At 45.7% G+C, this 57,671-nt stretch carries 36 protein-coding genes and 2 pseudogenes (1 of these 38 running past the window's edge); 27 read left to right on the top strand and 11 right to left on the bottom strand.

The window, feature by feature from the left end; genetic code table 11:
* The 3 genes in view from KY305_RS17190 to KY305_RS17180 are tightly spaced (at most 13 nt apart) and all read left to right on the top strand, a layout consistent with a single transcriptional unit that may run on beyond the window.
* Positions 1 to 5,700: the 3' portion of an SDR family NAD(P)-dependent oxidoreductase gene (locus KY305_RS17190; RefSeq protein WP_223063576.1), read on the top strand. It extends 4,827 nt beyond the left edge of the window; only the last 5,700 of its 10,527 coding nucleotides appear in the window; the start codon falls outside the window, past its left edge; its stop codon occupies positions 5,698 to 5,700.
* Positions 5,690 to 22,000, top strand: a complete 16,311-nt coding sequence (locus KY305_RS17185; RefSeq protein WP_223063575.1) for a non-ribosomal peptide synthetase — start codon at positions 5,690 to 5,692, stop codon at positions 21,998 to 22,000. Before KY305_RS17190 ends, KY305_RS17185 begins: the two co-directional genes overlap by 11 nt.
* A 13-nt stretch (positions 22,001 to 22,013) precedes the next feature.
* Entirely contained in the window at positions 22,014 to 29,492 is a 7,479-nt protein-coding gene (locus KY305_RS17180) for a beta-ketoacyl synthase N-terminal-like domain-containing protein (protein WP_223063574.1), read from the top strand.
* A 125-nt stretch (positions 29,493 to 29,617) separates the two neighbouring features.
* Here KY305_RS17180 and KY305_RS17175 read toward each other — a convergent pair whose 3' ends face one another.
* Positions 29,618 to 30,829, bottom strand: a complete 1,212-nt coding sequence (locus tag KY305_RS17175; RefSeq protein ID WP_223063573.1) for a cytochrome P450 family protein — start codon at positions 30,827 to 30,829, stop codon at positions 29,618 to 29,620.
* A 391-nt stretch (positions 30,830 to 31,220) separates the two neighbouring features.
* On the opposite strand from KY305_RS17175, the gene KY305_RS17170 reads away from it, so the two are divergent.
* The gene (locus KY305_RS17170) at positions 31,221 to 31,913 is read left to right on the top strand and encodes a YoaK family protein (RefSeq protein ID WP_223063572.1); all 693 of its coding nucleotides are present in this window, start codon (positions 31,221 to 31,223) and stop codon (positions 31,911 to 31,913) included.
* A gap of 39 nt (positions 31,914 to 31,952) precedes the next feature.
* Here the strand turns inward: KY305_RS17170 and ymzB are convergent, their stop codons facing one another.
* Both ymzB and aprX read right to left on the bottom strand, forming a co-directional pair.
* On the bottom strand, positions 31,953 to 32,315 hold the full coding sequence (ymzB, locus tag KY305_RS17165; protein ID WP_223063571.1) for a protein YmzB: 363 nt from the start codon (positions 32,313 to 32,315) through the stop codon (positions 31,953 to 31,955).
* Between the two features lie 198 nt (positions 32,316 to 32,513).
* Positions 32,514 to 33,842: a serine protease AprX gene (gene aprX / locus KY305_RS17160; RefSeq protein WP_223063570.1), complete on the bottom strand. Its 1,329-nt coding sequence runs from the start codon at positions 33,840 to 33,842 to the stop codon at positions 32,514 to 32,516.
* A 544-nt stretch (positions 33,843 to 34,386) separates the two neighbouring features.
* Here aprX and KY305_RS17155 point away from each other — a divergent pair.
* Together KY305_RS17155 and KY305_RS17150 are read left to right on the top strand one after the other, a co-directional pair.
* Positions 34,387 to 35,091, top strand: a complete 705-nt coding sequence (locus tag KY305_RS17155; protein WP_223063569.1) for a poly-gamma-glutamate hydrolase family protein — start codon at positions 34,387 to 34,389, stop codon at positions 35,089 to 35,091.
* A 69-nt stretch (positions 35,092 to 35,160) separates the two neighbouring features.
* On the top strand, positions 35,161 to 35,613 hold the full coding sequence (locus KY305_RS17150) for an OsmC family protein (protein ID WP_214799131.1): 453 nt from the start codon (positions 35,161 to 35,163) through the stop codon (positions 35,611 to 35,613).
* A gap of 13 nt (positions 35,614 to 35,626) precedes the next feature.
* On the opposite strand, the gene erbB is transcribed toward KY305_RS17150, so the two are convergent.
* From erbB to KY305_RS17135, 3 genes are all read right to left on the bottom strand, one after another.
* Positions 35,627 to 35,980, bottom strand: coding sequence for an SMR family multidrug efflux transporter EbrB (gene erbB, locus KY305_RS17145; RefSeq protein ID WP_214799129.1), 354 nt, complete (start codon positions 35,978 to 35,980; stop codon positions 35,627 to 35,629).
* Between the two features lie 15 nt (positions 35,981 to 35,995).
* Positions 35,996 to 36,310: an SMR family multidrug efflux transporter EbrA gene (erbA, locus tag KY305_RS17140; protein ID WP_223063568.1), complete on the bottom strand. Its 315-nt coding sequence runs from the start codon at positions 36,308 to 36,310 to the stop codon at positions 35,996 to 35,998.
* Positions 36,311 to 36,439: 129 nt separating this feature from the next.
* Entirely contained in the window at positions 36,440 to 36,745 is a 306-nt protein-coding gene (locus KY305_RS17135) for a hypothetical protein (protein WP_223063567.1), read from the bottom strand.
* A gap of 90 nt (positions 36,746 to 36,835) precedes the next feature.
* Here KY305_RS17135 and KY305_RS17130 point away from each other — a divergent pair, with 90 nt between their 5' ends.
* From KY305_RS17130 to KY305_RS17090, 9 genes are all read left to right on the top strand, one after another.
* The gene (locus tag KY305_RS17130; RefSeq protein WP_223063566.1) at positions 36,836 to 37,249 is read left to right on the top strand and encodes a YmaF family protein; all 414 of its coding nucleotides are present in this window, start codon (positions 36,836 to 36,838) and stop codon (positions 37,247 to 37,249) included.
* A 98-nt stretch (positions 37,250 to 37,347) separates the two neighbouring features.
* The gene (miaA, locus tag KY305_RS17125; RefSeq protein WP_223063565.1) at positions 37,348 to 38,292 is read left to right on the top strand and encodes a tRNA (adenosine(37)-N6)-dimethylallyltransferase MiaA; all 945 of its coding nucleotides are present in this window, start codon (positions 37,348 to 37,350) and stop codon (positions 38,290 to 38,292) included.
* Positions 38,293 to 38,331: 39 nt separating this feature from the next.
* The gene (gene hfq, locus KY305_RS17120; RefSeq protein WP_003154064.1) at positions 38,332 to 38,553 is read left to right on the top strand and encodes an RNA chaperone Hfq; all 222 of its coding nucleotides are present in this window, start codon (positions 38,332 to 38,334) and stop codon (positions 38,551 to 38,553) included.
* A 94-nt stretch (positions 38,554 to 38,647) separates the two neighbouring features.
* Positions 38,648 to 38,923: a YmzC family protein gene (locus tag KY305_RS17115; RefSeq protein WP_223063564.1), complete on the top strand. Its 276-nt coding sequence runs from the start codon at positions 38,648 to 38,650 to the stop codon at positions 38,921 to 38,923.
* 82 nt (positions 38,924 to 39,005) lie between these two features.
* Complete coding sequence (locus KY305_RS17110) at positions 39,006 to 39,218, top strand: hypothetical protein (protein ID WP_061520624.1); 213 nt, start codon at positions 39,006 to 39,008, stop codon at positions 39,216 to 39,218.
* 260 nt (positions 39,219 to 39,478) lie between these two features.
* Positions 39,479 to 39,871 carry a class Ib ribonucleoside-diphosphate reductase assembly flavoprotein NrdI gene (nrdI, locus tag KY305_RS17105; protein WP_223063563.1) on the top strand — a complete coding sequence of 131 codons (393 nt, stop codon included), beginning with the start codon at positions 39,479 to 39,481 and terminating at the stop codon, positions 39,869 to 39,871.
* Positions 39,831 to 41,933: a class 1b ribonucleoside-diphosphate reductase subunit alpha gene (gene nrdE, locus KY305_RS17100; RefSeq protein WP_223063562.1), complete on the top strand. Its 2,103-nt coding sequence runs from the start codon at positions 39,831 to 39,833 to the stop codon at positions 41,931 to 41,933. Before nrdI ends, nrdE begins: the two co-directional genes overlap by 41 nt.
* 17 nt (positions 41,934 to 41,950) lie before the next feature.
* Positions 41,951 to 42,940, top strand: a complete 990-nt coding sequence (gene nrdF, locus KY305_RS17095) for a class 1b ribonucleoside-diphosphate reductase subunit beta (RefSeq protein WP_223063561.1) — start codon at positions 41,951 to 41,953, stop codon at positions 42,938 to 42,940.
* Positions 42,941 to 42,987: 47 nt separating this feature from the next.
* On the top strand, positions 42,988 to 43,608 hold the full coding sequence (locus KY305_RS17090; protein WP_223063560.1) for a hypothetical protein: 621 nt from the start codon (positions 42,988 to 42,990) through the stop codon (positions 43,606 to 43,608).
* A gap of 44 nt (positions 43,609 to 43,652) precedes the next feature.
* Here KY305_RS17090 and KY305_RS17080 read toward each other — a convergent pair.
* A pseudogene (locus tag KY305_RS17080) lies at positions 43,653 to 44,406 on the bottom strand (N-acetylmuramoyl-L-alanine amidase).
* Between the two features lie 304 nt (positions 44,407 to 44,710).
* Between KY305_RS17080 and spoVK the strand changes: the two are divergent.
* The 5 genes from spoVK (at position 44,711) to glnA (ending at position 50,258) form a co-directional block, all read left to right on the top strand.
* Positions 44,711 to 45,679 (top strand): stage V sporulation protein K, encoded by a 969-nt coding sequence (spoVK, locus tag KY305_RS17075; protein ID WP_223063558.1) that lies wholly within the window; start codon positions 44,711 to 44,713, stop codon positions 45,677 to 45,679.
* 128 nt (positions 45,680 to 45,807) lie between these two features.
* Entirely contained in the window at positions 45,808 to 47,070 is a 1,263-nt protein-coding gene (gene hflX / locus KY305_RS17070; RefSeq protein ID WP_223063557.1) for a GTPase HflX, read from the top strand.
* 15 nt (positions 47,071 to 47,085) lie between these two features.
* Complete coding sequence (locus tag KY305_RS17065) at positions 47,086 to 48,351, top strand: methionine gamma-lyase family protein (RefSeq protein ID WP_223063556.1); 1,266 nt, start codon at positions 47,086 to 47,088, stop codon at positions 48,349 to 48,351.
* Between the two features lie 109 nt (positions 48,352 to 48,460).
* Positions 48,461 to 48,865 (top strand): MerR family transcriptional regulator, encoded by a 405-nt coding sequence (locus KY305_RS17060; protein ID WP_214799099.1) that lies wholly within the window; start codon positions 48,461 to 48,463, stop codon positions 48,863 to 48,865.
* Between the two features lie 58 nt (positions 48,866 to 48,923).
* Positions 48,924 to 50,258: a type I glutamate--ammonia ligase gene (gene glnA, locus KY305_RS17055; RefSeq protein ID WP_214799097.1), complete on the top strand. Its 1,335-nt coding sequence runs from the start codon at positions 48,924 to 48,926 to the stop codon at positions 50,256 to 50,258.
* Positions 50,259 to 50,399: 141 nt separating this feature from the next.
* On the opposite strand, the gene KY305_RS20410 is transcribed toward glnA, so the two are convergent.
* On the bottom strand, positions 50,400 to 50,609 hold the full coding sequence (locus KY305_RS20410; RefSeq protein WP_396021543.1) for a site-specific integrase: 210 nt from the start codon (positions 50,607 to 50,609) through the stop codon (positions 50,400 to 50,402).
* 287 nt (positions 50,610 to 50,896) lie between these two features.
* Here KY305_RS20410 and KY305_RS17050 point away from each other — a divergent pair.
* Positions 50,897 to 51,243 (top strand): annotated as a pseudogene (locus KY305_RS17050) (peptidoglycan recognition protein family protein); the annotation flags it as partial.
* A 450-nt stretch (positions 51,244 to 51,693) separates the two neighbouring features.
* On the opposite strand, the gene KY305_RS17045 reads toward KY305_RS17050, so the two are convergent.
* Complete coding sequence (locus KY305_RS17045; protein ID WP_223063555.1) at positions 51,694 to 52,209, bottom strand: GNAT family N-acetyltransferase; 516 nt, start codon at positions 52,207 to 52,209, stop codon at positions 51,694 to 51,696.
* Between the two features lie 352 nt (positions 52,210 to 52,561).
* Here KY305_RS17045 and KY305_RS17040 point away from each other — a divergent pair, with 352 nt between their 5' ends.
* The 4 genes from KY305_RS17040 (at position 52,562) to KY305_RS17025 (ending at position 54,732) form a co-directional block, all read left to right on the top strand.
* Entirely contained in the window at positions 52,562 to 52,753 is a 192-nt protein-coding gene (locus KY305_RS17040) for a hypothetical protein (protein ID WP_223063554.1), read from the top strand.
* A 66-nt stretch (positions 52,754 to 52,819) separates the two neighbouring features.
* Positions 52,820 to 53,521, top strand: coding sequence for a hypothetical protein (locus tag KY305_RS17035; RefSeq protein WP_223063553.1), 702 nt, complete (start codon positions 52,820 to 52,822; stop codon positions 53,519 to 53,521).
* The gene (locus KY305_RS17030) at positions 53,491 to 53,847 is read left to right on the top strand and encodes a hypothetical protein (RefSeq protein WP_223063552.1); all 357 of its coding nucleotides are present in this window, start codon (positions 53,491 to 53,493) and stop codon (positions 53,845 to 53,847) included. Before KY305_RS17035 ends, KY305_RS17030 begins: the two co-directional genes overlap by 31 nt.
* Positions 53,848 to 53,880: 33 nt before the next feature.
* Entirely contained in the window at positions 53,881 to 54,732 is an 852-nt protein-coding gene (locus KY305_RS17025) for a LysR family transcriptional regulator (protein ID WP_223063551.1), read from the top strand.
* Between the two features lie 34 nt (positions 54,733 to 54,766).
* On the opposite strand, the gene KY305_RS17020 is transcribed toward KY305_RS17025, so the two are convergent.
* Positions 54,767 to 55,522 carry a class I SAM-dependent methyltransferase gene (locus KY305_RS17020; RefSeq protein WP_262417845.1) on the bottom strand — a complete coding sequence of 252 codons (756 nt, stop codon included), beginning with the start codon at positions 55,520 to 55,522 and terminating at the stop codon, positions 54,767 to 54,769.
* 243 nt (positions 55,523 to 55,765) lie between these two features.
* On the opposite strand from KY305_RS17020, the gene KY305_RS17015 reads away from it, so the two are divergent.
* Both KY305_RS17015 and KY305_RS17010 read left to right on the top strand, forming a co-directional pair.
* The gene (locus KY305_RS17015; protein ID WP_223063550.1) at positions 55,766 to 56,140 is read left to right on the top strand and encodes a UPF0715 family protein; all 375 of its coding nucleotides are present in this window, start codon (positions 55,766 to 55,768) and stop codon (positions 56,138 to 56,140) included.
* Positions 56,141 to 56,269: 129 nt separating this feature from the next.
* Positions 56,270 to 56,662: a UPF0715 family protein gene (locus KY305_RS17010; protein WP_223063549.1), complete on the top strand. Its 393-nt coding sequence runs from the start codon at positions 56,270 to 56,272 to the stop codon at positions 56,660 to 56,662.
* Positions 56,663 to 56,707: 45 nt separating this feature from the next.
* Here KY305_RS17010 and KY305_RS20140 read toward each other — a convergent pair whose 3' ends face one another.
* Positions 56,708 to 56,965 (bottom strand): HNH endonuclease, encoded by a 258-nt coding sequence (locus tag KY305_RS20140; RefSeq protein WP_262417844.1) that lies wholly within the window; start codon positions 56,963 to 56,965, stop codon positions 56,708 to 56,710.
* Positions 56,966 to 57,671: the final 706 nt, after the last annotated feature.

The raw sequence follows: 57,671 nt of genomic DNA, 5'->3' as shown, positions 1-57,671 counted from the left end.
GTGTCTATGGCAAAAGTGTTTGAGCGGGAGCCGCTTGACTTTGCGCTCTTTTTCTCCTCACTTGTGGCATTTATCCATAATGTGAAACAAAGCCACTATGCTTCAGGCTGCGTCTTTAGTGATGCATTCGCGAAAGAGCTTGAATTGAACTGGAACTGCCCGGTGAAAGTGATGAATTGGGGATATTGGGGGAACAGCGAAGCCGCTGAAGACGGCAATTTTGTTCAGCTCATGGATCAAATCGGACTTGGATTGATTGAACCGGATGCCGCGATGGAGGCGTTAGAAGCGCTCTTGACCATGCCTCTGCATCAAGCGGCTTTCATTCATACGACAAAACCAATTGCTGTAGAAGGCATGAATGAACAAGAACAGATGTCCGTTTATCTGCCGCAGCCTCTCACCGCTGCAGCACAGCTGGATGTGCGCCCGCCCGAAGCGGAAACGTTAAGAGGCGCTGAACACGGGGAGCTGGATGATTTTCTTTATCAGCTGCTGATCGCCCAGCTTAAGGAAGCAGGCTTGTTAACACCGGAGAGCATGAAAGCGTATGAGCCTGAGCATGCTTATTTTAAAAAATGGCTCGAACAAAGTGTGGCTTTCCTGCTGGAGCATCGTTATCTTGATGGAGATACGGATTCATTTACCCTTTCTGCCCGGGCAAAAAGGGCAAGCGGCTCGATATGGCAGGAATGGGAGCGGAGAAAAGGAGAGTGGCTGAATAACGCCAATACGAAAGCGATGTCCGTTTTAGCTGAAACGATGCTCAAAGCACTGCCGGACATCTTACGGGAAAACGTGCCGGCGACGGATATCATGTTCCCTCACTCTTCCATGGAACTTGTTGAAGGGATATATAAGCATAATCAAGTCGCTGATTACTTTAACAGCGTGCTTTCCGACACATTAACAGCCTATGTGAAAGAACGGATCAGCCAAGATACTGAAGCCTCTATCCGCATATTGGAAATCGGGGCTGGTACCGGCGGAACAAGCGCGGGAATCTTTGAAAAGCTGAAGCCGTATCAGAACAATATAAAAGAATACTGCTATACCGATTTATCAAAAGCCTTTCTCGTGCATGCTGAAACCGAATATGGCGAAAAGAACCCTTATCTGACTTATAAAATCTTTAATGCAGAAGCGCCGCTTTCTCATCAGGACATAGATCCCGGCGCATACGACATTGTCGTTGCCGCAAATGTGCTTCATGCGACGAAAGACATCCGCCAAACGCTGAGAAACGCAAAAGCGGTTCTGAAGCATAACGGTTTGCTGCTTTTAAACGAAATGGCGGGAAACAGCCTGTTTCCGCATATTACCTTCGGACTGCTTGAAGGCTGGTGGCTTCATGAAGATACAAAGCTGCGCATTCCGGGGTGCCCGGGCCTGTATCCTGAAAGCTGGAAGCAAGTGTTAGAAAGCGAAGGCTACCATTCGGTCTTTTTCCCTGCTGAAGCGGCACACGATTTGAGTCATCAGATCATCGCGGCTAACAGCAACGGCATCGTCCGTCAGACTTTGCAGACTGTATCCGGGAATCGGGATGCAGCGCCGCAAGCCCAGCCGGCTCCGCCTGCTGATCAGCAGGCGGCCGTGCAAAAAAGTGACGTCTCCTTAAAGGAAAAAAGCACGGAGTATATGAAAACATTAATAGGAGAAACGTTAAAAATTCCGCCAAGCCATATCGATTCGAAAGCGCCGCTTGAGAAATACGGAATCGATTCCATCGTCGTCGTACAGCTGACAAATACGTTGCGAAATGTCTTAGACCAAGTCAGCAGCACCTTATTTTTTGAATATCAGACGATCGATGCTCTTGTCGAACACTTAATCAAAACAAAAAGAGACGCGATGATTAAATTGACCGGAGCTGTGCCTGTTCAAGCAGAACCGGAGACAGCTTCAAAACCGCAGGAGGCAAAACCTGTGACGCCTCTTCAGACATCCCGCCGTTACCGAAGGGAAAAACTGATCACGGCAGAGACAGCGCCGCAGAATACAGTACGTGACGTTGCCATCATCGGCGTTTCAGGCAGATATCCGCAAGCAAAAACGGCCGCCGCTCTTTGGGACAATATTAAAAAGGGAAAAAACTGCATTGAAGAAATTCCGGAAGACCGTTGGAACTGGCAGGATTATTACGATGAAGAAAAAGGAAAAGAAGGCTCTATTTATACGAAATGGGGCGGCTTTATAGAGGATATGGACAAATTTGATCCGCTCTTCTTTCAGATTTCTCCTTTAGAAGCAGAGCGGATGGACCCGCAAGAGCGTCTGTTTTTAGAGACGGCTTACGCCAGTATCGAAGACGCGGGCTACACGCCTGATAACCTGTGTCAAAGCAGAAAAATCGGCGTGTTTGCCGGAGCGATGAACAAAAACTATCCGACCGGCTACGGCTATTGGTCCATCGCCAACAGAATATCATATCTTTTTGACTTCCAAGGGCCGAGCATTGCAGTGGACACAGCCTGCTCTTCTTCCCTGACGGCGATTCACCTGGCGCTTGAAAGCATATACAGCGGGTCAAGCGAGTGTGCCATTGCAGGAGGCGTAAATATTGTCACAGATCCGATTCATTATATGAATCTATCGGTCATGAACATGCTGTCTGCAAGCGATACATGCAAATCATTCGGAGACCGCGCGGACGGGTTTACAGACGGAGAGGGTGTAGGCGCTGTCGTTTTAAAACCATTAGACAAAGCGATTGCCGACAACGACCATATTTACGGCGTTATTAAAGGCAGCACGCTCAACAGCGGCGGCAAAACGAACGGCTACACAGTTCCGAATCCGAATGCACAAGCCGCACTAATCAAAGAAGCTCTTCAAAGGGCGAATGTCCCGGCGCGGACCGTCAGCTATATTGAAGCCCACGGCACGGGAACGGCATTAGGCGATCCGATTGAAATTGCCGGATTAACAAAAGCATTTGAAGAGGAAACAACGGACAGACAATTTTGCGCCATCGGCTCCGCCAAATCAAATATCGGCCATTGCGAAAGCGCGGCCGGGATTGCCGGACTGACCAAAATATTATTCCAGCTGAAAGACCGCAAGATTGCTCCGTCACTGCACGCGAAACAGCTGAACCCTAATATTGATTTCGCATATACGCCGTTTATCGTTCAGCAGGAGCTCGGTGAGTGGAAACGCCCTGTCATCGACGGCAAAGAATGTCCGAGACGGGCGGGATTAAGCAGCTTCGGCGCGGGGGGAGCGAATGCCCACCTGGTCATAGAAGAATATATTGCTGACAAAGAGCCCGTTCAACCGGCTTATCCGCCCGCAATAATCGTGCTGTCTGCGAAAAACAGCGAACGGCTCAATGAGAAAGCAAAACAGCTCACAGCCGCCATCCGTGACAACAGGTACGACGACTCAGATCTTATCAATATGGCCTACACTCTTCAAACGGGCCGTGTACCGATGGAGGAGCGTCTCGGCGTTATCGTTCATTCGCTTAAAGAACTTGAGGAAAAACTGAATGCGTTTATCACTGGGGAAGAGACCGCCGGGGTGTACCGAGACGGAACGGAAGAAAACAAACGGATGCTCAGCGTATTTGCGGCGGATGAGGATATGGGAGCCATCATTGATGCTTGGATAAGCAAAGGCAAATTTTCAAAACTGCTTGAGCTTTGGGTAAAAGGGGTGGATGTGAACTGGGCGAAACTGTACGGCGACATTCCGCCGGCACGCATCAGTCTTCCTGCTTATCCGTTTGCAAAAGAACGCTTTTGGCACCAGCAGCCCGCAGAACGAAAAGCTGCTCCTGTGAGCAAACGATCTGCTGAAAAAGACACAGTGGAGCGCTTTGAGGTGATGGCTTTCCGGGAAGTGCTGAAAGAACAGGCCGTGCCGCAAGCAGGAGAAAAGAAAATCAAAACGCTGATTTCTTTCCTTTCTGACCCAGTGAAGCAGCAGGCGGCCGTCTCGGCAGTCCGGTCATTTGACAGTGAAGCAAAAGTCATTTTTATAGCACAGGGGGACCGGTACGAAGCTTTTCCTTCCGGCAGCTATCAAGTGGCGCGGAAAGATCCGCATTCCTATGAAAAAGCCTTTACGCATATTCAAAAAGAACATGGCGAAGCCTCTGCTGTTTTATATTTATGGACGCTGGAAGACAAAAGCTGTATAGAAGATTATTCATGTATCGTCTATCTATTGCAGGCAATGGCTGCAGCCAAGCTCCAGCCTGAACGGGTATTACTGGCGGGAGCATTTGAAACGGGTCTTGAAAGATGCTATCTGGAGTCGTGGATCGGCTTTGAACGGTCGCTCGGCATCGTCCTTCCGAAAACAAACATCACCGGCCTTTTCCAAAAAGCAGGCGGAACGATGACTGACTGGATGGAGAAAATATGGGCAGAGCTGAAGGGCGAAACAGAACATACCGCTTTCTATGAAAAGGGAACACGCTTTGTGTATCATATGGATCGGGCTCAATTAACGCGGGGGAACAACAGACTCAGAACCGGCGGAACATATCTCATTACAGGCGGATTAGGAGGCCTTGGTTACTTATTTGCCCGTCATCTGGCCCGGAATTATCAGGCCAATGTCGTTCTCACGGGCCGATCGCCAATCGATGAGAAAAAGAAAGAAAAAATGAAAGAACTCATGGAGCTGGGAGCGGGCGTCATTTATGCTGAAGCCGATGTCTGCGATCCGATCGGCATGGGTGACTGCATAAAGCGCGCCAAAGAACGGTTTGGGGCAATTCACGGCGTCATTCATGCGGCCGGTATCGAAAGCAAAACGTCTATTTTTGAGAAAGAAATCGAGAATTTCCAACAGACGATTGAGCCGAAAGTGAGAGGAAGCCTGCTTCTTGACGAGTGGCTGAAAGAAGAAACGCCAGATTTCATCTGCTACTTCTCTTCCACCTCGGCTGTTTTGGGAGACTTTGGATGCTGTGATTATGCGGCGGCGAACAGGTTCCAAATGGCGTACGCACAATATAAAAACGAACGTGCAGCGCATGGGAAAGCCTTTGTGATCAACTGGCCGGTATGGAAAAACGGCGGAATGGGAGTCGGCGGTGAAGAGACGACGGGAATGTACTTGAAATCAAGCGGCCAGCGCCTGTTAGAAACAGAAGAAGGCATTGACTTATTCGAGCGTATTATATCCCAAGAAGACTCGCAGTATCTGGTCATTGCCGGAAAAAGAAGCCGAGCTGAGCGCTTTTTAGGAATCCGTCAGCAAGCCTCGGCAGAACTGCCAGCTCCATCTGAAATAATAGCGCCGCTCCAGGCTGAAAGCGTGGAGGAACGCCTTGAGTCGGATATGAAAGAGCTGATTCACAGCCTGATTAAAATATCCAAGGACAAGCTCGTCCTGCATAAAAATTGGGCGGAATTCGGATTTGATTCTATCTATTTAGCAAAATTCGCCGCTCTCTTATCGAAACATTACGGCATTGAAGTGACACCGGCGTTATTTTACAGCTATGCAACGCTCGGGGATCTCATGAAATACTATCTGACAGAACATGAAGAGGCGATCGAGAGGTTTTACCGGACAGAAGAGACGCCGGTTCAGACCGATTCAGAAACCGCTGAGCCTGAAAACAAGGAGCCGTACACGGATCAGGAGATCATCGCCATGATGAAACAAGTCTCAGAAGGAACATTAGATTTTGAAAGAGTGCAAGACATCATAGAAGGGAGTAAAACGTATGAATCATAAAGAACTTCTCGATGCCTACAGATCAGGAATTCTCTCCATCGCCGAGGTCGAACGGCAGCTTCATGCCTTGAAGCGGACATCTGCAAAACGTCCGCTTTCAGAAGGCCAAAAAGGTTTGTGGATGCTTCAAAAGATGTTTCCCGAGATGAGCGCTTATAACATCCCGTTATGCTTTCGTTTTCAAAAGCTGGATATAGAGACATTTAAAAATGCCCTTTTGTTTGTGCAGCGTCAGCATCCCATTTTAACTAGTCTTATAAAAGAGGAGAACGGCCTTCCTTATCAGACTGAGGAGCCCGGCGCACTCTTGACGGCTGAGGAAATGGATATTTCAGATCTCAGCGAACGTGATATCGTGCCGTTTATAAAGGAAAAAGCAAAAGAACCTTTTGCGCTTGAAACCGGGCCGTTAATGCGCGTTCATGTGTTCCGGCAGGCGAAGCAGAAATCGATTGTTTTGATTACCATACACCATATTATTTTTGACGGCGTGTCACTTATGACGTTTATGACGGCATTATTAGACGCGTATACGAAATTGAGCGAAGGCAAAGAGCCGAACGTTGTGCTGGCAGAGGCAGATTACCATGATTTTGTTTTATGGGAGCAAGAGCTGTTAAAGAGTGACACAGGGAAGGCGTATCTCTCTTATTGGAAACAGCAGCTTAACGGACCGCTGCCGGTTCTTGAGCTTCCGGCCGATTATCCGAGATCCTCGGTTCAAACTTGCAGGGGGCAGGCGTATCAGCGCTTGCTTCCTGATGAACTGAACCAGCAAATAAAAGCTGCCGCCCGCACTCATAATGTAAATGAATCCGTTGTGTTTCTCGCTATTTTCAAAGGTTTGCTCTATCAATATACGAATCAGAATGATGTGATCGTCGGTATGCCGACAATGGGGCGGTCTGAGGCTCAATTTGAGTCTGTGATCGGATACTTCATTAACATGATCGCGGTCAGAAGCAGGGAAACAGGCAGTAAATCGTTTACGGCGTTTATGAAGGAACTGCAGCTGACGCTTGCAGAAGGCTTAGACCATGCTGCCTACCCGTTTCCGGCGCTTGTTAAAGAACTGAAGGCTGATCGCTCACCGGCAGTATCGCCTGTTTTTCAAACCGCCTTTTTCTATCAAAATTTCTTCCAGACAGAAGGCGCCGAAAAGCTGAGCGAACAATATGAATCACTCGGCATTGAAATGATAGAGGAGATTCATCAAGAAGGGGAATTCGAGCTCGCGCTTGAAGTCTATAAAAAAGAAAATGAAACCGTCCTGCAATTTCTGTACAACCCGGATATATACAGCGCTTCTTCTATCGAACGGATGGCTGAGCATTACGTAAAGCTGGCAGAAAAAGTCCTTTCTGATCCGGCTGTCACGTTTGAAGGATGCTCTGGCCTGCTTCATAAAGAACAAGGCGTGCAACAGAAATATAATACGTCAAACGAGCGCTGCATTCATGATGTGTTTACAGAAAAAGCGGAGCGTTATCCTGATAAAAAAGCTGTGATCTTCGGTGAACAAAGTCTTACATACCGCGAATTAGATGAACGCAGCACAGCGCTTGCCGCGTATCTCCAGGAAAAGGGCGTCAGTCCGGAATGCCCGGTCGGCATTTGTACGGAGCGTTCATTTGAGATGGTCATCGGGATACTCGGTATTTTAAAAGCAGGCGGAGCATATGTGCCGCTGGACCCTGCGTTTCCGAATGAGCGATTAGCGCACGTATTGGCCGACAGCGGTGTCTCAATCGTATTAACGCAAGCAAAAACACGGGGCAGGATCGATCAATTAAATGCCGGCGTCAGCACCGTGCAGATTGAAGACAGCCGCCGCTCTCTCGCAGGGAAGAAACTGGAGCGCCTTACAGAACCGCATCACCTTGCGTATATCCTTTACACGTCCGGCAGTACGGGGAAACCGAAAGGCGTCATGGTTGAGCACCGGGCCATCATGAATACACTGCAATTTCTGGAAGCCGAGTACCCGGTCGGACAAGAGGACGCGTATTTGTTAAAAACGAATTATGTATTTGACGTATCAATATCAGAATTATTCGGCTGGTTTATCGGAAACGGCCGTCTGGTCATTTTGCCGCCGGACGGAGAAAAAAATCCGCAGCTTTGCATGGATTATATTCAGACTCATCAGGTGACGCATTTGAATTTCGCCCCTGCCGTATTTAATGTGTTTCTGGAAACGGTAAAACGGTATACGTCATTTACAGAGCACGGTCCTGTTAAATATGTGATGGTCGCGGGTGAGGCTTTTCCGAAAGAACTTGTCAAAAAAGCCGTCTCAATTTTTAAAAATACCAGAATCGAAAACATATACGGCCCGACGGAAACGTCCATATATGCCGCTTACTACAGCTGCAATCATGAGGAGATCACGAGCCGGAATACGCCGATCGGCAAACCGATTGACAATACACGGGCTTATATCGTCGACGAAAAGCTTACCCCCGTTCCCGACGGTGTTGCCGGCGAGCTTTGCGTTGCGGGAGCCGGTTTGGCAAGAGGGTATTATAAACAGCCCGAGCTGACGGCGAAATCGTTTATTGATAACCCGTTTCAGGAAGGGGAAAAACTTTATAAAACAGGCGATTTAGCCAGATGGCTGCCGGACGGAAATATTGAATATGCCGGCCGTATTGACAGCCAAGTGAAAATCCGCGGATTCCGCATTGAACTGGGCGCGATTGAAACAAAGCTCAGTGAACACCCGGACATTCTTGATCAGGCGGTTGTTGTCCAGCAGCAAAACGGCCATAAAAAACTCACAGCGTATTATACAGCGCGAACCGATCATGCAGCAGATGCAAAAGCGCTGCGTCAGCATCTCTTATCGAGTCTGCCGGATTATATGGTCCCTGCGCATTTTATCCGCTTGGACGCAATGCCATTATCGCCGAGCGGAAAAGTGAACCGGAAAGACCTTGAGCAGCGTCAAGCGATTGTCCATCAACAAGAAATCGTGAGCAAGATGCCGTTATCAGAAGCGGAAGCCAAGGTCACCCGCATATGGGAAGAGCTGCTGAATACGACAGGCATCCGAACGGAAGACGGATTTTTCGATGTGGGAGGCGACTCACTTCTTGCTGTGGCGGCGGCTGAACGAATCAAACAGGAGCTTGAATGCGGATTTACCGTCACAGATTTGTTTGAACACTCTACAATTCAGGCAATCAGCCAATTTATCGTCGAAACGAAACAGGCGGATGAAACGTATTTGCCTGATGAATATGAAAGAGAAAGAGCACAAGAGACATATGATGCGATGCCGCCTTATTTTGAAGACAGCGTAGCGATTGTAGGCATGTCCTGTCAATTCCCGGGTGCGAAAAATCATCGTGAGTTTTGGAAGCAGTTAAAAGAAGGCAAAGAAAGCGTCCGATTCTTCTCGGCTGAAGAGCTTCGCGAAGCCGGTGTTCCGGAAGATCTGATCGGAAACCCGGATTATGTTCCGGCGTTATCAACAATAGAAGGAAAAGATTTGTTTGATCCTGGTTTCTTTCACATTTCTCCTAAAGATGCTGAATTTATGGACCCTCAGCTCCGGCTTTTGCTGCTTCATTCTTGGAAAGCGGTCGAGGACGCGGGATATGTGGCAAAAGACATTCCGAATACAAGCGTTTATATGTCTGCGAGCAATAACTCATACAGGTCGCTTTTACCGGAGAAAACGACAGAAGGCCATGACTCTCCTGACGGCTATGTTTCATGGGTGTTGGCTCAGAGCGGTACAATTCCGACGATGGTTTCCCATAAGCTCGGATTAAAGGGGCCAAGCTATTTCGTCCATTCAAATTGCTCGTCGTCACTGGTCGGTCTTTATTCAGCGTATAAAAGCATAACGGGCGGAGAATCAGAATATGCGCTCGTCGGCGGCGCGACTCTGCATGCAAGCACAAGCATCGGCTATGTGCATCAGACCGGTTTGAATTTTTCAAGCGACGGGCATGTCAAAGCGTTTGACGCCTCAGCCGACGGTATGGCCGGCGGAGAGGGGGCTGCCGTTATTCTGCTGAAAAAAGCGTCACAAGCCGTAAAAGACGGAGACCATATTTACGCGATGCTTCGGGGCATCGGGCTCAACAATGACGGGGCGGATAAAGTCGGTTTTTACGCACCGAGTGTAAAAGGCCAAACAGAGGTAATCCAAAATGTTTTAGACAGCACAAACATTCATCCGGAGACCGTTTCCTATATAGAAGCACACGGCACAGGCACGACATTAGGCGATCCGATTGAAATGTCCGCCTTACAGCAAGTATATAAAAAATATACGGATCAAGAGCAATATTGCGGCATCGGTTCTGTAAAAACGAATATCGGACATTTGGATACAGCGGCCGGCTTGGCCGGATGCATTAAAGTCGCTATGAGTTTATACCATCAGGAGCTTGCGCCAACCATTAACTACACGAAACCGAATCCGAATATCAAATTCGACGGCTCGCCGTTTTATGTGGTGAATGAAAGAAAGCCGCTGCCGGAGAAAGAGACGCCGCATCGCGCCGCGTTAAGTTCGTTTGGGCTCGGAGGAACAAACGCACACGCGATTTTTGAACAATACCGGCAAGAAACGACCGGTGAATCAACCCATGATCAGCCGCCTTATCTCATTCCGTTATCGGCAAAAAACAAGCCGCGCCTTACAGCATACGCGGCTGCTTTATTAGACTTCCTGCATGAAGGCGAAACTGATGTGTCCTTGCGGGACTTAGCGTATACGTATCAGACTGGACGTGAGGCAATGGAAAGCAGAGCTGCCTTTATCACAAACGATATCCATGATTTAAAACACCAGCTGCAGGAATTTATCAATGGCAGTGACAAGAACATTTTACAAGGCGAAAAAGTGAGAAACAAAGAGGCGTCACCTCAGCAGATGGAAGAAGCAGCGGCATCAGAAACAGCGGAAGAAAAGCTGAGCGCATTGGCCGCATTATGGATTGAGGGCGTGCGTGTGGATTGGCGCATGCTGTATAACAAATCAATGCCGCAAAGAATCAGCGCGCCTACCTATCCGTTTGCGGAGGAACGATACTGGCCGGAAGAAAACGCAAAACAAGCTGAAACAAAGCTTTTGCATCCATTGGTTCATCAAAATACATCCATTTTGCAGGAGCAGCGGTTCAGCTCAGTGTTCACGGGAAAAGAGTATTTTATCGCTGAGCATATCATCAAAGGAATGGCGATCGTACCGGCTGCCGTAACGCTGGAGATGGCAAGAGCCGCAGCGGAACAGGGCATCGGCGGTGTAACAGAAGAATCTTTATCCATGCGCTTAAAGCATATCGTGTGGGTTCGTCCGGTAATAGTCGATCAGCAATCGGTTGATGTCCATATCGGACTTTATGAAGAAGAGGACGGGCAGATTCATTACCGAATGTATGGAAAGCCGGAAGCATCCGGTGAAGAGCCTCCTCTTTATAATCAAGGCATCGCGGAAATCATACAAAAAGGCCGCGCGGAAAGATTGGATCTTGATCAGCTGCAGCGTCAATGCACCGAGGGAACAATGGAATCTGAAGCATTTTACAGAGGGATGATCGGAGCTGATTACGGCCCGGGGTACAAGGGTGTACAGCTCGTATACCGAGGGGACGGGCGCTTGCTTGCCAAATTGAAGCTCCCTGAATCCGTGTCACATACAAAAGACGATTATGTCCTTCACCCGAGTATGATGGACGGAGCCTTGCAAGCCGCCGAATATTTGCAGAATGTGACGAGAGCACAGCTGGCAGAAAACGGCGAACCGTTCAAAGCCGCGTTGCCGTTCGCTTTAGAGGAGCTTGAAGTGCTGAAATCATGCGTTACTGATATGTGGGTTCACGTCACATTCAGTGCGAATAATAAAGCCGGCGACCTTATTCAAAAAGCGGATATTGATTTATGTGACAGTGACGGAGAGGTATGTATCCGCATGAGAGGATTTTCCACGCGGATCATGGAAGAAGAGACGAATTCAAGCCTTTCTGCCGGCCGTACTGCGACATTGTTAGCCGAACCGGTCTGGACTGAACAAACTGCCGCAAAGTCTGGCGAAGCATCTCCGTATGATCAGCATATCGTATTTCTTTGTGAATACGATGAAGCTGTCAAAAAAGCAATAGAAGGGAAGCTTGAACACGCAAGCGTCTTTACCTTGGATGCGCGTCCGGGCTCTGCTGAAGCGCGTTTCCAATCGTATGCGGGGCAGCTGTTCGGACACATCAAAACCGTTCTCAAAAGCAAGCCGCAGGGGCGTATTCTCCTTCAGGCTGTCACGCGGTCAACAGGGCTGCAGCAGCTGTTCACAGGGATAACAGGTCTGTTCAAAACAGCAAGCCTGGAGCATTCCAAACTGACCTGCCAAATGATAGAAGCAGAAGACAAAGAAAGCGCCGAAGGCATTGCAGAAAAAATAGCAGAAAATCAAATGCACCCGGAAAATGCACATGTGAAATATGAAAACGGCAAGCGTTATATTGCTGATTGGAGAGAAATGGACGTACCTCAAGAAGAGCCGGACATTCCGTGGAAAGACAGAGGGGTTTATCTCATTACGGGCGGCGCCGGAGGTTTAGGCCTGATTTTTGCAAAAGAGATAGCGAAACGTACGGAAGAGTCTGTCATCATTTTAACCGGGCGCTCCGCTCTTGGAGAAAAGCAGGAAAACACGCTTGAAAGCTTGCGCAGCACGGGCGCTTCTGTATGCTACGAGCAAACGGATATCACAGAAGAAGCCGAGGTATACCAATTAATCCGCGGCATCCGACAAAAGTACGGAAAGCTTGACGGCATCCTTCACAGCGCCGGAATCATTAAGGATAACTACATGGTGAAAAAGCCGGCCGAAGAATTCCAAGAAGTACTGGCTCCTAAAGTGAAAGGCCTTGTATACCTTGATGAAGCCTCCAAAAATGAGACATTAGATTTCTTTATTGTTTTTTCGTCTTTATCAGGAGTGCTGGGAAGTATCGGCCAAGCCGACTATGCGTCGGCAAATGTCTTTATGGATGTGTATGCTGAGTACCGGCAATCTCTTACACAGTCAGGAGAAAGATACGGGAAGACGCTTTCTGTCAGCTGGCCTTTATGGAAAGAGGGCGGAATGCGTGCGGATCAGCACACAAAAGACATGCTGATGCAGCAAGCGGGCGTTGCGCCGCTGAGCACACAAGCAGGCATCAACGCTTTATATCAAGGCTTGATGAGCGGTGCAGCCCGGATGACGGTATTTGAAGGAGATGTGAATAACATTAAAGCGAAGCTGCTTCACCAACAGGACGATAAGCCGAAAGCTGAGACTGAAAAGCGGCATGACATTGACGCTGACAGCCTGCTTGAAAAAGTGAAACATCTGTTAAAACAGCAGGCATCCGCTTTGTTAAAAGTAAAGGTTGACAGTATTGACCATCATGAAGAAATGACAAAATACGGGCTTGATTCCATTTCGATGACGGAATTTACAAACCAACTAAACCGAACGTACCAGCTTAAGCTGACACCGACGATTTTCTTTGATCATCCGACGATACATGAATTTGCCGTCCATTTAACCGAAGAATACGAAGCTGAATTCGCTAAACGGTTTACGGTAAGCACGAAAACAAATCAAGCCGCCGAGCCGGCGAGAAAGACTCAAAACATGCATTCAGCTGTAAAGCGGCGCCGGACTCAGCCTGCTGCCAAACCAGAGACAAAACGCCATGATACGCAGCGTGAGCCGATTGCCATCGTTGGAATCAGCGGAATTTTCCCGATGGCCGAAGACATTGACGCCTACTGGCAAAACCTTAAAGAGGGCAAAGACTGCATGACAGAAATTCCGAAAGACCGCTGGGATTGGCGGGACTATTATGGCGATCCTGCAAAAGAAGCCAATAAAACCAACGTCAAGCGGGGCGGGTTTATTGACGGAATTGCTGAATTTGATCCGCTGTTTTTCGGCATCTCTCCTCGTGAAGCGGAACAAATGGACCCTCAGCAGCGCCTTTTGTTAACGTACGCGTGGAAGGCGATAGAGGATGCGGGGTATGCAGCAAAGAGTCTGTCAGGCACAAAAACAGGTGTGTTTATCGGTACGGGAAATACAGGATACGGCTCACTGCTGGCCAATGCGAATTCGGCGATTGAGGGTTCATCAGCGGCGAATACAAGTCCGTCAGTCGGACCGAACCGCGTCAGCTACACGCTCAATCTGCACGGCCCGAGCGAACCGATTGATACGGCTTGCTCAAGCTCGCTCGTCGCCATCCATCACGCCATCTCTTCCATTGAAGAAGGGACGTGCGACATGGCTTTGGCAGGGGGAATCAATACGATTATTCTGCCGGACGTATACATCAGCTTTGATAAAGCCGGCGCGCTGAGCAAAGAAGGGCGATGCAAAACGTTCTCAGATCAAGCCGACGGTTTTGCGCATGGCGAAGGAGCCGGTCTCTTTTTCTTGAAAAGGTTAACAGCGGCTGAAGAAGCTGGAGACCATATTTACGGTGTGATCAAAGGAAGCGCCGTGAATCACGGCGGCCGGGCGGCTTCTTTAACAACGCCCAACCCGAAACAGCAGGCGGAAGTTATAAAAGCCGCATACCAAAAAGCGGGCATCGATCCGAAAACAGTCACGTATATCGAGGCCCACGGCACCGGGACAGAGCTTGGAGATCCCGTTGAAATTAACGGTCTGAAAGCAGCTTTCAGCTCATTCGCTGACGAGAAAGACAAAACGACGGGATATTGCGGCTTAGGATCGGTAAAAACGAATATCGGTCATTTATCTCTCGCAGCCGGAGCGGCGGGCATCATTAAAATTTTGATGCAGATGAAGCATAAAACTTTGGTAAAAAGCCTTCATTGCGAGACGGTGAATCCGTACATTAAGCTCGAGGACAGCCCGTTTTATCTCGTGCGGGAAACGATGGATTGGCAAGCGCAAAAAGATGAACGAGGCCAAGAACAGCCGCGCCGCGCGGGCATCAGCTCATTCGGAATCGGCGGCGTCAACGCCCACATCATCATAGAAGAATACATTCCGACCGATCGAGAGGAAACAGATCAGTCTCACCAGCATCCGGGCCTTTTCGTCCTGTCGGCCAAGAATGAAAAACGCTTGAAAGAACAAGCTGAGCAGCTGAAACATGCAATTCAGCAAAAGCGGTACGATCAATTGAGCTTGGTTTCTATGGCTTATACCCTCCAAACGGGAAGGGACGCCATGGAAGAGCGTCTGGCGATCATTGCGGGCACCGCTGAAGAACTGCAAGAAAAACTGTCTCAATTTGTAAATGAAGACGAGAGTGCTGACCTGTACAGAGGCAGAATCGACAAAGGCACGCTGCAAATGCTGACCGAGGATGAAGAAATTCAAGAAGCCGTGGAAAAATGGATGGCGCGCGGGAAATATGCGAAACTGCTTGAATTATGGGTAAAAGGATTAGATGTCGATTGGGCGAAGCTGTACGGAGACCATCCGCCTAAACGCATCAGCCTGCCGACATACCCTTTTGCAAAAGACCGTTATTGGGTGTCCGGCACCGCGCATAAAAATGAAGGCAAAGGCACCGCTTTTACAGGAGCCGGAGCAGTATTACATCCGCTTTTGCACCGGAATACATCCAATCTGACAGAACAGCGGTTCAGCTCCACCTATACGGGTGAAGAATTTTACCTCGCGGATCATGTAGTCAAGGGCGTGCCGATCTTACCGGGAGTCGCACATCTTGAAATGGCGCGGGCAGCGATGGAAGAAGCGGCCGAATTGCAAGCAGGAGAAGGAAGCGTGAAACTGAAAAATACGGTTTGGGTGCGTCCGATCACAATTGATGAGGAGCCATTAGACGTAAACATCCGGCTCGTTCCTGACGATACGGATGACGTTCAATACGATATTTACAGCTATTCAGAAACTGCTGATCCGATCGTTTACAGCCAAGGATCTGCATCTGTCCATCCAGAAGCGCAAGCCCCCGTGCTTGATTTGCAGCATCTGCAAGCCCAATGCGTCCAAAGCCCGTTTACTGTAGGCGAAGTATACGATACGTACCGCATGATCGGCTTTGATTACGGTCCGGCTTTCCGGGGTGTCGAAGCCATTTATACTGGTGAGAATTTCGTCTTAGGCAAACTGTCGCTGCATCCTGCTTGTATGGATACTTTAGAGGACTACACCATGCATCCGGGATTAATGGATTCGGCGCTGCAGGCATCAAGCATATTGACCGGGACAAACGATCAAAAGCTGATGCTGCCATTTGCGGTTCAGGAGCTTGAGGTATTCGGCAGGTGTTCTGCTGACATGTGGGTGTACGCCAGACTTTCTGAAGATAACAAAGCGGCAGACCGCGTAGAAAAACGCGATATTGATATTTGTGATGAGAACGGTGCGGTTTGTGTCCGGCTGAAAGGATTGTCCTTCAGGTCAGCTGAAAAAGAACCGGCGAAAAAAGCGGAAACATTAGAAACGCTGATGTTTGAACCTGTATGGACTCGAAACAGCCAGAAAGCAGACCAGCCAGCGCCTGTTTTTGCCCGGCATATCGTGATGCTTTGTGAAACAAATGCCGGAACAAAAGAAACTGTTGAAGCCGGTGTTGCGGGCGCCGAATGCATTGAGCTGGCCTCCGCGCATAAGGGAGCGGCGGAACGCTACCGCGATTATGCCGAGCAGGTATTAGAAACGCTGCAGCAAATTTTGGCGGAAAAACCGGAAGGAGACGTGCTTGTACAAGCCGTCCTCTCTAAAACGGATAAACATCAGCTGTTCTCAGGGCTTTCAAGTCTGTTAAAAACCGCCGGCTTGGAAAATAAAAAACTAAAAGCCCAGCTCATCGAAGTGGAGGCGGCCGAAAACGGCAAAATCGCTGACATCATAAAAGAGAATAAAAATCATGCCGATGACGGCCGCGTGAAATATGAAAACGGCATACGATACAGCGCTGACGTCAAGGAAGTGGCCATCCCTGACAAAAACATCCGCACCCCGTGGAAAGACGGCGGCATCTATCTTATTACCGGAGGAGCCGGCGGACTTGGCTTTATTTTCGCAAAGGAAATCGCCGCAAAAGTGAATCAGCCGACACTTATTCTGACGGGCCGTTCCGCATTAAGTGCGAATCAGCAAAAACAGCTGGAGTCACTCAAGATGCTAGGAGCAAACGCGGAATACAGACAGACGGATGTGACGGAAGCGCAAGCGGCTGCTGACGTCATAAAAAGCATAGAGACAAAATACGGAGACCTACACGGCATCATCCACAGCGCGGGTGTAATGAAGGATCAATATGTTGTAAAGAAAACGAAAAAAGAGCTGCACGGCGTATTGGCGCCTAAAGCAGACGGATTTGTCAATTTGGATGAAGCAACCACGCATCTGGCTTTGGACTTCTTCATCGTCTTTTCATCCATATCCGGTGTCACCGGCAATCCGGGACAGGCGGATTATGCGGCAGCAAACGCATTTATGGATAGCTATGCGGCATACCGCAACGCGCTTGTTACTGCGATGTACCGCCACGGGCATACACTGTCGATCAATTGGCCGCTGTGGAAAGACGGCGGTATGCAAGTAGATGAAGAGACGGCGAAGCTCACGATGAAGAGAACCGGTGTGACGCCGATGCGGACAGAAACCGGGATAGAAGCGCTTTATCAAGCGTGGAACACGGGAAAAACCAGCGTGCTCGTCATGGAAGGAATTCGTGAGGTGATGCAGGAAAAGCTGCTCCAAAAAGCGCCTTCATCGGCTGCACCGGCCAAAACGGCGGAAGAAACGGCCGCTCCGAAGGGCTTGTCGGCAAAACTTCAGGATTTGCTGGCAGACGAGGTCTCCGCGCTTCTTAAAATAAAACCTGAAGAGATCGATACAGATCTGGAGTTCAACCAATACGGCTTCGATTCCATCACATTGACGGAATTCGCAAACAAGCTGAACGAAACATACCATCTAGATCTCACGCCGACGATATTTTTTGAATATGCCACCATCCAAACATTAGCGGCGTATTTATCAAAAGAATATAAAACGCAATTTACAGACCGGACGCAGCCGAAAGAAGAAAAACAAATTCGCACAAAAAACGATACAGACATCAGGCTGACAGGCAAAAAAAGATTTGCCAAACCGGTTATAAAGCCTGTTCAGACAGAGATGAAACAAACTTCTGAGCCGGTCGCCATCGTAGGAATGAGCGGGGTGTTCCCGAAAGCAAAAGATATTGATGAATACTGGAAAAACCTTGAAAAAGGAGCGGATTGCATTACAGAGGTGCCCGCTGATCGCTGGGATTGGCGTGAGTATTACGGCGACCCGCTGTATGAAGCAAATAAAACAAACGTAAAATGGGGCGGATTTATCGACGGAGTCGCGGATTTTGATCCGCTGTTCTTCGGAATTTCTCCGTTGGAAGCCGAGCAGATGGATCCCCAGCAGCGCCTGTTAATGATGTACGCTTGGAAAGCGATAGAAGATGCGGGATACTCTGCAAAAAGCCTTTCCGGCACGAAAACAGGTCTTTATATCGGCACGGGGAATACAGGCTACGGCTCGTTATTTTCGGATCTGGACATCGGCGGGGCGTCTGCCGCTAATATGAGCCCGTCAGCGGGACCGAACCGTGTCAGCTATATGCTGAACCTGCACGGCCCGAGTGAACCGATCGACACGGCTTGCTCAAGCTCGCTAGTTGCCATTCATCACGCCGTGTGCGCGATTGAAAATGGGAATTGCGATATGGCAATCGCGGGCGGTGTCAATACTGTCGTCACCCCGCAAGGACATATCGCCTATGACAAAGCCGGAGCGCTGAGCAAAGAAGGAAAATGCAAAACGTTCTCAGACCGGGCTGACGGATTTGCCGTCAGTGAAGGCGCGGGTATTCTTTTCTTGAAAAAACTATCAGAAGCAGAAAAGGCGGGCGATCATATTTACGGCGTCATCAAAGGCAGTGCGGTCAATCACGGCGGACGCGCGAACTCCTTGACTACGCCTAACCCGAAAGCGCAGGCCGAAGTTGTCAGAACGGCATACGAAAAAGCGGGCATCGATCCGAGAACCGTCACCTATATTGAAGCCCACGGAACCGGAACTGAGCTTGGCGACCCTGTAGAAATTAACGGGCTGAAAGCCGCTTTCCAAAAGCTGTACGAAAAAAACGGAGATTCAGCCGTGCATACAAGCCATTGCGGTTTAGGGTCGGCAAAAACGAATATCGGCCACCTGTCACTTGCTGCGGGTGTCGCGGGTGTCATCAAGGTATTAATGCAAATGAAGCATAAAACACTTGCGAAAAGCCTTCACAGCGAGGTGATCAACCCGTACATCAAGCTGAAGGACAGCCCGTTCTACATCGTACAGGAAAAGAGAGAATGGAACGCGCTGAAAGACGAAAAAGGCAATGATGTACCGCGCCGCGCGGGAATCAGTTCATTTGGCATCGGCGGAGTCAACGCGCACGTTGTCATTGAAGAATATATACCGAGACAAGCTGAGAAAGCTGTTACACCAAAAAGGCCTCACATTTTCGTATTATCGGCAAAGGATGAGGAACGTCTGAAGGAACAGGCGCAGCAGCTGGCGGATACCTCCTTTAGAGACGGTCAGCTTTTCGACATGGCCTATACATTGCAGGCCGGCCGTGATGCCATGGAAGAGAGAGCGGCCATTATCGCTTTATCGGCCGAAGAGCTGCGGGACAAGCTGAACAGCTGTGCCAAAGGACGCTATGACATTTCCGGCATCTATAAAGGTAAAACGGATAAAGCAGCAATGAAAGCAATGATGGCAAACGGAAATGTCCGAGAGAATATCGAAGAGTGGCAAAAACGCCGCGAGATTGACAAGCTTGCTGAACTGTGGGTGCAAGGAATCGATATGAATTGGGATGGCCTATACGAGGAAACGCAGCCTAAGCGAGTCAGTCTGCCGACCTACCCGTTTGCAAAAGAGCGGTACTGGATCACTGATAACCGGCCAAAAGCGCAGAAACCGGGAGCCGATGTGACGGCGGCGCGGGTGCTGCATCCGCTGCTGCATGAAAATATCTCAGATTTGACTGAGCAGCGGTTCCGATCCGTCTTTACGGGACAAGAGACGATTTTTACTGACCATATGATCAAAGGCAAACCGGTCATGCCGGGTGTGGCTTATTTGGAAATGGCCCGTGCAGCCGTTACTCAGGCAGTCAAAGGACAAAAGGAACATCCATCTGTCATCCGTCTGAAAAATATCGTTTGGGTTCAGCCGATAGAAGCGGCCGGCCAGCCGATAGAAGCTGAGATCAGCCTTGTTCCGAAGGAGAACGGCGAGATCGCTTATGACATCTATACCGCATCACAGACAGCATCAAACGGCCGGCAGATTCACTGTCAGGGAGCGGCCGGCATTCTCGGCGCTGCAGAGGCTCCGCGCCGTGATTTGGCCGCGCTGAAAGCTCAATGCGAAGAAAATATGCTGACTTCCGGAGAGTGTTACGGCTTATTCAGTAAAATCGGAATTGATTACGGTCCCGGACAACAGGGAATCAAAACAATTTACATCGGGAACAATCAAGCATTAGCTGAGCTTATGCTGCCTTCAACCCTTGAAGGTACGGCAGATCAATATGTTCTGCATCCGTGTTTGCTTGATTCTGCCTTGCAAGCCACAATCGGGCTGAAACTTCACGCCGATGACAATCAGCTGTCACTGCCGTTCGCCCTTGAGGAGATTGACATTTTCAGTCCGTGCACATCCCGCATGTGGGCATATGTCAACTCCCGGGGAGCGGAGGGGAAAATACAGCGCCTTGATATCGACTTATGTGACGAAAGCGGGCGTGTCTGTGTCAGAATCAAGGGGATTTCTTCAAGAATGATGGAAGAAACGGCTCCGGAAAAATCATTAAACGGGGCGAACCTGCTGGCCCCTGTATGGGACCATGCGGACATCCGTGACAAAAGCCCGTTGCTTCGTGAAGATCAAGTTCTCTTTATCGCGGGAGACGAGGAGAGCGCGGCTTTTCAAAGGCAGCATCCGTTTGCAAAAAGGCTCTTCATAGCCCCCGGTGACGAAATAGAGGCTGTTACAGCTGAAATGAAAGCTGCCGGGCCGTTTGACCACATCGTCTGGATTGCCCCTTTCCGCGGCTATGAGGATATGGTGAAAGCTCAGGACGAGGGCGTCATTCAGATGTACAGAGTGATAAAAGCGATGCTTGCTTTAGGATATGACAGTCAGCAAGTGAGCCTGACTGCGGTAACGGTGATGACCCAATCCGTTCTGCCGGATGACATCGTCAGTCCTGTTCATGCAGGCATTCACGGTTTGATCGGCTCCTTGGCAAAAGAATATCCAAACTGGAAAACAAGGCTGATCGACGCCGGAGATCCTGGTGATGTATCAGACGCTGAGCTGTTCTCGGTGCCGTTTGACCCAGAGGGACACACATGGGCATATCGAAACAATCGCTGGTACAAACAGCGTCTCATTCCTGTGCAGCAGCAAGTATCAGGTCAGCCCGCATATCAAAAAGGCGGCGTATATGTCGTCATAGGCGGCGCCGGCGGAATCGGCGAAGCATGGAGTGAATACGCCGTAAAAACCTATCAAGCCCGCGTCATTTGGATCGGCAGGCGAAAACATGACAGCGCCATCCAAGCTAAAATCGACAGGCTTGCGCAAATAGGCCCTGCTCCTGTTTATATCGAAGCCGACGCGGCAAATCTAGACGAGCTCCGATACGCGTATGAAACGATCAAACGCATGCACCCGCGGATTAACGGAATCATTCATTCTGCGATCGTCTTAGAGGATCAGAGTCTGGCTCATATGCCGGAAAGCCGCTTCAAAAGCGTGCTTGCCGCAAAAGTCGATGTCAGCGTGAATATGGCTCGCGTTTTTCAAAAAGAGCCTCTGGACTTTGCTTTGTTCTTCTCATCCGTCCAATCGTTCGCACGGGCGGCCGGGCAAAGCAATTATGCCGCCGGATGCAGCTTTAAGGACGCCTTTGCCGCTCATTTATCTCAAATCTGGCCGTGTACGGCAGCCGTGATGAATTGGAGCTATTGGGGCAGCGTCGGAATCGTGTCATCGTCTGAATATCAAGAAAGAATGAAACAGGCCGGTGTAGGTTCAATTGAAGCGCCTGAAGCGATGGCGGCGCTGGAACGATTGCTCGGCGGGCCGCTGAACCAGCTTGTCATGATGAAACCTGAGAAAGAACCGGATGAACAGCCTGATGAAATCATTGAAGTATATCCGGAACACCACGGCTCGGCGATGCAAAAACTGCGAAGCTATCGGCCTAAAGTAACAAGACATGTACAACAACTGAGTTAAGGAGGAGACGGCTTTGCAAAACACTGAAGATCTTCTTTACAAACTATTAGCAGGCCAGCTGAAATCTATCGGTTTTTTTACAGAAAACAATACTCAGCCGGTCTTACAGGATTTTTACGGAAGATGGCTTGAAGAAAGCATCTCAATCTTAGTGCGAAACGGTTTTCTCAAACAGTCCGAGAATACGTACGTTTTAACGAAACCGATAGAACGTGCGGATGTACTGTGGAAAGAATGGGATGAAAAGAAAACTCCTTTACTCAAGGACAGTAATAAACAGGCGATGATCATTTTAGTAGAGACAGCCCTCAGAGCTTTGCCGGATATTTTATCCGGCAGAGTTTCTGCAACTGATATTCTGTTTCCCGATTCCTCTATGAATCTAGTAGAAGGAATTTATAAGAACAATACAACCGCAGATTATTTTAATGAAGTGCTTGCCGACACACTGACTGCCTTCATTGAAGAACGGGTGAAGGAAGACCCGGCGGCTGAAGTTCGGATATTAGAAATCGGAGCGGGAACGGGCGGAACAAGCGCAGCGGTTTTCCAAAGATTAAAAGAATACAAACACCATGTAAAAGAATATTGCTATACCGATTTGTCTAAGGCCTTTTTAATGCATGCTGAAAAAGAATACGGCCCTGATAATCCGTATTTGACCTATAAGCGATTTAATGTGGAAGAGCCTCCCGCCCTGCAGGAAATAGAGGCGGGGGCATATGACGCGGTGATCGCGGCAAATGTGCTTCATGCAACGAAAAATATTCGGAAGACGCTGCGCAATGCCAAAGCAGTGTTAAAAAAGAACGGTATTTTGCTTTTGAACGAAATCAGCAGCCATTCGGTCTATTCTCACCTGACATTCGGCCTTTTAGAAGGCTGGTGGCTCTATGAAGATGGTGAATTGCGCATTCCCGGATGCCCTGGCTTATATCCCGAAGCCTGGCAAAACGTGCTGGAAAGCGAGGGATTCCGGTACGTGACATTTATGGCAGAATCGTCGCACCAGCTCGGCCAGCAAATCGTGGCCGCTGAAAGTGACGGGATAATCAGGCAAAAGCAGCCGGGTGTGCAGGCGGTTGAAGAAATCGCAGCCTCCGCTGATCAGGTCCAATCTTCTGAACTTGGTCTGTCAGTCACAGACCAAACGATTCAATTTATAAAAGAAACGTTAGCAAAATCGATAAAGCTTTCTCCAGAACGTATTCACGATGAAACCAGCTTTGAAAAATACGGAATCGACTCCATTTTGCAGGTGAATTTTATCCGTGAGCTGGAAACATTGACAGGCGAGCTTCCGAAAACGATTCTTTTCGAACACACGAATACAAGAGAGCTTGCCGCATATTTACTTGAAAACGTTCCGGATAAGCTGCAAAAGGCGTTTGTTACAGAAAAAGCGCTTCCTGAAAAAGAGAAAACGGAACCGGTTATCAAGAAAGAAGCTCCTCCTGCCATTGAAGCGCGGCGATTTATAAAAGAAGAGCCAAAAGCGCCCAAGCCGGAATCGGCATCGGTTCCTGCCGCCCGCTCAGATCGTGAGGACATTGCCATTATCGGCATAAGCGGCCGCTACCCGTTATCTGAAACGCTTGATGAGCTGTGGGAGCACTTAAAAGCCGGAGACAGCTGTATCACCGAAGCACCTGAAAAAAGATGGCAGACATCGCTTCTGAAAGCATTGGCGAAAGAAACCTCCCAAGCTGGCGGGAAAAAGCGGTACGGCGGATTCCTGCAAAATATCGACGCTTTTGACCATCACCTGTTTGAAGTAAATGAAGCCCATGTGATGGAAATGACGCCTGAGCTTCGACTAAGCCTTGAGACGGTGTGGGAAACATTTGAAAACGGGGGCTACTCTTTAGAGAGATTGAATAAATGGCAGGAAACGGATTCTGGCATTGGTGTCTTTATGGGCAGTATGTACAACCAATATTTTTGGAATATCCCGTCATTGGAGCAAGCCGCCCTCAGCTCTAACGGGGGGGATTGGCATATCGCCAACCGTATCTCTCATTTTTTCAATTTAACGGGTCCGAGCATGGGAGTTACGACCGCATGCTCCAGCTCACTGAGCGCCATTCATCTCGCCTGTGAAAGCCTGAAGCTCAACAGCTGCTCAATGGCCATCGCCGGCGGAGTGAACTTGACGCTTGAACCGTCCAAATATGATGCGCTCGAACGGGCGAATTTGCTGGAAAAAGGAAGTGAAAGTAAAAGCTTCGGAACCGGTACGGGGCTCATGCCGGGAGAAGGAGTCGGTGCGGTGCTGCTGAAGCCGCTTTCTAAAGCGATTGCCGATAATGATCATATTTACGGCGTGATTAAAAGCAGTGCTTTGTGCCACAGCGGCGGAAGGCAGATGTACACGGCCCCGGATCCGAAACAGCAGGCGAAGCTGATGGCTGCGTCCATTGACAAAGCCGGTATTGACCCGGAAACGATCAGCTATGTTGAATCTGCGGCAAACGGCTCTGTATTAGGAGACCCGATTGAGGTCATAGCCCTCACAAATGCGTTTTCCCAATATACCGATAAAAAGCAGTATTGCGCGCTTGGCTCTGTTAAATCAAATCTCGGACACCTGGAGGCGGCTTCGGGCATGTCTCAGCTTACTAAGGTGCTGCTGCAGATGGACAGAGAAACTTTAGTCCCGACGATTCATGCAAGCCCGCAAAACCCGAATATTACTCTTGACCAAACGGCTTTTTATCTTCAGGAACAAACTGAGCATTGGGAACGCCTGAAGGATACTGAAACAGGCGAAACCTTGCCGCGCAGAAGCATGATTAACTCATTTGGCGCGGGCGGGGCATATGCGAATCTTATCGTAGAAGAATATATCAGCCCGGAATCTGTTCAAGAAGCATACATCGGTTCTGAGGAATACCTTATTCCTGTCTCAGCGAAAACAAAATGGAGCCTTGAAGCATTTCTAGACAAATTACTGGCCTTTTTAGAAAAGTCACCTTCACATAATCTGGCCGGTATCGCATCCGCTTTACAAAAGAGAACGCACCATACCGAACATCGCGCAGCGTTTACGGCCGGTTCGGTTCAGGAACTGGTGAAAAAGCTGACAGCTTACCGGATGAATTCCGCGGCTGACGTTACCTCCTTTTCTGAGATCGGCAAGCGGGCGCGCCAATGGGCAGCGGGAGGGACGGTTACCTTTTATCAGGAACAGAAAGAGCACTCCATCCATCTGCCAAACTATGCTTTTGACCACCGAACGGCTTTTCATTTCGGTGATGAAGAAAGCAGCGGGTCAGATGTTTATAGATACGATGAACCGTATGTGAAAGGTCATCAGTTTAACGGCGAACAAGTGCTTGTCGGGGCTACATACGGAAGCCTGGCCGCCGATGCGTTTTATGATATCTTTCCTGAAGCGGAAGGAGGTCAGATCAGCAAATTAAATTATGTCAGTCCTGTCACCGTCAACAAAGGCGATCGTATCGAGCTTAAAACAGAATCAAGGCAAAACGGCCCGTCTGTTGAACTGAACATAATGTACCGCAGTCATACGTCACGCGATTGGAAACAGGCCGCTTACGCCGAGTGCAGTCCATATGAATTTCAGAAAAAACGAATAGATATAGAGGCCATTCAGCAGTCGTATCGTGAAATGGATCATATAGAAGACTTATATGGAGACGGAACCGGCGCCGTCAGGTGGGGCGCAGAATTTAAAACCGTCACCCGCCTTTTCAAAGGAACCGGCGCCGTTTTGGCAAGACTGAGTCTGAAGCAAAACGAATCACTCCGGGCGCATGATTATGCCATCAGCCCATTCATCGCCAACAGCGCTTACGTGGCTATTCTATCTTTATTGGATCAATCAGATGCAGGCAGCTTCTTGCCTTTTGGCATTAATTCCATTCAATTCAGCAGTCAGACAAAATTGACGGATTGCTGGCTGCACATCACGTTAGCCAAACATACGGGGGAGATGATCCTGTTTAACGCGGATGTCATCAGCGATGCATCTGAGACCGTGATCCGGTATGAAGGTTATGCTCTGAAACGGTTCCGCACGGCCGCGGATCAAACAGAACAGCCGGTTCTGGCTGACCCCAACGGTACAGGCAGACTGAGTACGGGAAGTTTGACAGACGATATCCGCCGTTACGTTATCGGAAAGCTTGCGGGACTGATGAGCGATCCGGCTGCATCCCCGCGTGCTGATGCCAATATGATGGACTTGGGAATTGATTCAGCTCGTTTAATCGGCCTGACGAAAGAGATCGAACACGACGCAAAAATAGATGTCAACCCGACATTGTTTTTCGAGTATCCGACGATAGAAGAGCTAACAGGCTACTTTGCATCCGAATACGAGGCTGAATTTTCTCAATTGCTTGATCACAAGCAGCAGGCAGAAGAGCGTATGGAACCGCAAACAAAAGCTTTGCCGGAAGAAAAACAAGCAAGACAAAATGATGCCCATAAGAAGGACGGAATGGCGATTATCGGCATGTCAGGACAGTTTCCGCAATCACCTGATATCCAATCATTTTGGGAACATGTCGTAAACGGAGACAACTGTGTTACGGAAATTCCGGAGGAGCGCTGGGATTGGCGCCGGTACGGTGCGGGTGAGGATAAATCAAGCCTGCGCTGGGGCGGTTTTATTGACGGTATAGGCGAATTTGATCCGCTGTTTTTTGGGATATCGCCTAAAGAAGCGTCACAAATGAGCCCGGAACAGTTTCTCTTGCTGACACATACATGGAAGGCTATGGAGGATGCGGGACTGACCAGTAAGGCATTATCAAACCGGCCGACTGGCGTTTTCGTTGCCGCGGGCAACAGCGATCCGAACAATGGTGCGGCAATCCCGTCCATCATTCCGAACAGGATTTCGTATGCCCTGAATTTGCAAGGGCCGAGCGAATATTACGAAGCGGCTTGTTCGTCAACCCTTGTTGCATTGCACAGGGCGATTCAAGCTATCCGCAATAATGAATGTGAGCAAGCAGTCGTCGGCGCCGCCAATATCCTGCTTTCGCCGAAGGGCTTTCTCGGCTTTGATTCCATGGGGTATTTAAGCAAGGACGGACAAGCTAAATCCTTCCAAAATGACGCTGATGGTTTTGTCAGAAGCGAAGGTGCGGGCGTCTTCATCATCAAACCGCTGCAACAAGCGATCGAAGACAGCGACCGCATTTATATGGTCATTAAAGGAACCGGCGTGTCCCATGGCGGTAAGGGAATGTCGCTTCACGCGCCAAACCCGGCCGGAATGAAGGCCGCGATGAAAAAAGCGTATGAAGGTTCTGACGTCGATCCGCGAACCGTCACATATGTCGAAGCCCACGGCATTGCATCCCAGCTTGCGGACGCGATTGAGTTCAATGCATTAAAGACGGGATACAGCGAGCTTGAAGGAGCGGAGCAAAGCAATCAAGAAGGCCAGCCTTGTTATATCAGCAGTCTGAAACCTTGCATCGGTCATGGCGAACTTGCTTCCGGGATGGCCGCTCTCATGAAGGTGGCGATGGCGATGAAAGAAAACATCATACCGGGCATTCCCGGATTTACTGCCGTAAATGATCAAATGCCGATTCAAAAGAGCCGATTCCGTCTCACTGAAGAAAATCACGAATGGAGACAGCTGATAGATCATACGGGCAGACAAATTCCGCGCCGGGCCGCTATTAACAGCTATGGATTCGGCGGCATAAATGCGCATGTGGTGTTGGAACAGTACAGCCCATCTCCAAAAGAAGCGGAACGAAAGCCAGAGCCTCAGCTTATCGTACTTTCTGCCAAGAGTGAAGACCGGCTTAGAGAAGCTGCGCGTCAAATGGCTGATTTTGCGGAGAAAGAGGAAGTCCCTTCATTCCGGTATCTCGCTTATACACTCCAAACCGGCCGCGATGCTATGAATTGCCGGCTGGCATTGGTCGTCCGCAATCAGGATGAACTGCTTCAGGGGCTGAAAGATTACGAAGAAGCATCTGATGAAAACGATGTGCTCCGAAGCTCCGTTCCCGCCTTTATCGGCAGTCAGAAGACGGGTTTAGGGGATATCGGCGCCTTATTAGAAGGAACCCTCGGCAATGTCGTTATGGAGACACTCTTAGCAGAAACCAATTTAGAAAAACTGGCATTTTGCTGGGTCAGAGGTGCGGACATCCCTTGGGAACGGCTTCATCAAGGCAGACACGTTCAGCGAATCTCGCTGCCGACGTACCCGTTTGAAAAAAACAAATATTGGCGCGGGTTTGAAACGGAAGACATCGAAGTTTCGCCGGCTGCAAAAGAGCCTGTTTCCAAAAACGGAGCTCTGCGTCACATTTTAGCCGACATATTAGGGATGAACACGGCAGACATCCATCCGCAAAAGCCTTTGGCTGAATACGGTTTTGATTCAATCTCTTGTATTCAATTGCTGCAAAAGCTGGAGGCGTCTGCTGATCGGCGCATCAGTCTAGAAGCGCTTCAGAAGTGCAGCACGCTGGAGGAAATGACTGTTCTGGCAGCATCAGATCATCAGCAGGCTTCATCAAGAGATCTCCACAGGAAGTTTTCTGAGCTTGTTCATTTAAATGAGAGGGAAAAAGGCCGGCCCGTTTTTTGGTTTCACGGCGGAACGGGCGGCGTTGAAGCGTATCAGCCATTCGCCAAAAAGAGCCAGCGCCCTTTTTACGGCATTCAGGCAAAAGGTTTTATGACGGAGGAAGCGCCGCTGGAAGGAATTGAAGAGATGGCCGCTTATTATATGAACATCATTCAAGCCGTACAGCCGAAAGGCCCTTACGATCTCGGCGGATATTCCTTAGGCGGAATGCTTGCATATGAAACGGCTCGCCTGCTGCAGGAAGCAGGGCATGAGGTGAAAAGCATCGTCATGGTCGATACACCGTACAGCACAAAGTGGAAAGAAGCAAAACCTTCATTAAAATCAGTTATGCTGCAAACGGTGAATACGATGCTTACGGCATTTCTCAAACCGGAAAAACCGGAGGAAGCATTGATCAGCCGGGAAGAAATCAGTGTACAGGCAGAGGAAGAAGACTTTTTGAAAGAGCTGATAGGGCTGGCGAAAAAACGCGGATTGCCAAAATCAGAAGAAACCATCCGTATCCAGGTTGAGCAAATGATAAACACCCAGCTCGCTTACGGAATGGAGGAGTATATCATTAAGCCTTTGCCTCATCCCGAAGCGCCGCAATGCTACTATTTCCGTAATAAAAGCGGCTTGTTTCTCGGCGGTCTTGAACGCTATTTGACGATTCAGGATGACCAAATCTCATTAGACCATGAGGCCTATTGGGAAAATTGGGAACGGCAGATGAAACAGTTTCATCTATTAGATGTCCACTCGTCCAGCCATGTGATGATGCTGTCAGAAACAAAGCCGCAAAACGCCATAAAGGCTTTTTGTGAAAAGCTGTATGCGAACAAAGGCACAATAAGTGCAAATTTCCTCAAATCGTTCAGAAAAAAATTCGAAGATACAAATGAATTAGTGAAGCGTTAATATGAAAAAAAGACCGCCAGCATCCCGGCGGTCTTTTTTATTCAAAATAAACTAAACGTATCATGTACTAAATATTCATAGTGAACATTTGATTTCGTCATTAAGAAATACGGGAGGTTTTCGTTTTATAGTGTAACAGGCAAGGTCTCAAGCCCCCTTAAAAACACATTTTTTCTCCATTTGATTTCCTCATGGGCAATATTCAGCTCGATATTCGGGAACCGCCTTAAAAGCGCGGCAAACGCAATCGCCGCCTCCATTCTGGCCAGCGGAGCCCCGAGACAAAAATGGATGCCGAATCCGAAAGAGATATGGCGGTTCGGCGTTCTTGCTATATCTAACGTCTCGGGATCATCGAAGTATTCCGGATCTCGATTGGCCGAACCGATTCCGATAAAAATCATGTCGCCTTTTTTAATAGAGGCTCCTTTATAAGTGAAATCCTCAATTGCCCAGCGATTCGCCATCATGACAACAGGGGAGGTATACCGCAAAAGTTCCTCGACCGCCGTATTGATCATCCCTGGCTGCCGCTTTACGTTTTCTAATTGGTCTTTGTGCAAAAGAAGCGCCAAAGTGCCTGAGCCGAGAAGATTAACCGTTGTTTCAAGTCCGGCGACAACTAATAAAAACAGCATGGAATATAATTCTGTCTCGCTTAGCTTTTGGCCGTCCTCTTCCGCATGAATGAGCTTGGTCGTCAAATCATCCGCCGGATTGGTTCTTCTTTCTTGGATAAGTGTTTTAATATATTGCTTAAACTCTCTGAGCGCCTGATTGGTCGCTTCTTGTCCGCTTTCTGACGTGTCGACCATCGCGTTGGTCCACACTTGGAACTTGGCGCGGTCCTCTTTAGGAATACCGATCAGCTCGGAGATGACAATGAACGGAAGCGGGGCCGCGAAATCTCTCATAATATCGGCGTCTGCTTTTTTTTCCATGTCATCCAATAGTTCTTCCGTGATCTGTTCAATACCTGTGCGCAGCTGTTCAATCATCCGGGGGGTGAACACCTGATGCACCAAAGAGCGCAGGCGGCTGTGATCCGGCGGGTCTTTTGCGAGCATATGATCTGAAACAAAGTCAATATCCTCGCTGACATTCAGCTTTGCGATCTGTTCCTTCGGCATCACTCGTTTCACATCTCTGGTGATTCTGCTGTCTTTTAAAAATGCCATACAATCATCATAACGCGTAATTAACCATGCCGGAAATGCGCCGCCGAAACGGTGTAATTCGAATTTATGTATAGGGTCTTGCTCTCTGAACCTGCCTAATACCGCAAAAGGGTTTTCGTTAAACTCAGATGACTGTGGATGAAACATTAACTTTTCCATCTTGACTTCCCCGCCTTCCTGTTTTTAAAAGACATCACTAAGCAGTTTCAATCATTGAACACACGTGCCCGGGTGAACATTCCTCCTTTCACGTGCCGGAAACCTAAAGTCTGGTTACATCGGCTCATGAGTATGTCTAAAACTATATATGGAAAGATAGAGGGATTCAATAGACAAATCATAAAGATCCCATTTTCGTTGATTATCAACAAAACATGAAATTTATTCTGGTATGTAACCATTTATAACATGGCGGCCTAATAAGGTATGGTTTATCGTTCAGTAATCAAATCTCCGGCATTGCCGGAGATTTTTTTATGTCAGCTGGACATTAGAAACGGCAAAGAGTAAACTTATATGTTGGAATCGGCTGAGAAAGGATTGGATCACATTGACCGTCTCTGCATATCGAAATATTACGCTTTTACTTCTTTGTATGACTGCGGGAATTGTGGATGTGATTGGCTACTTAAGCTTGGGACATGTATTTACTGCCAATATGACAGGGAACATCGTGCTTCTCGGCTTAGCGATCGGCAATTCATTGCAGCTGACGGTACTCAAATCTCTCGCTTCCTTAATTGGATTTATTCTCGGGGTTACTGCGGCAGCTGCGCTTGTCGGCAATAAACAGAAAGCATTCTGGCCGCCTGCCGTGACGGCTGCTTTGGCGATTGAAGGAGCTGTTTTGCTTTTATTCGCTCTGTTTTCTTATTTTTTCGCGGGCGATGTATCAGTATATGTGCTGATCATGCTTCTCAGTTTTGCGATGGGAATGCAGACGACTGCTGCGAGAAAGCTTGGCGTAGCGGGTATTTCCACGACGGTTTTAACCGGGACGCTTGCCAATTTCTTTGAAGATCTCACCGGGAGATTCTATAAAGCGGGAGACCGGAGGCGTTTTACAAGAGATGCTGTTTTACGCGCGCTTGCCCTAGTGCTGTATTGCTTCGGGGCAGTGATCGGCGCCTTTGCCGAACCGGATTATAAATTTGCGATCATCTGGCTTCCGATCGTCATCATTTTAGGAATTATCACTTGCGCCATCACAAAGTTCCACGCTTATACGGAAGAAAAAGCCTAATAACGAAAAAAAACGCCCTGAATAAGCGGCGTTTTTTTATTATTGCTGCCGGTAAGTGCCGATTGTATAAACGGCGCGGTCCGTATGTACCTTTAATCCGTCATGTTCCTGCTGTATTTTAATGTCACCGAGTAAAGGAATTTCATACGCGTCTTGAGGAAGGGGGACATTACCTTCTTCCGTATAGGTCGTTCCCTGACCTTTCAGCACGAGTTCTTCCTCTGCTACATAATCATCAGGATGATTTGTTTTGCGGATGAGCACGTCATCAAGGTGAAGCATGATTTGGTCCAAGTCGGAAATCTCGTTCCGGCTGTCTGTCAGCTCGCCTTTTCTGATATCAAGCGTCTGCCCGATTTGTTGTTTCAGCCATTCAGACAGTTCGGTGTTTGTAAGTGCCATTGCTATTCCTCCTTTTGCTCTACACCATACTTATTCCCTATTCTTTTTAGAATTACACCGTTTGATATTTATCTTTTTCCAGCCTGAGGTTCTAAAGATTTTCCGAGTTTTTTCATTATAATTGTTTTTCGATCTGAATGGCAAAAACACGGAACCATCTGCTGATGCAGGCGAGTCCGTGTTTGCATGCTAAAAAGCTTACTCCTTCGGAACGGCATTTTCTGCGTTCACTGCACCCGCCCCGTAAATGTTCGGGTCTTCGTTTGTCCATTTATCAGCGCTTTGTTTCATAAGTGCTTTTACTTCATCAGGTGCAAGCTTTGGATTCTGCTGGAGGATTAACGCGGCGATGCCGGCACAGATCGGCGTGGCCATGGATGTGCCGGACAAACTAAAATAAAATGACCCCACGCGGCTTGATTTTTGTAATTTATCAAGGTATGACCGGGGGGAACGGAGGGAAATAATATCCACGCCGGGTGCGAGAATATCAGGCTTCTCTTTCCCGTATACAGTCGGGCCGCAGCTTGAAAAGGCAGCAATTGTATCGTCTTCATTGCTTGCCGTCCCGTTGTCATCGTAGGCACCGACGGTTATGACCTTTTCACTGACACCTGGGCTTGAAATCGTTTGTGCCTCAGGACCGGAGTTGCCGGCAGCGACACAGACGACGATCCCTGCGTTCCATGCCTCTTCGACAGCCCTGACGAGCGGATCATCTGTTTCTTTGTCATAACGAAGCGCTTCACCGCCGAGAGACATGCTGATGATGTGTATCGGTTTCTCGGTGTACTTTTCATTGTAATGAATGCACCATTCTACACCCTCAATGATGTCAGCTAATGTTCCGGACCCTGATTTGTTTAACACTTTCACCCCGATAAGGTTTGCTTCAGGCGCCGGCCCCCGGTATTTCCCTGAAGATGAAGCGCCACTGCTTGCGATATCACCCGCGCAATGTGTGCCGTGTCCGTTGTCATCATATGGCTCCGTCCTTTGATTAACAAAATCCGCAAACGCTGTAATTCTGCCTTCTAAATCAGGATGCTGATAGATTCCGGTATCGATGACGGCGACGTTGACTCCTTTCCCTGTTAAGGCGGTTCCGTTTCTTTTGACTTCCTTTGCATGGACTGATTCTGTTGCTGTATCCAGGAGCGCTTTTACCTCCCGGTTTAAATAAACTTTACGGATATCCTCACACTGTGAAAGGAGCATATGAAGAGCGGTTGGAGTGACATCCGCGCTGCAGCAATTGATTTTATGAAACCTCTTTTTGATTTTGGAGCGTTTCTCATTCAATAAAACCTGTCCGGCTGCATGATAACCGGTTTCATGTCGGCCTTCTTCAAATTCAATAATGACCGACATCTTCTTTCTGTTTTTTAACTTCGCTTCGAAAAAGCTGTGTAAAAAGCAAGGTGTCCATTTGAAGGGTTTGTATAACTGTAATACATTTTCCCTGAGCGGCCAGTCAAGCTTGTGAGCATTTGACCGCACCATTTGAACCATCGAGTAACCAAACATATATATGTTTCCTCCCATTCTGGCGATTCTCTTTATACCTTATGAACAGGCAGTATGTTTGGTCAGTTTGTTTGTCCTTCATAGCAATGGTTAAAATGCGGTTTTTAAGAGAGATAGTGAGAAACAAATATTCGGCTGAAGCGAAGGAGGAGATAGTCAAAGAAGACATTCCTGCTTTCGATTGATATTATTATATATATGAAAAAGACGGTAAAGGGATTGAAGAGGGAGTAAAGGCGTTGTGCTGTATGAAAAACAATCTATTTTTTCCTGCGTTATTCATTTCTGAGGATGCATTTTCAGCAAAACTGCACGGCTGTAACCTGCTGCCCTCATAAATTTCGGGCATTTCTCCCTTTTATTTCACCCTCTCTCAACCTTTTTTCACTGATGCCCGGTGTGAAACAGCTTGAACTGTGACAATCAATTGATTTTTTGAAACCGGGAAGTTTTTCACTGATGATAATGTGAATAGAATGTTAAGATAAGACCTATTGACAAAAATCATATAATGAACATTCCATTTTTATAGAAAGGAGAACTGATGAAAAGAATTTTACTTAATGTCATCATAATTGTAGCAATGGTCTTACTAATCAGATGTGTTCATTATGCGTCAGAACCTGAGCCCTCTGCTTCTGATACATATTTAGATTTTAAAAGTCTCGCGGAGCATGAAGATCCCGATGATTATCATATATCATACAACAGGCAAGAGGGGAGCCAGGTATTAATTATGTCGCCGCACGGAGGCAGAATTGAGGGCGGGGTAAGCGAGATCGTCCGTTCTTTCAGTGATGATTTTTCAACCTATTTGTTTGAAGGATTAAAAGCGCATGATAATCAGACTCTCCACATTACGAGCACCAATTTTGACGAGCCGGTCGCACTCAAAAGCATTAAGCAGCATCGCTATGTCATAGCTGTCCACGGTTATAAAGGGGACGGGAAGAACACCCTTGTAGGGGGAAGCGACCGAAAACGGGCGGCAAAACTGGTAAAAGCTCTCGAAAGAAGCGGTTTTTCTGCTGAACTGGCATCCTCTAAAAGCGGGCTGGCCGGAGTTCATGCCGAAAATATTAACAATCAGGGGAAAACAGGCCTGAGCATACAGCTTGAAATCAGCAGAGAGCAGAGAGAAGCATTTTTTGATAATTTTGATTACCGTGAAAGAGAATACACAAAAACAGATGAATTTTACCGCTTCGTCCGTACGATAAAAAGAGTGATCAATCAAGGGTATTCCTGAGCGAAAAACAAGGCAAACGAGTGAAGGATCAGCAGACTGAAAAAAGATGAAAAAAAGGAGGATGGCACCATGGCAAAACATCATTTTTATTTAAAAGCAAACTGGCCCGGAAAACGCAATGATGTCGGCGATATCAAAAGCGGCCATTTACAAACCGCTGTTTCAATTCCTAAGGAAATGGAGGGGCCGGGAGAAGGGACAAATCCCGATGAAATGCTGCTTGGAGCGGCCGCGACTTGTTATATCATTACGCTTGCGGCAATGATGGAAAGAAGCGGATTGGAAAAAGCGGATTTACATATGGAGTCTGAAGGAATTGTAGATGTGACAAACGGGGTGTTTACGTATCAGAAAATCATTCACCGTCCGTTTATTTTATTAAAGCCTGATGCGAAAGAAGCGGATTTTGCTTTGGCGAGGAAATTAGCGGAGAAAGCGGAGTCGTCTTGTATGATTTCACGCGCTATTCAAGGAAATGTGGAAATGGAGCTGGAGGCTGAGGTAAAAGCAGCCCGGGCATAATAAGTTCAAACGGTCAGCTGCGGGCCGTTTGATCTTTTTTTGCTTTTTGTGATTTTGAGTGATTTAACAATACCACCCCGGCAATGACCAAAATGAGCCCGATAATCATCTTGATTGTCATGGCTTCCTTGAAAACAAAAAAGCCGACGACTGCCGTTAAAGCCGTCCCGACACCTGACCATGTCGCATATGCGCTTGATAAATCGATGGTTTTTAATGAAAAGCTTAAAAACATAAAGGAAGCGCCGATTCCGGCGATGACCCCGAGAGCGGGCAGCAGGTGCGTAAAACCGTCTGACAGCTTCAGCATCGTGCTTCCGAACACCTCTGACACAATGGCGGCTGCCAAATATAAAATCCCTTTCATCTTTCTGCCTCCTTTCTACCAATTCATCAGGATGACACCGGCCAGCAATAAGATCAGCCCAATCACAGCCTGCTTGTCCAGTTTTTCATGAAACCACTTTGCGCCGATAATGGCTGCGAGCACCGTTCCGACTCCGCTCCATGTCGCATAGGATAAGCTGAGCGGAATGAGGTTCAGGGTAAGTGAGAGCATATAAAATGCCAATGAATAGCCTGCCACTACCATTACGCTTGGCAAAAAGCGCGTAAAACCGCGGGAGATTTTCAGCATGACGGCACCCATTGACTCAGATAAAATAGCAATTGTGAGGAAGATATAACCTGCAATCATATCAAATCCCCCTCTCTTTATAATCAGCTGCCTGTCTATGGGGCAGTAAAATAATATCTGAACTGCGCCAGTCAAGTCAAGACATTTGGCCTATATAAAAAGGCCCCATCCAAAGGGAGCCTTTTCTGCTTAATAGAAATACGGATACGGGTAATAAGGATAACCGTAGCCATAACCGCCGTACAGGTACGGATTGAATAAAGCGCTTCCTACAAGTCCGCCGACAAGCCCGCCAAAGAACGGCCCCCCGTAAAAACCAAACGGACGGCCAAACCCCCAGCCAAATCCCGGACGGCCAAATCCCCACCCAAATCCCGGGCGGCCGAACCCAAATCCCGGACGCCCGAATCCAAATCCTGGACGGCCAAACCCAAATCCCGGTCTCCCGAACGGTCTCATATCACTTTCTTCTGCATAAGTGTGTTCTTCATTCATAATTAAGGTACCTCCATGAATAAATTTTAGATAATAACAGAGTATTCAGCCCATCAATTTTTGATTGGGCGTTTGTAAAAAAATAAAGGAGTGAGCCGCGTGGGCCTGTATCAGTCTGACTGGTCAAAAAAACCTCCGCACACACATGCTTACCAGGCGAAAACGGACGTTCAGCAAGGGCATTATCATTGGATTGAAGGTTTTTCACAGCCCGAGAACGGAAGCAACACAGATCAGCATACACATTACTATACGGGAATCACCTCTTTTGATAACGGCCATTTTCACAGATACTACGGCATTTCCGGGCCGGCGATTCCAAGGCTCGACGGAACCCATTACCACGAGCTCGAGGAAACCACATTTTCCGCTTACAACGAGCCGATTGAAATCCGATACGGAGGCGTCGTTTACGATCCGCGAAACGAAGAAAGAAAAACGCACCGCCACAAGCTGAAGGGGAAAACAAGGGAGGTTGTCGGGAATGAGCCGCTCGGATGGTAATCGACGTTTAGCGCTTCGGAAAAAGGGCAAAATGGATAGGTGGATAGAGAAATGAGTGCTATAATTGGAGGGAGATTGTTAAAAGAGAGTGATACATAGTGAATAATTCAAAACAGTCTGTCGTCATTCTGGTCGGACCGACGGCAGTTGGAAAAACAAATGTAAGCATCCGGCTTGCAAAAATGCTGAATGCTGAAATCATCAGCGGGGACTCCATGCAGGTGTATAAAGGGATGGATATTGGAACCGCCAAAATCACCGAAGAGGAAATGGAGGGCGTCCCCCATCACCTGATTGATATTTTGGAACCGTCTGACTCATTTTCAACAGCGGATTATCAAACGATGGTGAGAGCGAAAATCAGTGAGATCGCAAACAGAGGAAAGCTGCCGATGATTGTCGGGGGAACGGGATTATACATTCAGTCTGTGCTGTATGACTATACATTTACAGAAAACTCCGGTGATTCGGTCTTCCGCGAGAACATGGAGCAATTGGCGGCCGAAGAGGGAGCAGGTGCTCTCCATGCCAAGCTTGCGGCGGCCGATCCGGAAGCTGCAGCCGCCATTCATGAAAATAACACGAGAAGAGTCATTCGCGCGCTGGAAATTTTACATACGTCAGGAAAAACGATGTCTGAGCATCTTAAAGACCAAAAACGGGAAATGCTGTACAATGCCGTTCTCATCGGGCTTACGATGGACAGACAGGCATTGTACGACCGAATTAACGAGCGGGTCGACATGATGATGGAAGCGGGACTTCTTGACGAGGTGGAGCGGCTGTATGACCGGGGTTTGCGAGACAGCCAATCCATTCAGGCAATCGGCTATAAGGAGCTTTATGAATATCTTGACGGAAGGGTGACGCTGTCTGAAGCCGTCGGGCAATTAAAACAAAATTCAAGACGCTACGCGAAACGCCAGCTGACCTGGTTTCGCAATAAAATGCCCGTCATATGGACAGATATGACACCGCCTGTGGATATTGAACTGAAAAAAAAGGAAATTTTCGAGTATATAGCAGGAAAACTGGAAGTTTAATCGAAACTGTATGGTATTGAGAACCAAGGAGGACGAAACATGAAACCGATTAATATTCAAGATCAGTTTTTGAATCAAATCCGAAAAGACAATACGTTCGTCACAGTTTTTTTACTCAACGGCTTTCAGCTTCGCGGCCAGGTAAAAGGCTTTGATAACTTTACGGTATTGCTTGAAACGGAAGGAAAGCAGCAGCTCATTTATAAGCATGCCATCTCCACCTTCGCTCCGCAAAAAAACGTGCAGCTTGAGCTTGAATAGACTTTCAATAAAGACCATGAGAAATGGTCTTTTTTTATGCTGATATGTATATTGATGATCATATATCCGAAAGACTAAAGGAGCTGGGAGAATATTGTTTGAAAGTGAGTCTGAGCTCAGACGTATCAGAATTACGCTTGTTTGGATTGCGGTATTTTTGCTGTTTGGGGCATGCGGCAATCACGAGACCGTTGTGACGACCGATGACAGCGATTCATCAGATGCCCAGCCGCAGACAGAAGGCACGGTGCCGCTTGAAAATAATCATTTCGGTGTTGTTCAGGACGGCTATTTAAAAATCTACCGGTACGAGGAAAAAACCAATAAAATCGAGCTGAAAAAAGAATCGTCACTGGATGAGTTTGAATAAATTTCACAAGCATTCGAATTTACAAAGCGGGCAGCACCAGCTAAACTAGGTACTGACATTGATCATGCAGAGGGTGAGAATATTGAAACACAAGGTGATAATCAACCACTGGGAAGAAACCTGTGAAGATGATTCCTGCTATGAATATGGAACCAGCATCATCGTAGACGGCAAAGAGTTAATCAGAGAAGCATCGATTACGAGCGCTCTTAAAGCCGTGCTGAAAGAAATCGGTGCTGACGTGGAGATAGAAGAAACCGTTGAAAGCGAAAAATGCGATTCTTACAAAAAATAAGAAAAAAAGTCTAGACTACTAAGCAGTTTTTTTTCATGTTATGATAGACATCGGCTTAAAAAATGACACCCCGAGTAGGATGAGAGATGATTCTCGTTCTGCTCTCTTTTTTGGGCGCTAAACGAGCCAGAGCCGCAGTCCGCTCTTTCAAAAATATGAACTTTTTATAAATGTATCTCAATATGTTGTGTTTTTCTGATAGGTTAGTATACTATATATAGTGTTAAGAGATTCATTATTTTTGATAGGTCGTGATAAGGATGGTTCAAATCATATTCGATTCGAAGACAGGGAATGTTCAGCGTTTTGTGAATAAAACAGACTTCCAGCTGATCCGCAAGGTGGACGAGATTGAAGATCTGGACACTCCGTTTGTATTGGTGACCTACACGACAAACTTCGGACAGGTGCCGGCATCAACACAGGCATTTCTCGAAAAAAACGCCCATCTGCTGATAGGAGTCGCAGCGAGCGGCAACAAGGTTTGGGGCGAGTACTTTGCCAAAAGCGCCGACACGATTTCAAAGCAGTATCAGGTGCCGGTCTTGCATAAATTTGAACTCAGCGGCACAGCGAAAGACGTTGAATTGTTTACTCAGGAGGTAGAAAAAGTTGTCACAAAACCAAGTGCCAAAATGGATTCAGTTAAATAACGAAATTATGATCCAAAAAGATGGAAAATTCCAGTTTGATAAAGATAAAGAGGCTGTACATAGCTATTTTGTTGACTATATCAATCAAAACACAGTATTCTTTCACGATCTGAAAGAGAAGCTGGATTATCTGATTGAAAATCAATACTACGAAGAAGAGTTTCTGAGCCTCTATTCATTAGAAGAGATAAAAGAAGTGTTTAAGACAGCTTACGCGAAGAAATTTCGTTTTCCATCCTTCATGAGTGCATTTAAATTTTATAACGATTATGCGTTGAAAACGAATGACAAGAAAAAAATCCTTGAGCGTTATGAGGACAGAATTTCAATTGTGGCGCTGTTTTTTGCAAACGGCGACGCAGAAAAAGCGAAAGATTATGTGCGTTTAATGATTAATCAGGAATATCAGCCGAGCACGCCGACATTTTTAAATGCCGGACGCAAACGCCGCGGAGAGCTTGTAAGCTGCTTCCTTCTCGAAGTCAATGACTCGCTGAACGATATATCAAGAGCGATTGACATCTCCATGCAGCTTTCTAAGCTCGGCGGAGGCGTGTCCCTTAACCTGTCGAAGCTCCGCGCGAAAGGTGAAGCGATTAAAGACGTAGAAAACGCCACAAAAGGTGTCGTCGGCGTCATGAAGCTTCTCGATAACGCGTTCCGCTATGCTGACCAAATGGGACAAAGACAAGGTTCAGGAGCAGCATATCTGAACATCTTCCACCGTGATATTAATGATTTTCTCGATACGAAAAAGATCTCGGCCGATGAGGACGTCCGCGTTAAAACCCTTTCCATCGGCGTCGTGATTCCGGACAAGTTCATTGAGCTTGCGAGAGAAGACAAAGCGGCTTATGTATTTTATCCGCACACCATTTACAAAGAATACGGCCAGCATATGGACGAAATGGACATGACGGCGATGTATGAGGAGCTTGTGGACAATCCGCGCGTGAAAAAAGAAAAAGTCAATGCGCGCAAATTGCTTGAAAAGCTGGCGGTCCTGCGCTCTGAATCAGGTTATCCGTATATTATGTTCCAAGACAATGTAAACAAAGAGCACGCGAACAACCACGTTTCAAAAGTGAAATTTTCGAACTTGTGTTCAGAAGTCCTTCAGGCATCCCAAGTTTCCTCATATACCGACTATGATGAGGAAGATGAAATCGGCTTGGATATTTCCTGCAACCTCGGCTCTTTAAACATTCTGAATGTGATGAAGCATAAATCGATTGAGCGTACGGTGAAACTTGCGACGGATTCCTTGACGCATGTATCCGAGACGACGGATATCCGCAACGCGCCTGCAGTACGACGCGCGAACAAAGCGATGAAGTCGATCGGCTTAGGCGCCATGAACCTTCACGGCTACCTTGCGCAAAACAGTATCGCCTACGAAAGCCCGGAAGCGAGAGACTTTGCGAACACATTCTTTATGATGGTGAACTTTTATTCCATCAAGCGTTCGGCCGAGCTTGCGAAAGAAAAAGGAGAGACGTTTGAGCATTATGAAGGCTCTTCTTATGCAACGGGAGAATACTTCAATAAATACGTAGAAAATGATTTCTCGCCGAAATACGACAAAATCGCCGCGCTGTTTGAAGGCATGCACGTTCCGACCATTGAAGACTGGAAAGAGCTGAGAGCGTTCGTGGCCGAAAACGGCATGTACCACAGCTACAGACTGTGCATTGCGCCGACCGGCTCCATTTCATACGTTCAATCCAGCACGGCATCCGTTATGCCGATTATGGAACGGATCGAAGAAAGAACATACGGAAACTCAAAAACGTATTACCCAATGCCGGGATTAGCGTCAAATAACTGGTTCTTCTACAAAGAGGCCTATGACATGGATATGTTCAAAGTGGTGGATATGATCGCGACAATCCAGCAGCATATCGATCAGGGAATCAGCTTTACCCTGTTCTTAAAAGATACGATGACCACTCGTGATCTGAACCGTATTGATCTGTATGCCCACCATAGAGGCATTAAAACCATTTACTATGCAAGAACGAAAGATACCGGGCAGGACAGCTGTCTTTCTTGTGTTGTTTGATTAAAGGAGAGTTTACAGTGACAAAAATTTATGACGCAGCAAACTGGTCAAAGCATGAAGATGATTTCACCCAGATGTTTTACAACCAAAATGTGAAGCAGTTCTGGCTTCCGGAAGAGATCGCATTAAACGGCGATCTCCTCACTTGGAAATACTTAGGTAAAAATGAGCAGGACACGTACATGAAGGTGCTTGCCGGACTGACGCTGCTTGATACAGAGCAGGGAAACACGGGCATGCCGATTGTGGCTGAACATGTAGAAGGCCACCAGCGCAAAGCCGTGCTCAATTTTATGGCGATGATGGAAAACGCGGTGCATGCGAAGTCATATTCGAATATTTTTATGACGCTGGCGCCGACTGAAACGATAAACGAAGTATTCGAATGGGTAAAACAAAACAAATTTTTGCAGAAAAAAGCCCAAACCGTTGTCGGCCTTTACCGCGCCATTAAAAAAGATGACGAGATTTCTCTATTTAAAGCCATGGTTGCTTCTGTTTATTTGGAAAGTTTCCTTTTCTACAGCGGTTTTTATTATCCGTTATATTTCTACGGCCAGGGAAAACTGATGCAAAGCGGTGAAATTATCAACCTTATTTTGCGTGATGAAGCGATTCACGGCGTATACGTCGGACTGCTTGCCCAAGAAATATACAACAAACAAACAGAAGCGAAAAAAGCGGAGCTTCGCGAATTTTCGATTGCGCTTTTAGAGGAGCTTTACCATAATGAGCTTGAGTATACCGAGGATCTGTACGACCAAGTCGGGCTGTCTCATGACGTAAAGAAATTTATCCGCTATAACGCCAATAAAGCGCTGATGAACTTAGGGTTCGAACCTCACTTTGAAGAAGAAGACATTAATCCGATCGTCTTAAACGGTTTAAATACAAAAACGAAATCGCACGACTTCTTCTCCATGAAGGGGAACGGCTATAAAAAAGCTACGGTAGAACCGATTAAAGACGACGATTTTTATTTTGATCAAGACGAAGAGCAGATATAATATCTGCTCTTTTCGGCTTGACGGAGACTTAAAAAGGAGGAACAGACATGGGGAAAATGGATGAAATCATCTTGGTTGCCCCGAGGGAAGATGTGTTTCAAAAAGAAACGTTAACTTTCCAGGGAGTCAACAGTGAAGATGAACGTATTGTAAACATCATGTCTCACATGGAGGCGCATTATCATGAAATGAGAAGAGGCGACGCGGAAGAGGACGCGCGTTTTAAGCAGCCGATCCCATATGTCGTCATCCGCCGCGATGATGAGGTATTTGTGTATGAACGGCTGGCAGGAGGAGGGGAAGCGCGCCTCCACAATAAATTATCACTCGGCTTCGGCGGCCACATGAATCAGATTGAAGGCGCCGCTTCATTTTCTGAAGTGCTGAAACTGAACACAGACCGCGAGCTTTCCGAAGAGCTGCACATCAATGAGGACGATAAACAAAACATAGTCACACTCGGTTTAATCAATGATGACGAAAACAGTGTGGGAAAGGTGCATATCGGTATTCTTTCGGCGCTTCAATTAGCACCGGGAGCGCACGTAGAAGTGAAAGAAAAAGACCAAATTGCAGGCCGCTGGATGAACATTTCTGACTTACAACAGGAAGATGTGTATCAGCGTCTTGAAACATGGTCCCAGTTTGTCGCCGATATCCTGAAATAGCTGAAAAACCCTGTTCGCCCAAGCGGGAGAACAGGGTTTTTTGTTCAGTCTTGAATGAGAACCGCGTCAAACCCAGCTTTTTTTGCTCTTGCCAGAAGCGCGTCTGCATTGCCTTTAGAAGAAAATGCGCCAATTTGAACTTTAAATAGGCCGTCTTTTGCCAGCACAATCGCATCAAATCCCTTTGACCTGGCATTGGCAGCAAGCGCATCAGCATTCGCCTTTACTTTGAAAGCGCCGATTTGGACTTTATATAAGATTTTTTTTTAGATTAAAAGCCTGCTCCAAGCCATTAGCATGTCCTCTCGCCAAGCTTTCAATAAAGCTGGATGTCTTCAGCTTATTCGCGTCTGCCGCCGTGTCAACAAAACCATTTTCCGTAAGCAAGGCCGGCATTTTTGTTTCTCTTAACACATGAAAGTTGGCTGACTTTTTACCGCGATCCGCAAAGCCGGACGCTTTTATTATTTGTGAATGAAGAGCTGACTGGTAAGTGGAGGTAGGTGCTCCGACATCCGGGTAAATATAGCTCTCAAACCCGGTGCCTCCCCCTGAATTAACATGAATGGATAAAAAGTAATCTGCGCCCCAGCTATTGGCGGCATCAGTTCTTTCAGTTAAACTGACCGTCTTATCGCTTGTCCTGCTCATCGAGACAGAAACCCCTTCATACTCATTTGTCAAAATCGTGCGTAATGCCAGCGCGATCTCCAAAGTGATTGCTTTTTCCTGAAGGCCATTCCCGGCTGCACCTGGATCAGTGCCGCCATGTCCGGGATCTATAAAGATTTTAACCATTCTCCATCACCTCATTACAGCATATGATGGAATATAAAAGGTGCTTGTACGACTGTCATTGCTGAAAAAAATAAGAAAAACGCCCGCCATTTCCCGGAAAATAAAATTAAATGGTTTGTCCTTCCGTTTATGCTGAATACAATAGGGAATGAAAAATATTTCTCGGGAAAGCGCAGAATTCAACACCATTCCCGAAGAGAGCGGAAAATATGACAGAGGCAAATGAAAAAATGGCCCTCATGATAGGCGGATGTCACAAACGCCTTTTTCATGAATAAGATAAAGAGAGAACAGAGAGGTGAGCATGTTGGAGCGCGCTGTAACCTATAAAAATAACGGACAAATTAACATTATTCTAAACGGTCAAAAGCAAGTGCTGACAAATGCTGAAGCGGAGGCGGAATATCAGGCTGCTCTGCAAAAAAACGAAGCCAAACACAGCATTCTGAAAGAAATTGAAAAGGAAATGAACACGTTAGTCGGTATGGAAGAAATGAAACGTAACATTAAAGAAATCTACGCGTGGATTTTCGTCAATCAAAAACGGGCCGAACAAGGTTTGAAAGTCGGAAAACAAGCCCTTCATATGATGTTCAAAGGAAACCCGGGAACCGGCAAAACAACCGTCGCGAGACTGATCGGCAAGCTGTTTTTTGAAATGAACGTTCTCTCCAAAGGCCATTTGATTGAAGCCGAACGAGCCGATCTTGTTGGAGAATACATCGGGCACACGGCTCAAAAAACGAGAGATTTAATTAAAAAGTCGCTCGGAGGCATCTTATTTATTGACGAAGCCTACTCGCTTGCAAGAGGCGGGGAAAAGGATTTCGGAAAAGAAGCGATTGACACCCTTGTCAAGCATATGGAAGATAAGCAGCATGAGTTTATTCTCATTCTTGCGGGATATTCGAGAGAAATGACACATTTTCTCTCATTAAACCCGGGTCTGCAATCGCGTTTTCCCATCAGTATCGACTTTCCGGATTACACGGTAACCCAGCTGATGGATATTGCAAAGCGTATGATTTTGGAACGGGAATACCAATTAAGCCAGGAAGCTGAACGGAAGTTGAAAGATTACTTAATGACAGTGAAAAGCACAACCAGTCCCATTAAATTCAGCAACGGCCGTTTTGTCAGAAATGTGATTGAAAAATCAATCCGCGCTCAGGCGATGAGACTTTTAATGGGAGACCAGTACTTAAAGAGCGATCTGATGACGATTAAAAGCCAGGATTTATTCATAAAAGACGAAACGGCGGGCCCCGAATAACCTCTCAACCTGCTTGAGAGGTCTTTTTTTCATATCTCTCTTTAAAACCCGCCGGATGTGTGGTATACGTCCTGCGGGTTTGGTATGATAGTACTACTGCCCAATACGACACAGAAAGGAACATCCATTTGAACGAACAGGAAGTAAAAAAGGAAACGGTCATATTGGTCGGCTGCCAGCTGCCGCACATGACGGACGAGCATTTTGACCATTCGATGGACGAGCTTGCTTCACTTACGAAAACAGCTGACGGAACGGTGCTGACACAGATTACGCAAAAGCGGAACAGAGCGGATGCGGCTACATATATAGGTAAAGGGAAAGCAGAAGAGCTGAAGGCGTTATGTGAAGAGCTTGAAGCGGATCTGATCATTTTTAATGATGAGCTGTCACCGAGCCAGCTCAAATCACTTGCGACTGCAATTGAGGCAAAAATCATTGACCGTACGCAGCTCATTTTGGATATATTCGCGAAAAGAGCGAAAACGCGGGAAGGAAAGCTTCAAATCGAATTAGCGCAGCTTCAGTATGCGCTTCCAAGGCTGAGCGGACAAGGGATTAATCTCTCCAGACAAGGAGGGGGAATCGGGACGAGAGGGCCGGGGGAAACAAAGCTTGAAACCGACCGGCGCCACATCAGAAACCGCATTCACGAAATTAACGTGCAGCTGTCAACGGTCATTCGCCACAGAAGCCGTTACCGGGAAAGACGGAAGAAAAACGGTGTGCTTCAGGCAGCGCTTGTCGGTTATACCAACGCGGGCAAATCAACGTGGTTTAATCGATTAACAAGCTCTGACAGCTACGAGGAAGATCTGCTGTTTGCGACGCTTGATCCGATGACAAGAAAAATGGCGCTTCCGAGCGGCTACAGTGTGCTGTTATCCGATACGGTCGGGTTCATTCAAGACCTGCCGACGACTTTAATTGCCGCTTTCAGGTCAACGCTCGAGGAAGTAAAAGAAGCAGACTTAATCATCCATGTGATTGATTCCTCGAATGAGGATTACGCCGGGCACGAAAATACCGTTCTCAGTCTTTTGAAAGAACTTGAGGCAGATGATATTCCGGTTTTAACCGCCTATAACAAACGGGACGAAACACACCCGGATTTTATTCCGACTTCAGGAAACGAACACATTATGATCAGCGCCAGAATAGGAGGCGACGAAGCGAAATTAAAAGCGGAAATCGAAGCCTATTTGCGTCGAGAGCTTCTGACACCGTATGAGGCGCGTGTGCCGGCTGCGGAAGGCAGGCTGATTTCGCGAATCAAATCAGAGACCATGATCGACAGTCTTTATTTTAATGAAGAAAGTGAGCGCTACGAGATCTCCGGATACGTTCAAGCGGAACAAAGCATACTCGGTGAGCTGAAGAAATTCATGTAAGGAAGGATACACAAAATGTTTGACACACTGACACACGGCGCCCTTTTAAAAAAGACCGCCGAAGAAACAGAAGCAGAAATCTCCGCCGTTCATAAAAGAATTGAAGAAATCAGTGAACGGAATGAATGGAGAGTGCTGCAAAGCTACAGAAAGCATAAAGTAAGCGATACTCATTTTACCCCGTCAACCGGATACGGATACGATGACATCGGAAGAGATACACTGGAAGAAATTTATGCCGATGTATTCGGAGGAGAAGCGGGGCTGGTGAGACCGCAAATCATCTCCGGAACACATGCGATTTCAATTGCGCTATTCGGTGTGCTGAGACCGGGAGACGAATTGCTTTATATCACGGGCAAGCCTTACGATACGCTTGAAGAAATCGTCGGGGTAAGAGGCGGAGAGCATTCAGGCTCGCTCAAGGAATTTAACATCGGCTACAATGCGGTTGATTTAACAAGAGAAGGCAAAGTGGATGTTGAAGCGGTACGCGCTGCAATCGGTCCGAATACGAAAGTAATCGGCATCCAGCGCTCAAAAGGATACGCCAACCGTCCGTCTTTCTGTATAGAAGAAATAGAGGAAATGATCCGTTTCGTAAAGGAAATAAAAAAAGATGTAATTGTTTTTGTGGACAATTGTTACGGGGAATTTGCGGAAGAGCGTGAGCCTTGTCATGTCGGAGCAGACCTCATGGCCGGCTCATTGATTAAAAACCCAGGCGGCGGCCTTGCCAAAACGGGCGGCTACCTTGTCGGCAAAGCAAAGTGGATTGAAGCCTGCTCATACCGGATGACCTCACCGGGAATCGGAAGAGAAGCCGGAGCATCGCTTTATTCGCTTCAGGAAATGTACCAAGGTTTCTTTCTTGCCCCGCATGTTGTGGCGCAAAGCTTGAAAGGCGCCGTATTTACCGCCCGTTTCCTGGAAAAACTGGGCTTCACATCAAATCCTGCTTGGGACACGAAAAGAACGGATCTGATCCAATCGGTCGAGTTTAACGACCCTGATAAAATGATCGCCTTTTGCCAGGCGATACAATATGCTTCTCCGATTAATGCGCATGTGACACCGTATCCAAGCTATATGCCGGGATATGAGGATGATGTCATTATGGCTGCAGGCACGTTTGTGCAGGGGGCGAGTATTGAATTATCAGCGGATGGCCCAATCAGACCTCCTTATGTCGCGTACGTCCAAGGAGGATTAACCTATGCGCACGTCAAAAATGCAATTTGCAGCGCAGTAAATGCTTTAATGGAAAAAGGTCTGATATAAGCCATTTGAAATTTTCAAAGAATTTCATGTTAAGATTCCTTACATATTGTTGACACAAAATATAACATCACCTATAATGAGACTAAGATAAGAAAAGGAGGAAATTGAGATGAGTGATAACATTCGCCGCTCAATGCCTTTATTTCCAATAGGAATTGTCATGCAGTTAACAGAACTGTCTGCCCGGCAAATTCGATATTATGAGGAAAATGGACTGATATTTCCGGCAAGAAGCGAAGGGAATAGACGATTATTTTCATTCCATGATGTAGATAAACTGTTAGAAATTAAGAACCTGATTGAACAAGGTGTCAATATGGCGGGGATTAAGCAAATTCTGGATAAGGCATCTGCCCAGCCGGAAGAAAAATCCGAAAAAACAGCCAAATCGATGAAGCACAATCTGTCTGACGATGAACTCAGAAAACTTCTGAAAAATGAACTGATGCAGGCAGGCCGTTTCCAAAGAGGCAATACCTTCCGCCAAGGTGATATGTCCCGATTCTTTCATTAATCCGTTAGCAACTGTTTTGCTATATACATTTACCTTTTTAGAGGAGGAGTTTTACGAAATGGCAAAGTACACAAGAGAAGATATCGTAAAATTAGTAAATGAGGAAAACGTTAAGTATATCCGTCTTCAATTTACAGACATTCTCGGAACAATTAAAAACGTTGAAATTCCTGTGAGCCAGCTTGAAAAAGCACTCGATAATAAATGCATGTTCGACGGATCTTCCATTGAAGGTTTTGTTCGCATCGAGGAGTCTGACATGTACTTATATCCTGACCTAAATACATTTGTCATCTTCCCATGGACGGCTGAAAAAGGTAAAGTAGCACGTTTCATCTGTGACATCTACAATCCGGACGGCACGCCGTTCGAAGGTGATCCGCGAAACAACCTCAAACGGATTTTGAAAGAAATGCAAGAACTTGGATTCAGTGATTTCAATCTTGGGCCTGAGCCTGAATTCTTCTTATTCAAATTGGACGAAAAAGGCGAACCGACACTTGAATTAAACGACAAAGGCGGATACTTTGATTTAGCTCCGACTGACTTGGGAGAAAACTGCCGCCGTGATATCGTTTTGGAACTTGAAGAAATGGGCTTTGAAATCGAAGCGTCTCACCATGAAGTTGCGCCCGGACAGCACGAAATTGATTTTAAATATGCCGGCGCCATCCGTTCTTGCGACGACATCCAAACGTTTAAGCTCGTTGTAAAAACAATCGCCCGCAAGCACGGCCTGCATGCGACATTCATGCCGAAGCCGCTGTTCGGCGTAAACGGTTCAGGTATGCACTGTAATCTATCACTCTTCAAAGATGGCGTTAACTCATTCTTTGATAAAGACGCTGAACTTCAGCTGAGCGAAACGGCAAAGCATTTCATTGCCGGTATCGTGAAACACGCGACAAGCTTTACGGCTGTCACAAACCCGACAGTGAACTCTTACAAACGTCTCGTTCCCGGTTATGAAGCACCTTGCTACGTGGCATGGAGCGCGCAAAACAGAAGCCCGCTTATCCGTATCCCGGCTTCCCGCGGCATCAGCACACGTGTTGAAGTGCGCAGCGTAGACCCTGCAGCAAACCCGTACCTGGCGTTAAGCGTATTGCTTGCAGCAGGTCTTGACGGAATCAAAAACAAACTCGAAGCGCCTGCTCCGATTGACCGCAACATCTACGTCATGAGCAAAGAAGAGCGTATGGAAAACGGAATCGTAGACCTTCCGGCAACACTGGCGGAAGCCCTCGACGAATTCAAATCAAATGAGGTCATGGTCAGCGCCCTTGGAGAGCACCTATTCGAACACTTCATCGAAGCAAAAGAAATCGAATGGGATATGTTCCGCACACAAGTGCACCCTTGGGAGCGCGAACAGTATATGTCTCAGTATTAATCTCTCAATCCCTTGGCACAATTGGTGGTCAGGGGATCTTTTGATTTGTTAACAAATTTAATAACTTAATATAAATCATGTACCGCCCACAAAACACCCACAAAAAATTACTCCATCATTATGGAGATATAATCCTCGTACTTATTCATTGAATCTCTCTGTCAATTTTTTTGCTGATGTGTGAGTAAATATCTGACGGCAGTTGAATACTTTTATGGCCAACCGTTCTTGTACATATTTCATTGATGTACCTGACTCAAGGAGCAAAACAGCATGTGTGTCACGAAGGGCGTGAATTGGGAGTTTCTCTAAACCAGTTTTATTTAGTATTCGGACAAAAGCATTAAACAAGGACGATTTAAGTAAATGTGAACCATCGAGTGAAGACTAAGTTAAGGTCATGGTGATAGATCTTATTTAAGCTGAAGTTTATCTTCGTTTTGTCGTTGTTCTTAGTTGGAGAAGTTCATTAACCAACCTTTGTTCAATAGTAATAATACGTCTGGATGAGTAGGTCTTAGGGTCACCAAACAATTCATCTTTTGAGATTGCTTTAAAATCTAGAGTTTTAGAAATTGAGATTTGAATAACTCAGCGGCTTTTTTATTACTCAAAAGGAGACGATGAAACATAGGAAAATGACTCAAAACTTTATTCCAGCGGGACACAATAACAGAACGGGATACGCAATGAACCAGGCATAATATCACAGTTCATAACACGGCGAACACAGCAAAAGGGGCAAACGCAGCCATGCACGCCCGTTATGAGAAAAATCCGGAAACACCAACCAGCTGGCATTTTACAGTTGACGAAAAAGAGATATATCAACATCTGCCATTGAACGAGAACGGCTGGCACGCCGGCGATGGCGGCACCGGCAACCGTAAGTCTATCGGTATTGAAATTTGCGAGAACGATGGAGATTTTGAAAAAGCTGTGGCAAATACCCCAATGGCTGATCAAAAAGCTAATGAAGGAGCATATGGAAAGGTAAAGTATCAAGATATGACAGCTGAAGAAAAAGACGTAATAAATGATTTTGAGGGGTGGACAATCTTACAGTGAAACGGTAAATAACACATCGTATTACATCATGGATACATCAAAGCTTTTAATCCTTACATCATGACACTCATTAAAGTTTAAATAAAACAACAATTTCAAACAGATAGGAGAGATTGAAATGACGGTACAGAACAAAAACACTTGGGATTAGCTTTTGTAAAGGTTGATCTTGGAAATGATTATTTAATCAATTGTTAGGATTGGACATAGGAACAGAGCAAAAAACAAGAGAAGTATTTGATCGGATCAAGAACGAATTCAAAAAGAATAAAGGTGAACCTGTAAAATAATAAAAAAGTTATTTAATTTAAACATAAAAAATAAGAGCTGTTCTACGTTTTATTGTAGTATGGCTCTTTAAAGTTGTTTAATATGAGGTATATCTTCTACTTTTTTCTCCTATAAACATGCTTAAAATTTCTCCAGGTAACCCCTCGATTTCACAAATTTTCTCTGAAGTAAATCCTTGCTTTATTAAAATTTTTCTAGAAGGGATATTTTCTGGATCAATAACTGCTTTCAATATCTTCAAATTTGTTTGTTTAGCTAATTCAATTAATTGTTTTGCAATTGTACTACCATATCCTTTCCCCCAATATTTAGGCAATATCATATAGCCAATTTCTGCTTCTTCGCTTTTGTGTTCAGTTAATGTTAAATGTCCAAGTCCAATAAATTCTTCTGCCACACGATTGTAAACTTTATAAGAGCCATAAAACTCATATTTTTCATTACGCTCTAATAACTTTTGATAATTTACCTGAGCCTCTCCTAACGGAATCGCTCGTTCTGTAATTTGTGCCATAACTTGTTCATTCGACACTAGTTGGAAGTAATCGTTAAAGTCTGTTGCTTCAAATTTCTTAAAGATTAATTGAGGCATTTTTTCTCAATCCCCCTTTTACTTATAAAAGTTCTTCTTACTTATTGTACCTTAATAGAAAAGATGGACACTATTTTCATAGTATCGACTTCCATATGGGGGAATTATAGAGGGCTATCCTCTTACCAAAAAAATGAAGGGGATTTTATTTGCAATAAAGTGTGAGTCTAAAGATGATTATCACGAGGATGGAGCAGTTTAAAGAAAATAAGGTAAGCAGCAGACTAACATGATGAAACTGAACATGACCAGCAGGTTAAAATAGGTAGTCTCAGCTGATGCTCGGTTGTATAATTAAGGTAAGATGAGCCAATGAAGGCAATATATTTTTTGTTATAAAGGAGAAGTAACTATGAAACAATTTCGATTTAAGGGTACAGTGCTATTAGATAATGAATTGTGGTGTGTAAAAGATGAAAATGGCGTAATTCAAGATGCAGGTGAGTTATTAACTGGAATTGATATATTAACGGAAAATAATGTGCCAGGCAGCTTTGAACTCATTGAAGGTGATGAAATTGAAATCATAGTTAAAAGAAAATAAATTGATTTTATCATATAAAACTGAATAAACCATGTCGTTTATTCTGAAAAAAGAGAGATGTGAACAATGATAAATGTCTTAACTAATATCTTAAAAAATGACAGATTGGATGAATACCCATTATTTAAAAAGTTTTGCTCTCTCAAAGAAAAAGGGTTACGAAAGGAATCCTTTAAAGCATTATCTTTCTTTATCGATGAAGCCAAGACGTGGGATAATAATGCTCAACAGAATTTTGCTAGTTGGCTATTTGCTTTATTTGAAACATCAGATGATATTCACCATGTACTCGTTCATCCTTTGGAAAAGGAACTTTTAAAGCCTTTACTTGAGTTATGGATAAAGAGTAATCCCGCAGATCCAAGACCATACAGATGGTATGGTGTGTTTTTAAATACTGAAGAAAACCGTGTCGATTACTTACATAATGCACTTAGACTTGGTGGTAACAACGAACAATTATCCTTATTAACGCTAATCGATATTAATTTAAACTCCCTTTGGTATTCTTTTCATCATATATCCGAAGATTTGTATCTTGGCGATATTAAAGAAGATACAGAACTTCTTACTACGTCCCAGCAGTTAAACAACAAGGTAGAATGTCGACAAACAAGAAAAAACAATAACGAAGTACTTAACTATTATCAAGATCTGTTGAATGACTGGTTGTTGTTTAAAGAAGAACAATCAAAGGGATTTGTTGAATGGTGTGAAAATAAGGATAGAAACTATGATTGGGTCAAAGCTTATTATTACGAAAAATAACAATTGAGTGCAGCTTTTTTGTTAATTGCAAGCATGTTGCAGTGGTAAAAGCTATTGAGCAAGAGCGTGAAGAAATGTTCAACGCTTTTGAATTAAAAATGAATGACTCAATTGAAAAACGTGATCGATTACTAATGCGAAGTATCAACCGGACTATGGAAGAAAAACGCTTGGAGATCGCAGCAGCGCAGGAGGAAAAGATAACATGGTGGAGCAAACTGTTTTCAAATTCAAAAATACTGGGGTGTCAATTGCAACAATCCAATCCTTGCTTTAAAATACCAATTGTGAACTCCGTTAGAGGTATAACAAATAATAAAATCTGATTAGAATTGCAAATTTAAAAAAGGGGGGATGATATGGAAATTGAACTACTAAAAACATTCCTGTTGGCAGCGAAGAAGGAGAACTTTCGAGAAGTTGCAGAAGAATTGATGATGACACAATCAGCTGTTTCAAAACAAATTCAAAAACTCGAAAAAGTATTGCATATCCAATTATTTGACCGAGTTCAAAAACGAGTTATTTTAAATGCAAATGGCCATTATTTTTTACCCCGAGCAATTCAATTAGTAGAGTTTGAAGAGCAAATAGTTCGGGAAATGAAAGCATTTCAGGCTGGATATTCTCGAAAGGTTTCTTTAGGGGTGGCTCCTCAAATTGCAAATTCCACTCTTCCTCTTATTATTCGGCATTTTAAACAACTTCAACCAGATGTAATTATTCAAATTGACATCTTACCATCAAATGAGATTGGCGAGGCTGTTTTTCGGCAACAAATTGATATCGGATTATCGAAAGTTCTCTCAACTAGAGAACTATTAACAACGATGATTGCAAATGAACCTGTTATGATTGTAGGTCCTCAACCATTTGATGCAGAGGATTTTAAATTATTAATAAAAGATTATCCAATATATACACATGCATTTTCTCCATACTGGGAGCAAATTGAACGTCATTTGCCAAGGGATTGCCAAATAGAAAGGCTGAACCAAACGGAAGTAATTAAAACTTTTATTAAACAAGGGATGGGTATTGCATTCTTACCTAAAAGCGTTGTCCAAATGGAAGTAGGAAAAGGAGAACTTTTTGCTCAAATTCCTCAAATAGATGATGACGTTCTATCCTCTACATTCGTTTATACTAAATACGAACATCCTTTATTTGATAGATTTATAGAAGCTTGTATCGCTATATATAAAAAATGAAAAGCAGCTTGGAGAGTATCCAAGCTGCTTTGTATTAAGGCTTTTTTGCAATGAAACGGAGGCGCCAATAATCTGCAACCCAACCATTTTCTTTATAAAGTTGAGGATGTAAAATACGTTCGCATTCGCTATAAATTGCTTCTTTTTCATCATTTAAAAGGTTTTTGAACATATTGTTACTAAACATTTCAAGCCAATTACGAATACCATTTTCTTCAACTAAAGGTGTTGGTCGTTCATAATGCTCGATTGTTATTACATTAAAACCAACATTGATAAGATGGTCTGTCATTTCCTCTTTTGTTGGAAACACCCAAGGGAATAAAGTAGCATTATACGGAATTGATAGACGATCGGATGCTTCTTTTATGGCATTCACAATAGATTGGATATTATTAGCCCCACCTAATTCAGCCACGAAACGGCCATTGGGGAGAAGAACATCATAACAATTTTGAACAACCTTCTGTTGGTTTTTCATCCAGTGAATGGCAGCATTTGAGAACACTGCATGAAATTGAAGGTCAAAAGAAAACTGCTCGCCATCTTGCACACTGAAGTGGATATTAGGGTACTTTTCTTTAGCAGCTTCAATCATAGACTCTGCAGCATCAATGCCAGTAACAGTAGCACCACTTTTTGAAATACCATGAGCTAAATCTCCTGTCCCACAACCAACATCTAGAATATGTTCTCCCTTTTGTGGATTTAGGAAGGAAACAAGATCTTCACCAAAAACTGAAACAAACTTGTGCTTGTTATCATAAAGAGTTGCATTCCAATTGGTCATTTATACCATCTCCCAAATGTTGATATATTCAGATTATCATGTCAGATGTGGATTAATCTAATAATTAATTAAGTAATATTTGATTCCTATCTGGAATCAAATGGCTCATTTTCGTTTACCGCCGGTAGGTTTTTTGCGATTTTTGACCTTTATCTTTGGTTGGTCAACTGGTCAAAAATCTGTTAATTTTAATAAAAACAATGTTTGAATCAGACTGTTTAATCGTAAGAGGAGTTAAAATTGATGGTTTTAAGATACCTAGCTGTACTGGTTTTGTCGGCTGTATGTGCTACACTGGTATATGTTGTCAGCCTTGATCAAGCTGAGTATATTCCTTATCTTATAATGTGTGGGATCATGTTGACATGTTATTTAATTTTTGAATTGCCATTGCAGCTTATCTTAAACCGAAATCCTAGAAGGTTCAATTTTAAATATCTCTTAATCTACACAGTGTGTTCATTTGTTGCATGGCTAATCATGGTCGTTCTCTTTGAACCTTATAATCCAATAGGGTCTATATTAGCGAGTTATGAGATTTACTTATTCAGTGTACTATTTGCTCTGATCTTTTGGCTTTGGGACTCTATTCTTGTACAAAAAGTTGCGGTTAAGTAACTGTGCACTCTGAATAAAAACACCATTTGAAACAGATTAAATATCGTGCTTTAATCTGGATAGGTTAATTGGTTATAGGAGGGAAATAGACAAAATAGAATAAGTTTATGTATGAAAAGGGGTTTAAAAATGCGAGCATTAAGTTACTTAAGCGTTCTTGTTATGTCTGCAATATGTGCTGCCCTTGTTTATGTTAACAGTGTGGATTATGATGATGATTACATTCCTTACTTTATAATTTGTGTTATTCTTTTAATATTCTATTTTGTTTTTGCTTTACCTGTACAACTTTTCTTAAACCGTAATCCTAAAAAGTTTAATTTAAGATACCTCTTGATTTACATATTCTTTTCATTTTCAGTTTGGTTTGTCTTTGCAGTGCTAACCGATCTGCATAATTACAAAGAAACTTTAAAGAGTCATGAAATTTACTTATTTAGTATCTCATTTGCTCTAATCTTCTGGGTATGGGACTCTGTTTTTGTTCAAAAGGCTACGGTTAAGAAAAATGAGCAACTTTAATAAAAACAGCAATTAAAGAATCCCTCTTTTCAAAGGGGGATTTTGTTACAGGGAACCCCAGATAGAACGTCCACCAGTGTGCCCAGTCTTCTTATGAATATTCTTGTCTACTAACTGAAGTCTTCCTCTGTTTTCATGATGATGCCATAAGTAGCCTCTAGGTGTCTTTCCATTTTTAATATCTTGAATTTGATATTTGTTAAATTTTTTTGCGTGTTCCCAAGTGTTAATTGCCTGTTTTAAAGCATAGTTTGCATTCTTAAATTGAATAGCATTTGATGATTTGATTTGCCCTAATGTCAAATTATAATTATACTTTGCAGCAAAAACAGGAAAACCTTTGGAAACTTAAATTTCACTCCTGTTTTTGGCTTTTTGCCGGCTAGCTTACCATTTCTTACAGCTATCTTTTTTGTTGTGGATTTGAGCGTCTGTTTAACTAATAGTTTGCCTCCGACACGGCTAACAACAGCGATTACCGGGGAAGTAACCAGCCGAACTGAGCATGAAGTTCTTCATCAGTTCCGGTTGCATCTGCTTCTGGGTCAGTCTTTTCTTCTGTTCCGTTAACTATGTTTTCATCAAAGACTTTGTCTGTTACATCCTGAGCTTCTTCAGAGATAGAATCATTAGTTAAATCATCTTCTAAATCACCATCATAAATGGGAGCATCAGCTAAGTTGTGTTAATAAGGATCATCTGATACATCTGAATAGTCTTCATAGTTTTTTTCTTCATAACCAGCTTCATTATCTGTTATATCTTCATCAGATGTAAGGGTATGTACACTCTTCGTACGGGGATTTTCTTTCCTGTTTGGAGATTGAAACCGGTGAAACAGATTATAAAATGGAGTGTCAAATAGTGATTAAAACAGAAAAATAGACAATAAAACTATGATTTTAATAAAACCCCCTTCTTACAGAAGGGGATAGAGTCTTAAAAGAGAAATAAAGTTTTGTTATTTAAAATGATTGAACTAACTGAATTGTTATGTAAACTGCTACTG

Source organism: Bacillus sp. YC2 (assembly GCF_019891195.1).
Lineage (GTDB): Bacteria > Bacillota > Bacilli > Bacillales > Bacillaceae > Bacillus.
Note: the sequence above shows the minus strand (reverse complement) of the source record. Positions and strands in the feature narration are given on the sequence as shown.

What these genes read in the sequence shown, in the direction of transcription:
- KY305_RS17185 (WP_223063575.1), top strand. Translation starts at nt 5,690, where the DNA reads ATGAATCATAAAGAACTTCTCGATGCCTACAGATCAGGAATTCTCTCC.
- KY305_RS17175 (WP_223063573.1), bottom strand. Translation starts at nt 30,829, where the DNA reads ATGGAAAAGTTAATGTTTCATCCACAGTCATCTGAGTTTAACGAAAAC.
- ymzB (WP_223063571.1), bottom strand. Translation starts at nt 32,315, where the DNA reads ATGGCACTTACAAACACCGAACTGTCTGAATGGCTGAAACAACAAATC.
- aprX (WP_223063570.1), bottom strand. Translation starts at nt 33,842, where the DNA reads ATGTTTGGTTACTCGATGGTTCAAATGGTGCGGTCAAATGCTCACAAG.
- KY305_RS17155 (WP_223063569.1), top strand. Translation starts at nt 34,387, where the DNA reads ATGAAAAGAATTTTACTTAATGTCATCATAATTGTAGCAATGGTCTTA.
- KY305_RS17150 (WP_214799131.1), top strand. Translation starts at nt 35,161, where the DNA reads ATGGCAAAACATCATTTTTATTTAAAAGCAAACTGGCCCGGAAAACGC.
- erbB (WP_214799129.1), bottom strand. Translation starts at nt 35,980, where the DNA reads ATGAAAGGGATTTTATATTTGGCAGCCGCCATTGTGTCAGAGGTGTTC.
- erbA (WP_223063568.1), bottom strand. Translation starts at nt 36,310, where the DNA reads ATGATTGCAGGTTATATCTTCCTCACAATTGCTATTTTATCTGAGTCA.
- KY305_RS17135 (WP_223063567.1), bottom strand. Translation starts at nt 36,745, where the DNA reads ATGAATGAAGAACACACTTATGCAGAAGAAAGTGATATGAGACCGTTC.
- hfq (WP_003154064.1), top strand. Translation starts at nt 38,332, where the DNA reads ATGAAACCGATTAATATTCAAGATCAGTTTTTGAATCAAATCCGAAAA.
- nrdI (WP_223063563.1), top strand. Translation starts at nt 39,479, where the DNA reads ATGGTTCAAATCATATTCGATTCGAAGACAGGGAATGTTCAGCGTTTT.
- KY305_RS17090 (WP_223063560.1), top strand. Translation starts at nt 42,988, where the DNA reads ATGGGGAAAATGGATGAAATCATCTTGGTTGCCCCGAGGGAAGATGTG.
- spoVK (WP_223063558.1), top strand. Translation starts at nt 44,711, where the DNA reads ATGTTGGAGCGCGCTGTAACCTATAAAAATAACGGACAAATTAACATT.
- KY305_RS17065 (WP_223063556.1), top strand. Translation starts at nt 47,086, where the DNA reads ATGTTTGACACACTGACACACGGCGCCCTTTTAAAAAAGACCGCCGAA.
- KY305_RS17060 (WP_214799099.1), top strand. Translation starts at nt 48,461, where the DNA reads ATGAGTGATAACATTCGCCGCTCAATGCCTTTATTTCCAATAGGAATT.
- glnA (WP_214799097.1), top strand. Translation starts at nt 48,924, where the DNA reads ATGGCAAAGTACACAAGAGAAGATATCGTAAAATTAGTAAATGAGGAA.
- KY305_RS17045 (WP_223063555.1), bottom strand. Translation starts at nt 52,209, where the DNA reads ATGCCTCAATTAATCTTTAAGAAATTTGAAGCAACAGACTTTAACGAT.
- KY305_RS17040 (WP_223063554.1), top strand. Translation starts at nt 52,562, where the DNA reads ATGAAACAATTTCGATTTAAGGGTACAGTGCTATTAGATAATGAATTG.
- KY305_RS17035 (WP_223063553.1), top strand. Translation starts at nt 52,820, where the DNA reads ATGATAAATGTCTTAACTAATATCTTAAAAAATGACAGATTGGATGAA.
- KY305_RS17025 (WP_223063551.1), top strand. Translation starts at nt 53,881, where the DNA reads ATGGAAATTGAACTACTAAAAACATTCCTGTTGGCAGCGAAGAAGGAG.
- KY305_RS17020 (WP_262417845.1), bottom strand. Translation starts at nt 55,522, where the DNA reads ATGACCAATTGGAATGCAACTCTTTATGATAACAAGCACAAGTTTGTT.
- KY305_RS17015 (WP_223063550.1), top strand. Translation starts at nt 55,766, where the DNA reads ATGGTTTTAAGATACCTAGCTGTACTGGTTTTGTCGGCTGTATGTGCT.
- KY305_RS17010 (WP_223063549.1), top strand. Translation starts at nt 56,270, where the DNA reads ATGCGAGCATTAAGTTACTTAAGCGTTCTTGTTATGTCTGCAATATGT.